We start from the raw sequence: 57,671 nt of genomic DNA, 5'->3' as shown, positions 1-57,671 counted from the left end.
GGCGGCGGTGCCGGCAATGACATTGCCAGCCGCGCGATCGTGGTGCACGCCGCACCGGACGACTACACCAGCCAACCGGCCGGCAACGCAGGTGCGCGGGTGGCGTGCGGGGTGATCAAGGTCGTGCGCTAGCGCAGGCAGCCGGCATCGTTGCCATCCGCGCAATGCGCGAACTGCACCGGCACGCCGTGCGCGTCAAGCACCGCGGCGAACTGGCGTTGACGCGCCTGGAACATCGCAAAGCCGCGCTCAAGCCTCGCGCCGTCTTCTTCGCTTGCCGCATAACGCGCGCGCCATGCACATGGATCGAACAGGGCGATCCGCACTTCACCAGCTGCATAACGCGCGAGCGGCTCCTGGCCGGCATCCAGCCAGGCTTCGGCATCCGGTTCCAGCAGTGCGGTTTCAAGCAGCGTCCATAGCGGTTCAAGACCCACATTGGCGTACTGCATCGCGATCATCGCGGTGAGGTCGTGCAGGCTGAGGTAGCGCACGTGTTCGATGCGGGCGTCGAAGCCGTCCTGCAGCGCAAGCGCGGTGTCGGCGGCGGCCATGCCGCGATCCAGCAACACGTCTTCCAGTTGCGCGCCCGCGGTTGCTGCGGCATCGCCACACAGCACGAACGGAAGCACGCGCAACCCGCCACCGGCCAGGGCGGCATCGCACCGCAGCGGTTGCGGCACGTCGCCTGATGCGTCCGCTCCGAACCCGACGATACGTGGTCGCAGTTCCTGTCCAGAGATGGACCGACCCGGCGCGCGTTGCAGCAATTCCGTGATCCGCCGATGCACTGGCCAGCTGGCGCGCAACACTTCGGCGGGGTCGAAATGCGCGGCGAACAATGCCAGGTCGCAATCGCCTGCCGCCGGGACAAGTTTGGCCAGGTCACGGCCCAGCTGGGTGGCCAGCTCACCCGCGACATCGGCCCGTAACGCAGCCTGCTTCGGCGGATCACCGTCGCGGAGCTCGAGCGCGATCACGCCGCGGAAATCCAGTTGCTGAAGTGAGTTCATGCGGTTATCGAGTTATCGCTCAGCGCGACGGCGCTACACTGGGCCCATTATGCCCGCGGGCGCGGGCCAACCTCGAGGTGCCTGATGTTGCACGGTCGTCCTGTCGCCATCCTTGGCGGTGTCCGCATCCCGTTCTGCCGGCAAAACACGGCCTATGCCGATGTCGGCAACCTCGGCATGTCGGTGCGCACGCTAGGCGCGCTGGTTGAGAAGTTCAGCCTGCACGGGCAGCAACTTGGCGAAGTGGCGATGGGCGCGGTGATCAAGCATTCCGCGGACTGGAACCTCGGGCGCGAGGCGGCGCTGTCGTCCGGCCTGTCTCCGCTGACTCCGGGCATCACCCTGCAACGCGCCTGCGGCACCTCGCTGGACACCATCGTGCATATCGCCGGCAAGATCGCGACGGGGCAGATTGAGGTCGGCATCGGGGGCGGTTCGGACAGCACGTCTGATGTGCCGATTGTCTACGGCAAGTCGTTGCGCAGGCGCTTGCTCAAGGCCGCAGCGGCAAAGACCTTCGGCCAGAAACTCGCTGCCTTCAAGGGCTTCTCATTTCGCGAACTCAAGCCGGATTTCCCCGGCGTGGCCGAGCCGCGCACCGGCAAGTCGATGGGGCAGCATTGCGAGGATATGGCGCGGCAATGGAACATCGCGCGCGATTCGCAGGATGAACTCGCGGTCGCCTCGCATCACAAGCTCGCCGCCGCCTACGAGCGCGGCTTCTTCGACGACCTGGTGGTGAGTTTCCGCGGCGTGGCCCGCGACAACATCATGCGCCCGGATTCCAGCCTCGAGAAACTCGCCACACTGAAGCCGGCGTTCGACAAGACCTCAGGTAAAGGCACGCTGACCGCGGGCAATTCCACCCCGCTGACCGATGGCGCATCTGCCTGCCTTCTGTCCACCGATGAATGGGCGGCTGCCCATGGCCATGAAGTGCTCTGTCACTTGCGTGATGCGCAATCCGCGGCGGTCGACTTCGTGCATGGCGAAGGCCTGTTGATGGCGCCGACCGTGGCTGTCGCCGAGATGCTCAAGCGCAACGGCCTCGCCCTGCAGGATTTCGATCTCTACGAGATCCACGAAGCCTTCGCGGCGCAGGTGCTGTGCACCCTGCGTGCGTGGGAGAGTGAGGACTACTGCAAGAACCGGCTGGGCCTGGACGCGCCGCTTGGCAACATCGATCCGGCCAAAATCAATATAAATGGCTCCTCGCTGGCCACCGGCCATCCGTTCGCCGCAACCGGCGCACGCATCATCGCCACAGCTGCGAAGGAATTGAAGCAACGCGGCGGCGGCCGCTGCCTCGTCAGCATCTGCACCGCCGGCGGAATGGGCGTTGTGGCGATTTTGGAGCGCTGATCGGGCGCATCAACCCAGCCGTTCGTGTAACGCGTGTTCGGCGGCGGCATGGATCGCCGGCCAGTTGCGCTGCCCGTCGGGCCGTGCGACCTGGGCTTTCGGCATCTTCGTGAAGAACAACTCCGCCTGTCGCCATGAGCGCGCAGGCGACGGCACGAACACGCCGGCGATCTCGCCATTGAAGCCGGCGCTCTTGTCCACCCGGCCAGCGGCGTCGAGCAGGCCGTACAAGGGCTTGGCCGTGTAATAGCCAAGCAACCGTTCGTCACGCACCGCGCACAACGGCTGGAAATCATGGCGATGCAGCGGATAACGGAACCAGTGGCGGAACCGTGGCAGGTCGCGCGGCAGGTCCGCTGGATCCAGCGATTGCGGCAGTGTCGCGCGTTTCATGTTTTCTTCAGGACAATACTGCGTGCTACCGCTTCGGCGGCCTTGATCCCGTCCACGCCGGCCGACAGGATGCCGCCGGCATAACCTGCGCCTTCGCCGGCCGGGAACAGCCCGCGCGTATTGCGACTATGGCCGTCCGCGCCGCGGGTGATGCGCAGCGGTGACGAGGTGCGCGTCTCCACACCGGTCAACAGTGCGTCGTGCATGGCGAAGCCACGAATCTGTTTGTCGAAGGCGGGCAATGCCTCGCGGATCGCATCGATGGCGTAGCGCGGCAGTGCGGCATCCAGCGTTCCCAGCGTCACACCCGGCGTGTACGACGGCAGCACCGCGCCCAATTGCTTCGATGCGCGGTTGCCAATGAAATCGCCGACCAATTGCGCCGGTGCGCAGTAATCGCTGCCACCGAGCTCGAACGCCATCGCTTCCCAATGCCGCTGCAAGGCGATGCCGGCGAGCGGACCTTCTCCATACGGCGCAAAGTCCTCAGGGGTGATCCCGACCACGATGCCGGCGTTGGCGTTGCGCTCATTGCGCGAATACTGGCTCATGCCGTTGGTGACCACGTGGCCAGACTCACTGGCCGCGGCAACGACTGTACCGCCCGGGCACATGCAGAAGCTGTAAACCGAACGCCCGTTGTTGGCGTGGTGCACCAGCTTGTAGTCGGCCGCGCCCAGCAACGGGTGGCCGGCTTGTTTACCGAAACGCGCTTGGTCGATCAGCGATTGCGGATGCTCGATGCGGAAACCGATCGAAAATGGTTTTGCTTCGAGGAACACGCCTTGTGCGTGCAGCATCGCGAAGGTGTCGCGCGCGCTATGGCCGAGCGCCATCACCACATGATCGGCGCGCAGCTGTTCGCCATTGGCAAGGGTCACCCCGCGTAGATGGCGCACGCCATCTGCATCGGTATCGACCAGCACGTCATCGACACGACTGCTGAAACGGATTTCGCCGCCCAGCGATTCGATCGTCGCGCGCATGCGTTCGACCATCGACACCAGCCGGAAGGTACCGATGTGCGGCTTGTTGACGTAGAGGATTTCCTCGGGCGCACCGGCGGCGACGAATTCGCTGAGCACCTTGCGGCCATGTTGCAGCTTGTCGCTGATCTGGCTATAGAGTTTTCCGTCGGAAAATGTGCCTGCGCCGCCTTCGCCGAACTGCACGTTGGATTCCGGATCCAGTACCTTGCGGCGCCACAATCCGAACGTATCCACCGTGCGCTCGCGTACCGCTTTGCCACGTTCCAGGATGATTGGCCGGAACCCCATCTGGGCCAGCACCAGGCCGGCGAACAGGCCGCACGGGCCCATTCCGATCACCAAAGGCCGCAGCGGCAATTGGGTCGGCGCCTTGGTGACGAATTTGTACGTCGTGTCCGGTGTCGTCGTGACCTTGCCACCAAACGCGTCGGAATCCTGCTGCAAGCGCAGCAGGATGTCCGCCTCGCGCGGCGTGTCCACGTCGAGCGAATAGATCAGCACGATGGCGGTGTGCTTGCGCGCGTCGTAGCTGCGCTTGGCAACGGTATAGGTGGTCAGGTCATCGGTAGCGATGCCAAGCCGCGTGATGATCGCCGCGGCGAGCGCAGCCTCGTCGTGGTCCAGCGGCAGTTTGAGGTCGGTGATGCGAAGCATGGGCGACGTCCGGGCGAGTGTTACTTCAACGTCCGTTCGAACAATTCGTCGATCCGGCGATATTCGTCATACCAGCTGTCGGGATGCACGAAGCCATGGCGTTCCAGCGGATATGGCGCGATCTCCCACTTGCTTTTCCTCAGCTCGATCAGCTTCTGGGTCAGCATCACCGAGTCCTTGAAGAACACGTTGTCGTCGATCATGCCGTGCGCGATCAGCAGGTTGTCCTGCAGGCCGCTTGCATACTCCAGCGGGCTTGAGCGCTTGTAGGCCTCGGGGTCGAGTTCGGGCGTGTTGAGGATGTTGGACGTGTATTCGTGGTTGTACTGCGACCAGTCGCTGACTGGGCGCAGCGCAGCGCCGGCCTTGAACACGCCGGGCTGTTTGAATAGCGCGACGAAGGTCATGAAACCGCCATAACTGCCGCCATAGATGCCGACGTGATCGCGATCGCCCTGCTGGTTGTCGACCAGCCAGTCCAGTCCGTCCAGGTAGTCCTCCAGCTCGGGCTTGCCCATCCAGCGATAGATCGCGGTGCGCCAGTCACGGCCGTAGCCTTCGCTGGCGCGATAGTCCAGGTCCAGCACGATGTAGCCCTGCTGCACCAACAAGTTGTGGAACATCTGCTCGCGGAAGTAGTTCGGATAGCGCGCGCTGACGTTCTGCAGGTAGCCGGCGCCATGCACGAACATCACGATCGGATATTTCTTGCCGGCTTCCATTGTGGTCGGTGTGTACAACTTGCCCCAGATGCTGCCGGCACCATGCTTGCTGGGCACCTGCACGATCTGTGGCTGGATCCACTGACGCGTCTTGAAGGCAGTGGTGCGCGTATCTGTAAGTTCGCGTGCAGATCCGCCGGCCGCATCGATGACAGCCAGTTGCGGCGGCACATAAGCCGATGAATGCCGAACCAGCAGCTTGGTTCCGTTCGGCGACAGGTTGAAACTCTCCACGCCATCCAGCGCAGTGACTTCGTTCACTTCACCGCCGCTTGCCGGCACGCGACACACTTCGTAATCGCCGGGCTGCGTGCGGTTGCACAGGAAAAAAAATCCGCTGCCATCGCGCGCAGGCTGCACTTCAGAGGTTTCCCAGCGGCCATCGGTGAGCTGGGTGCGGGTGCTGCCGTCGAGTGTGTACAGATGCGAGTAGCCGCTTTCCTCGGACAGGTACCAGACCGTCTTGTTGTCGGGCAGCCAGCCGAAGTCGTTGAAGCCCCAGTTGATCCAGGCATCGTCATGCAGGCGATTGCGCGGCTGCAGTGTTGCAGCAGCCAGGTCGACACTGGTGATCCAGCGATCCTTGTTGTCGATCGCGCGAAGCATCATCGCGACGTTGTGGCTGTCACTGGTCCATTGCAGGGCCGCTACCTGCAGCGTGCGGTTGCCCTTCAACGGCGGCTTGCCGGCGGCCTTGCGCAGCGCCGCCAGTGGGTCGTCCTTGATCCCGGGCAATGGGTCGATGCTGAGTTCGCGCAGCTTGCCTGTGGATGTTTCAACCAGCCAGAATTTCTGCGGCAGTGGATCGTTGCGGCCGACGCGGGTGCGCGCGGCTTCGAATTCCTCGTAGCCGGATTCGGTCACGTACTTCGGCAACTTGCCTTCGGTGCCGGTGTCCGCGCCCTTTTCGGTGGTGGCGACCAGCAGCCAGCGGCCATCCGGCGACAGCGCGCTGTCGGCGATGTCGACGTCCTTGCCCAGGTAGGTTGGTGCCGGTGAGCGGGTCTTGTCGGCAGCGCGCCAGGCTTCGTCCTGTTTGCGTGCGGCATCGCGGCGAGCACGGTCATCGCGCAGGGTATCGATCAGGCGCAGCTGGCGCTCGCGCAGGTCATCGGCCTTGGGAGCCTTGTCTGGCGCGTCTTCGGCTTTCAGCAGCGCGACCTGCACCACGTTGCGACCGTCCCAGCGATACCACGCATTGCCGACGCGCCAGACCAAGCCGCCATCGCGGCTCCATTGCGGACGCGATTCGCTATCTGTTGTGCGCGTGAGCTGGGTCAGCGCACCGCTGCGCAAGTCGCGCACGAACACATCGCCATTACGCACGAAGGCGGTTCGCGTGGCCGTCGCATCGAACACCGCATCGCTGCTGTCAAGATCGGCTAGCGCGGCGCCATCGAGCAGGATCGGCGGGCCGCCATCAATGCCGACCTGCCAGGTGTCGCGGATGCTGGCGCCGTCGCGCTTGAGCAGGTACTGCGCCGCCTGGCCATCCCAACGCCACCACGCATCCTCGACCGGCGGTCCGATCCAGTCGGGATCGGCCATCGCCTGGGCGAGCGTGATCGGCTCCGCGGCGGCAGCGGACAGACTGGTCAACAACAGGGCAGCGAGCAGCGGAGCAATGCGCATGGAAAATCCGTGAAATAGGCCAAATGGATTGACGGGCTCAATCGTTGAAATCGATGTGATCAATGAAGGTTAGCAGTCGAAGACCAACGCGCTTGTGCCAGATGTCCTGGCACTGGCATTGGTGCATGCTGCGGCGCACAATACATGTAGCGCCGCTGCCCCACGCGACGCGGAGATCATCCAGATGGATGCGTCGTTGCTGTCGCCGTTGTTTCTATCGCGCTTGCAGTTCGGTTTCGTGATCTCGTTCCACATCCTGTTCCCGGCCTTCACCATTGGACTGGCCAACTGGCTGGCCTTCATCGAATGGCGCTGGCTGCGTACCAGGGATGACCTCTGGCGCGACCTGTATTTCTTCTGGCTGAAGATCTTCGCGGTCTCGTTCGGCATGGGCGTGGTGTCCGGAATCGTGATGAGCTTCCAGTTCGGCACCAATTGGGCGGTGCTCAGCGAGAAGGCCGGCAACATCATCGGCCCGCTGCTCAGCTATGAAGTGCTGACCGCATTCTTCCTCGAAGCCAGCTTTCTCGGGGTGATGCTGTTTGGCTGGAAACGGGTGTCCGACAAGCTGCATTTCTTCGCCACCATGATGGTCGCGATCGGCACCTTGATCTCGACGTTCTGGATCATCGCCGCCAACAGCTGGATGCAGACGCCGCAGGGTTACACAATCGACGCGCAGGGCGTGTTCCAGCCGGCTGACTGGCTGGCGATCATCTTCAATCCATCATTCCCGTACAGGTTGTCGCACATGGTGCTGGCCGCGTTCATCACGACGTGTTTCGTGATCGGCGGCGTGAGCGCGTGGTACCTGCGGCGTGGCGTGCATGTCGAAGCCGGCAAGCGGATGTTGAAACATGCGGTGGTGTTTGCCGCGATCGCATTACCGCTGCAGATATTCATCGGCGACCTGCATGGGCTGAATGTGGGCAAATACCAGCCGGCGAAACTTGCCGCGATGGAAGCGCACTGGCGCAGCGAGCCGCCCGGCAAGGGCGTGCCGCTAGTGCTGTTCGCAGTACCCAATGAGGCGCAGGAACGCAACGATTACGAAATCGCGATCCCGAAACTCGGCAGCCTGATCCTGACCCACACGCTGGATGGCGATATCAAGCCGCTGACGTCGGTGCCGCGCGACCAGCGCCCGCCGGTGAAGCCGGTGTTCTACGCATTCCGGGTGATGGTCGGACTGGGCATGGCGATGCTGTTGCTGGCGTTCGCATCCTTGTGGGCCTGGAGGCGCGGCAAATTGTTTGAGTCGCCGTGGCTGCTTGATGCGTGGCGCTGGATGAGCCCAGCCGGGTTCATCGCGCTGCTGACCGGTTGGTACGTGGTCGAGATCGGCCGCCAACCCTATGTCGTCTATGGTCTGCTGCGTACCAGCGATGCAGTCAGTCCGAATATCGCTGCGGCGGCGGTGATGCTGTCGCTGGTCATCTATGCAGCGGTGTACGCATTCGTGTTCGGCGCCGGCATCTGGTACCTGCGCAAGCTGCTGCGGATCGGACCGGTCAAGCAGCCGCCCAAGCACACGGAAGGTGGCGGGAAAACCCCAGCGCGGCCGCTGTCGGTGCCCGATGAACCGGTGGAGGGCTTGTAATGGAATATTGGCTGCCCGTGATCTGGTTTGGCGTGATTGGTTTTGGCGTACTGATGTACGTGCTGCTGGATGGCTTCGTGCTTGGCCTGGGCATCCTCGCGCCGTTTTCCGAGGACGAAGCCCAGCTCGACTACATGATGAATACCGCCGCGCCGATCTGGGATGGCAACGAGACCTGGTTGGTGCTCGGCGGTGCTGGCCTGCTGGCGGCTTTCCCCAAGGCATACGCGCTGATCCTGTCGTCGCTGTATTTGCCGGTGCTGCTGATGCTGGTCGCGCTGGTATTCCGCGGGGTGGCATTCGAGTTCCGCTTCAAGGCGCAGCGTTCGAAATTCCTGTGGGGCTGGGCGTTCGCGCTGGGTTCGCTGTGCGCGGCATTCTGGCAGGGCGTGATCCTGGGCGCGGTGGTTGAGGGCATGCCCACGCAGGCCGGTAAATACATCGGCAGCGGATTGTTCGGCAATGCGTTCGCATTTTTCAGCCCGTTCTCAATGCTAACCGGTGCCGCGGTGGTGTTCGGCTACGCGTTGCTCGGCGCCTGCTGGCTGATCCTCAAAACCGAAGGCCCGTTGCAGCACACCGCGCGCACATTGGCGCGGCCATTGGTGCTGGTGGTCGTGGTGTTCATGGGACTGGTCAGCGCATCGCTGCCGTTCCTGAGCTCGAAGATCATGGCGCGCTGGTTCGAAGACGGGCATTTCTGGTGGCTGTCGCCGGTGCCGCTGCTGGTGCTGGCCAATGCGTTCGCGCTGTGGCGGGCGGTGATGCAGCAGGATCGCGATGCAAAACCCTTCCTGCTGACCATGTGCTTCTTCGTGCTCGGCTTCGCTGGGCTAGTGCTTGGGATCTGGCCGTACATCGTGCCGCCCACGCTGACCATCTGGCAGGCAGCGTCGCCGCCGTCCTCGCAGGGGTTTGTCCTGGTCGGGCTGGTCGTATTGTTGCCGGTGATTCTGGGCTATACGTACTGGTCGTACCGGGTGTTCGCGGGCAAGGTCGAGGCCGATTCCGGCTACCACTGAGCACTTGGCCAGGCTTGCGACGCGTGTTTTCGCGCAGACCGCGGTTCCGTCGCTGCGCCCTTTCCCGCACAATCGACGCATCCCCCGGGAGTCACGCCGCATAACGCGATGCATGCATTCGTCTACAAGAGCCTGAAAAAGGCCAATACCTACCTGTATCTCGCCGCCCGCGATGATTTTTCCCGCCTGCCCGAACCGCTGCGCACGCAGCTGGGCGCGCTGCAGTTCGTGCTCGACGTCGACCTGGTGCCTGGCCGCAAGCTGGCGCTGGAAGATCCCGACGTGGTGCGTACCAACCTGGTGTCGCGCGGTTTCCACATGCAGTTCCCGCCGAGTATGGAAGACCCGATGACCGAGGACTGGGGCACCGATGCCTGAGCGTCGGCCCGGAGCCGCAGTCGCCCTGATCGCAACGTCATTGCTGCTGGCCGCGGGCTGCTGGTTCGATGCCGGCAGCGCAGGTCCACTGGCATGGCTGGCGCAGGCACCGATGGCGCTCGGCATCGCGCTGCTGCGCGGCACTCAACGCGGAGCGCGGCTGGGTCGCGACGCACTGACGTTGGCATTGGCCTGGGGTGGCGGCTTCGTGCTCGCTGTGGTGCTCAGCGCATGGCCATTGCGGGCCTTGCTGGCCGCACCGGACCTGTTGCCGGTGCTGGCGATGAGCACGACTGGGGCATTCCTGCTGCTCGCGCTCTGGCGCTACTGGCCGCTGTGGCATGGACTGGAACGACTGGGCGGCAATATCGGCAAGCATCTTGGCGCGCTGGGGACGCATCAACGCAGCGCCTGGAGTGGCCTGCAAGTTGCAGTGTCGGTATGGTTGCTGTTGGCCGGTGGTATCGCGCTGGGCTGGCCGGGTCTACTGGCCGGTGATGCGCGCCTGGTCGCGGTGATCGTGTATGCGGTGGCGCTGCCGCTGTCGCATGCGCTGCTGCAGACCGCGCCGTCGCGGGTGCTGGTGCACGGCCTGCCGGTGCTGGACATGGAAGTCGATGAAGACGAGGAAAGCGGCGAAGACACGCAGCCGCTCGTGCTGGTGGCGGCCAGCGAGGCAGGTGCCACGGTCGATGTCGAGGCCCTGACCCTAGATCTTTACGCTGCCGCGCGCAGCGGCCGGGTCGAGCGCGCCCTGCAGCTGCTGGACGCCGGTGCCGATGCGCGCGCCGAGGCGCCGGCCGGCGACCGCGATCGCCGCGGCCTGGTGGTGCTTGCCGCCGTACTGCCGGACCTGCGCCTGTTGCGCCGGCTGATCGAACGCGGCGTCGACCTCAATAACGCACACGGCAGTTCCATGGCGCCGCTGCTGGCCGCCACCCGTGACAGCTGGCACGGGCGCCCGGAAGCGGTGATGACCTTGCTCGCCAACGGCGCTGACCCGCGCGCCGCCGATACCGAGGGCAACACCCCGCTGCACCATGCCGCGCGCAGCTCCGATCCGGGCGTGGCTGCATTGCTACGCGATGCCGGCGCCGAGATGGACGTCGTGAATGCAGAAGGCATGTCGCCTCTGGGCATTGCGTGTGCCGCCGGCAACTGGCGGCTGGCGCGGTTCCTGCTGGAGCGTGGCGCCAAGACTGAACCCGCCCAAGGCCAGCCGGTCCTGCTGGCCGCGGCCGGAACCGAAGAGGACGATGCTGCCGGCGTGCAGCTGCTGCTGCGCCACAAGGCACGGGTGGATGCGCGCGATGGGCGCGACCGGAGTGCATTGCACGAGGCCGCGTTCGCTGGTCATGCTGATATCTGCAGCGCATTGCTGGATGCCGGTGCCGACGTGCATGCGCGCGACGGCCAAGGCCGCACGCCACTGCTGGACAGCGCGCGTGCCGCTGCATTGCCGGCTCTGGAAGCGTTGCTCAGTGGTGGTGCCGATGCGCGCGCCTGCGACGGTGTTGGCGCAAATGCCTTGCACCTGGCCTGCATGGCCGAAGCGCCCTCGACCGCGCTTGTGCAGCGCCTGCTTGCACTTGGCGTGGATGCGCAGACGCTGGATGCCGAAGGCCGCAGCGCAGTGGATCTTGCCGTCAGCGCGGGTCGCTGGACGCTTGCGAACGTGCTCGACCCGGCGCGCGCGTTGCCGGTGTCGATGGCCGTCGATGACGACGGTTCGACGCCGGATCGTCCGCCCCTGCTGCTGCTGCGCGAGCGACTACTGGATGCTGGCCCGTCGCGTGAATTACTGTCATTGGCGGCTTTGCTGGGCCCGGCCGAACTCAATGGCCTGCTGACCGATGCCGAGATCGTGCTGGACGTGGAACGGGTCGAATGGCTGTTGCGCCGTGGCGCGCAACCTGAGGCGCGCGTGCCGGGCATGCCGATGCCGGTGGATGCGGCCTTGCAGCGCGGCGACCAGGGCATCGACGTGCTGCGTGTGTTGTTCGCGCATGGGGCATCGCCTGCGGGCAGCGGCGGGTTGGCGCGTTACCTCGCGGCCTGCCTTGCTGGTAGTCCCGATGTCGATGCCGAGCGTTTCGCGATTGACTTGCTGGAGCGTGGCGCGGATCCGTACGCGGTGTCGCCAGCCGGCGATCCGCCGGTTGCGATTGCCGTACGCCTGCACTGGCCACGCCTGCTGCAGCGGCTGATCGCACATGGCGCCGACCTTGACGCGCGCGACAGCCATGGCATGAGCGCGCTGCACCAGGCCGCTGCGCTTGCCCGCGAGGAAGAACTCAAATTGCTGGTGGCAGCGGGCGCCGCCCCCGACCGCCGCGCCGCCGACGGCCAGACTCCGCTTGGAGTGGCGCTGGCTAGCGGCCGTCGCGACCTCGCCGACTGGCTGGATTGGCGCGGCTGGCGCTTGCCGCGTCGCCCGCTGCAGGCCAGCGATGTGCCGGCCGCTGCAATCGTCGGCGACACCGATGCGGTGCGCCGCTTGCTCGACATCGGCATGCCGGTCGATGCGGTCGACAGCCAGGGTTGCAGCGCATTGTTGCGCGCCGCCGGCGGCGGCCATCGCGCCCTGGTAGAGCTGCTGCTGGCACGTGGCGCGCAACCGGGATTGGCCGCCAATACCGGCGCCACCCCGTTGTCGGCGGCGGTGAGCATGCGCCAGACCGACATTGTCGAGCGCCTGCTGGAAGCCGGTGCCGGCCTGGAACAACGCCTGCCTGGCGAGGTCACCGTGCTGATGCTGGCGGCGGCGCTGGGCCTGCCGGAACTGGTGTCGCGCCTGTTGCAGGCCGGCGCCGATCTCAATGCCCGTGATGCGCAGGGCCTGACCCCGCTGCACTGCGCTGCGCTGTATGGCTTTACCGCCCGCGAGCGACCGCGCCTGGTTGCGTTGCTGGACATCCTGTTGCTGGCCGGTGCCAATCCGCAGGTGGCTGCGAATGGCGGCGCAACGCCGCTGCTGCTGCTGCTCGGCGCGCGCGCTGAACCCGGCACGCCCAGTACCGAGGACGTGTTGCTGGCCGGTTTGGATCGGCTGTTAGACGAAGAGGTGCGGCTGGATGCACGCGACCTGCGCGGCTTCGGTCCCTTGCACCTGGCAGCCCTGCATGGCCTGTTGCGCGCGTCGCAGGTATTGTTGCGCGCCGGTGCCGACCTCAACCAGCGCGACACACTCAACCGCACCCCGCGCGAAGTCGCCTTGATGCGCGGATATGTCGATGTTGCCGCCGGACTCGCACCGACCGATGGCACCACGCCCTCGGTGTCGATGGCGCGCTTCCTGCGTGAATAGCGCAGAAGAAAAGGGGTCAGGTTCAATTTGCGCTGGCGGAAAATGTACCGGACCCCTTTTCTCGTGCTTACTCGCGCGGCGCATCCGCGATCCGCCCCAGCTGGCCTTCGCCGGCATCCGCCTCGAACAGCTCGGCCAGCTCGCGGCGCGCGTCTTTCGTGCTCTGCAGCAGGGCATCTTCGTCGTCCTGCATCTGCCGCTGCGCATCCAGCAGCTTCGCATCATGCGCGCGGAAGCGACGGACGTGGGCATCCGCCTGTTCGGGCGCGACGCCGAGCGCGACCAGCACTTCGCGGCCCATCTCCACGCTGCTGCCGAACAGTTCGCGGAACACTATCGCGCCCAGATCCATCAGCTGCCAGGCATGGCGGCGGTCACGTGCGCGGGCAAACACTTTCGCATCCGGGTAGTGCTGGCGCAGCAGGCGAGTCATCTGCAGGCTGGCATCGATGCCATCGACCGCGACCACGAACAGCCGCACATGCGCCGCACCAGCAGCGCGCAGCAAGTCTGGTCGGGTCGGATCGCCGTAATAGATCTTGTTGCCGAAGCGGCGCACGAAGTCGACCTGTTCGACGTCTGGATCGATCGCGATGAACGGAATCTTGTGCGCCGACAGCAGGCGCGCAACGATCTGCCCGAAGCGGCCGAAGCCGGCGATCAACACATGCGGATGTTCGTCCGGCATTTCGTCGAAATCGCGTGCCTGCACTTGCCCTGGCTGCGGCGCCAGTTTCGATATCAGCATCAACAGCAATGGCGTCACCGCCATCGACAGGCCGACGATGGCGACCAGTCGGTCGCGTTGCGGCGCATCCAGCAATCCGGCCTTGGCTGCTTCGCCAAACACCACGAATGCGAATTCGCCGCCCAGTGCCAGGGTGCCGCCCAACAGCAACGTGCCGCGCAGGTCCAGCCGACCCGGGCCACGGCCAAGCAGCGCCAGCACGGCAAACTTCACTACCAGCAATACCAGCACGCCAATGACAATCGTGCCCGGCTCGGCCGCGATTCGCTGCAGGTCGATGCTCATTCCCACGGCCATGAAGAACAGGCCCAGCAGCAGTCCTTCGAATGGCTGGATCTGCGATTCAAGTTCGTGCCGGAATTCGGATTCTGCCAGCAGCACGCCGGCCAGGAATGCGCCCAGGCCCGCGCTCAGGCCGGCCAGCTCCATCAACCACGCGCTGCCCAGCACCACCAGCAAGGCGGCGGCGGTGAACACTTCCGGCATCCGCGTGCGCGCAATGACCCGGAACACATGGCGCAACAGGTAGCGGCCACCCATTACCAGCGCCGCGATCGCGGCAATCGCCTTGGTCACGGCGATCATGATGCTGCCATCGCTGTCGGCAGCATGCGCGCCGAGTAGCGGGATTGCCGCCAGCAGCGGGATCGCGGCCAGGTCCTGGAACAGCAGGATCGCGAAGGCCAGCCGGCCGTGCCCTGCGGTCAGTTCCTTGCGCTCAGCCAGCAATTGCAGGCCCACTGCGGTCGACGACAGCGCCAGTCCAAGGCCGACCACCAGCGCGGCCTTCCAGCCCAGGCCCTGGTCGCCGTCCATGAGCAAGAACACCAGCGCCGCCAACACGGCCCCGGACAGCAGGACCTGCAGTCCGCCGACCCCGAAGATCAGTTTGCGCATCACCTTCAGGCGCGGCAATGACAGTTCCAGTCCGATCACGAACAGCATCATCACCACGCCGATTTCGCTGGCCGCAAGTACCGGCCCGGCATCACCGATCACCCGCAGCGCATGCGGGCCGAGCAACGCGCCTGCGGCGAGGTAGCCAAGCACCGCGCCCAAGCCGAAACGCTTGAACACCGGCACCGCGATGACAGCAGCCAGCAGGAACACCATTGCAAGTTCAAGTCCGCCGCCGTGCATGGCCAGCTCCCGTGTTCAAGGAGGTCAGTATGGGCGATTGAGGCATACTCGATCGCAACTGAGCAGCCGTGGGAGCGAACCAATGGGACCACAGAAGATTTTCACTACATTGGCATTCGCCGCACTGTTAACGTCAAGTGGCGCCCGCGCAGCGGATGCGCCAGTTTCGAAAAGTGAAAGCGTGCTTACGCTGCGCTTGAATGGTCAACTCACCATCGATCCCGAAGGAAGGGTGAAGTCTTTCGAGATTCGCAGCGAGCTGCCGCCAGGGGTGCAGGGCATCGTGGAACGGGCCGTGCCGAAGTGGACGTTCGCGCCGATCCTGGTGGGTGGCAAGCCAGTCACCGCTCAATCGCCAATGAGTATTACGCTTGCAGCGACCGAGGCGGATGGAGGCTATCGGGTGCGCGTGGACAACGTGGTTTTTCGTCCCAACACGAAGGAAGATTACGAGCAGGCGCTCGATGCTCAGAAACAAGCTGCGGCGCTAGGTATGGCCATCGAGGTTGCCGGTGAGTCGGGGCGAGCAACCCAGCCTGTCGTGATTTCACACAAACGCTTGACGCCGCCTTCGTACCCGCAAGGAATGTTGATGGGCGGGGTCGAGGGAATCGTGCTTTTGGTACTTCGACTTAATCCGGACGGAACGGTAGCCGAGGCCATGGCGTCGCAGTCGAGCCTCCTCAACGTCAAGGGTCGCACCGAGATGCTTGATCGCGCACGGAAAATGCTGGAACGCAGCGCACTATCGGCCGCACGCGGCTGGACCTTCAACGTGGATACTGTCAACCCAGCGTTGCTGACAGCGGCGGACCTCACGGTACGCACCCCCGTCGAATATGTGCTCGGAAGGCCGGGCATGAAAGACAGCACACTTGCTGGCAAATGGCGCCAGGAATTTCGTGGCCCGAACCTCCGAGTGCCGTGGTTGAGTGAGCAAGCTGACCGACGGATAGGTGTATCGGATCTTGCCGGCGGCGAATTCCTCGCAGGCACCACTCGTTTCCGGCTTGCTGACGAGGGGATCATCGGTAGCACGCTCTAGATTGTGCGGCCCGTCTGCGAGTGCGTCGATATTCATGAGGTACTTCGACGACCTAAGCTTGAAGCAACCAACAAAAAAGCCCCGCATTGCGGGGCTTTTTGATTGAAACGCTTCCAAGGAATCAGCACTTCATCGAACCGAAGAACTCGTCGTTGGATCATCTTGCCCATCGCGCTGCCGGTGTCGACCAGGGCAGTGGCAATGATCGTCAGGCTGCCGCCTTTCTCGATATTACGGGCGGCCAAGCCGTCAATGCTTGCGCATGGGAGCATGCCCTGTTCCTATGTTGACCAAGTGCGCCTAGGGGACAGCCATGTCCATGTTGCGTCTTCGCAACGATTTCCGATTCGCCATCATCAGCCTGTTCGGCGTGATCGCAGTGGTGGTGATCCTTCCATTCGCGATCTACCGATTTGCGACCGGGCAGGTAATTGCCGGCAGCGTCGATCTGGCGATCGTCACCGGCCTCATGGCCGGAGTGACCTATGGCTGGCGTGGCGGCAACATTGATCGCATCGCGCATGGCATGGTCATTTTCTATACCACCGGTTGCGTGGTGCTGACGACGCTGGTGGGCACCCCCGGGCTGATGTGGATGTACCCGGTGGTGATGACCAACTTCCTGCTGGTCGGGCGGATGCCCGCGCTGCTGGTATCGGCGGCTGCCATCATGGTGCTGGTGTTGCACGGTCAGGCGTTCGATTCACTGATCGAGCGATTCGATTTTTTCGCCTCGGCGAGCATGGTGAGCCTGTTCGCCTTCATCTTCGCGCTGCGCACTGAGGCCCAGAGGGACCAGCTTGAGACGCTGGCGTCGCGAGACCCGCTGACCGGCGTTTTGAACCGCCGCGCGATGGAACAGGAGCTGCAGATGGTCATAGAGGCGCATCGACGCCTTGGCACCACCTATGGCTTGATGCTGCTCGACCTTGACCGGTTCAAATCGATCAACGACACCCATGGTCACGAGGCGGGGGACGTTGTCCTGGTCAACTTCGCCACGCTGGTACAGTCCGGCATTCGCAAGCTCGACCGGATGTACCGTATCGGCGGCGAGGAATTCGTGTTGATCCTGCCCGGTTCCAATGTCCGGGGGTTGGCCACGATCTGCGAGAGCGTGCGCGCGCGCGTGGAGACTGGGCTACGCATCCAGGGTAAATCGATCACGGTGTCGATCGGGGCCGCCGAGCTCAAGTATGACGAGGACAGTGCGGACTGGCTGGCACGGGCCGACCTGGCGCTGTACAGGGCCAAGCGCGGCGGCCGCAACCGGGTGGAAATTGACCAAGGTTCCGAGCCGGTTGCAACTGCCAGGACGACCTAAGCTTGAAGCAACCAACAAAAACGCCCCGCATTGCGGGGCGTTTTGTTTGAAACGTTGCGAAAAACTCAGCGCTTCATCGAACCGAAGAACTCGTCGTTGGATTTGGTGTTGCGCATCTTGTCCAACAGGAATTCCATGGCCGCGATCTCGTCCATCGGGTGCAGCAGCTTGCGCAGGATCCAGATCTTCTGCAGCAGCTCGGGCTCGATCAGGTAATCCTCGCGGCGGGTGCCGGAGGCGTTGACGTTGATCGCCGGGTACACGCGCTTTTCGGCGATGCGGCGGTCCAGGTGCACTTCGCTGTTGCCGGTGCCCTTGAACTCCTCGTAGATCACCTTGTCCATCGCGCTGCCGGTGTCGACCAGGGCGGTGGCAATGATCGTCAGGCTGCCGCCTTCCTCGACGTTGCGGGCGGCACCGAAGAAGCGCTTCGGACGGTGCAGGGCGTTGGCGTCCACGCCGCCGGTCAGCACCTTGCCGGAACTCGGCAGCACGTTGTTGTAGGCACGTGCCAGGCGGGTGATCGAGTCGAGCAGGATCACCACGTCCTTCTTGTGTTCAACCAGGCGCTTGGCGCGCTCGATCACCATTTCGGCGACTTGCACGTGGCGCGCGGCGGGCTCGTCGAAGGTGGAGGAAATCACCTCGCCGCGCACGGTGCGCTGCATTTCGGTCACTTCTTCCGGACGCTCGTCGATCAGCAGCACGATCAGGTGCACGTCCGGATGGTTGCCGGTGATCGCGGTGGCGATCTGCTGCATCATCATGGTCTTGCCGGCCTTCGGCGGGCTGACGATCAGCGCGCGCTGGCCCTTGCCTTGCGGCGCCATCAAATCGAGGATGCGGCCGGTGATGTCTTCGCTGCTGCCGTCGCCGCGTTCGAGCTTGAACTTCTTGCGCGGGAACAACGGAGTCAGGTTCTCGAACAGGGTCTTGTTCTTGCTGGCCTCGATCGGCTCGCCATTGATGGTGTCCACCACCGACAGCGCGAAGTAGCGTTCGCCATCCTTCGGCCAGCGGATGCGGCCGGACAAATGGTCGCCGGTACGCAGGTTGAAGCGGCGGATCTGTGACGGGCTGATGTAGGTGTCGTCGGGGCCAGCAAGATAACTGGCCTCTGCGGCGCGCAGGAAACCGAAGCCGTCCGGCAGGATTTCCAGCACGCCGTCAGCGGCGACGCCTTCGGCGTGGCGGGTGAGCACCTTGAGGATGCCGAAGATGATGTCCTGCTTGCGCGCGCGGGCTACACCCTCGCTGATCTGCAACTGGTCGGCAATTTCCAGCAGCTTGTGCGCGGGCATCCGCTTGAGGTCGCCCAGCGAGTACTGCGCGAAGCCTTCCGGCACTAGCGGATGCGGGCGCGGCACGAAGGTTTCACCATTGCCGCCGTCGTCGGGCATGCCGCCCTCTTGGTGGCGGTCGCGCTGGCGGTCGCGGCGATTCTTGAAGCGGTCGCGGCGATTATTGTTGTTGTTGCGCTGGCCGTCGTGACGCTGGCCTTCGCCGCCCTGGCTGTCGGCCTGGCCGCCTTGGCGGTTCTCACCGCCACCGGTGTTGCCCTCGTTGTGGGGCGCATGCTCGGCATTGCCGCGCGGGGCTTGTTCGCTGGACGAGGGCGCGGGCGATGCCGCTTCGTGCCTGGGTTCAGCCGGCTTGGCTTCGGCAGGCTTGGCTTCGGCAGGCTTGTTCTCTGAGGGTTTGCTTTCAGCAGGCTTTCTTTCAGACGGCTTGCTTTCAGCGGATCTGGGCGCGGCTGGCTTCGGCGCTGCAGACGGCTCGGGCAGCGTCGGCATGCTTGGCGCATCGGCGACGGTCTTGGCTACGCGGGGCTTGCGCACGCGCTTGGCGGCGGGTTCGCCGGCGTCGTTGGTTGGGTCGGACAAGTGGAGATTCCTCGCTTGAGGTTGCGAGCGCCCGCAGGCTGGGGCGTCGTGTGGGTGCCAGGCCGGGAGTCCCTCGACCGAAGCAGGAGTTTCAGAAATAGATGCAGAAGGGGTGCGGCGCGCCTTACAGGCGGTGGTTCAGCGCCGGGCCGTGCAGGAAAACTAGCATTCGCCGCGGTCGGCGGCAAGCGGTGTGGCGAAAAGCGTTCAGGCCGATGCAAACCGAGCTGTCCAGCGGACGCCTGATTTCAGCTCTTCCCCCTTCCACGGAAGGGGGAGTCTGGGAAGGGGTTGGAGGTAGAAAAGAGAAAGGCTTCAGAGCGCCTTGTCGATCATCTGCGCCAACTGGGCCTTGCCCACGGCGCCGATCTGGGTGGCCTGCACCTGGCCGTCCTTGAACAGCAGCAGCATCGGGATCGAGCGCACGTGGTACTTCAGCGCGGTGGCCTGGTTCTGATCGACATCGATCTTCACAATCTTGGCGCGCCCGGCGTAGGTGCCGGCCAAATCGTCCAGGGCCGGGGCAATCATCTTGCACGGACCGCACCATGGGGCCCAGAAATCGACCAGGACCGGCTGGTCGGAGGCCAGTACCTGGCTGTCGAAGTCGGCATCGGTGGCGTGGATCACGGTATCGCTCATGGAAACTCCTGCTGGGGCATGGCAATTCCATGCCGGATCAAGGGGATGCGCGGGGATGGCCACGCGAATGCTGTTAAACTGGGGCGTTACGAGCAGGCTTTCAAGCGTCAGGCGCAATCTTGGACGCGTCCTGCAGGTACCCGAATCCGACCCCCGGCAGTCTGCGTGGCACGCGCGCCTTTCGCAAGTTTCGAGGCAAGTTCGACGCCCCGCGCCAGCGTACAAACCGATTGCGCCGCGCCCACTGCCCCAGCCCGAAGGCATCCAGACCTACGCATGAGCGACAAGCCCCTTACCGATATCGCGTTTTCCAGCTTCGACCTGCACCCGTCCCTGCTTGCAGGGCTTGAAGCGGCCGGATTCTCCCGTTGCACGCCGATCCAGGCGATGACGTTGCCGCTCGCGCTGCAAGGCCGCGATGTCGCTGGCCAGGCCCAGACCGGCACTGGCAAGACCCTGGCCTTCCTGGTCACGGTGGTCAACCGGCTGATGACCAAGCCGGCGCTGGCCGACCGCAAGCCGGAAGATCCGCGCGCACTGATCCTGGCGCCGACCCGCGAATTGGCGATCCAGATCCACAAGGATGCGGTCAAATTCGGTTCCGACCTCGGGCTGAAATTCGCCCTGGTCTATGGCGGTGTTGACTACGACAAGCAGCGCGAGCTGCTGCAGCGCGGCGCCGACGTGATCATCGCCACCCCCGGCCGCCTGATCGACTACGTCAAGCAGCACAAGGTGGTCAGCCTGCATGCCTGCGAAATCTGCGTGCTGGACGAAGCAGACCGCATGTTCGATCTCGGCTTCATCAAGGACATTCGCTTCCTGCTGCGGCGCATGCCGGTGCGTACCGAGCGGCAGACCCTGCTGTTCTCGGCGACCCTCTCGCACCGCGTGCTGGAGCTGGCCTACGAGCACATGAACGAGCCCGAGAAGCTCGTCGTGGAGACCGAGTTCATCACCAACGCCAAGGTGCGCCAGCTGATGTACTTCCCGGCCGACGACGAGAAGATCAAGCTGCTGCTCGGCCTGCTGTCGCGCAGTGAAGGCGCTCGCACCATGGTGTTCGTCAACACCAAGGCATTCGTCGAGCGCGTCGCTCGCTCGCTGGAAAAAGCCGGCTACCGGGTCGGCGTGCTCAGCGGCGACGTGCCGCAGAAGAAGCGCGAGAGCTTGCTCAAGAAGTTCCAGGCCGGGCAGCTCGAACTACTGGTCGCGACCGACGTCGCCGCCCGCGGCCTGCACATCGATGGTGTATCGCACGTCTACAACTACGACTTGCCGTTCGATGCCGAGGACTACGTGCACCGAATCGGCCGGACGGCTCGTCTTGGAGCGGAGGGTGATGCGATCAGCTTCGCCTGCGAGCGCTACGCGCAGAGCCTGCCCGACATCGAGGCTTTCATCGAGCAGAAGATCCCGGTCGAGCCGGTGACCTCCGAACTGATGACCGCGTTGCCGCGCAAGCCCCGCGAGCAGCAGGTCGAAGCCGATGCCGAGGAAGGTGAGAGCATCGGCGAGATCTTCAAGGAAGTGCGCGAGGCACGCGCCGTCGAGGACGCCAAGCGTGGCGGCGGTCGTTCCGGTCCGGGCGCTGGTCGCTCCGGCGAACGTGGCCCGCGCAGCGCCGGTGGCGGACGCAGCAGCGGAGGTACAGAGAGTCGTGGTCCGCGTCCACCACGCAAACCACGAGTCGAAGGCGAGGCCGCTGCGGCAGCTCCAGTCGCCACGCCAGCGACCGGTCCTGCAAATACAGCCGTGGACGGCGAGAAGCCCGCGCGCAAGCGTCGGCGCAGGCGTGGTGGCGTGCCATTGGAAAACGGTGCTGCGACGACCACATCGACTTCGCAAGTGGCTGCAGTCAAACCTGCGACCAAATCCGCCAAGCCAGCCGATGCTTCCACCGCGAACAAGACCGGATCTTCGCCCTCGTTGCTCACGCGGATTGGCAAGGGCCTGAAGTCGCTGGTGACCCGCGCGCCACGCAACCAGCACTGAGGTGCGACGCACGGATCGGCCGGGCCGGCAGGGTTTCGGCTCGGTGGTAATGCCACGCCGCTTGCCGGCGTGACTCCGCGCACGTTGCCGGCATCGCCGTGCTGGCCGCCGCGGTCGGCTCGGGCGATACTGCCGCCCATTCCCCGCAGCTCGGCGACGCAATGACGGTTCTGCGTTTCGACAACGTCAGCAAGCAGTATCCGGGCGGCCATGCCGCCCTGGCAGAAGTGAGTTTTTCCGTCGCTGCTGGCGAGATGCTGTTCGTCACTGGCCACTCTGGTGCCGGCAAAAGCACCTTGCTGAAGCTGATCCAGTTGGCCGAACGGCCCAGCCGCGGCGTGGTGTTGTTCGACGAGCGCAACCTGGCCAAGGTCCGCGGTGGCCGCATCGCCCATCATCGGCGTAATGTCGGCGTGGTCTACCAAAACCACCAACTGCTGATGGACCGCAGCGTTGCCGAGAACGTCGGCTTGCCGCTGGTGTTGCGCGGGATCAAGCGCGGTGAAATCAACAAGCGCGTGCGCGTGCTGCTGGACAAGCTCGGTCTCGGCGAGCGCGAACGCTCACTTCCGTCGCAATTGTCGGCGGGCGAGCAGCAGCGGGTCGGCATCGCGCGCGCGGTGATCGCCGAACCCGCACTGCTGGTGGCGGATGAGCCCACCGGCAATCTCGACCCGACCTTGTCGGCGGAAATCCTTGCTCTGTTCGCGGCGCTGCCGGAACGCGGCACCAGCGTGCTGGTCGCCAGCCACGACCTCGGCCTGGTCAAGCGCATGCGCAAGCGTGTGCTGGTGCTCGACCATGGGCAGCTGGTCGACGACATCTCGCCGGAGGACCTGGCAGATGAATGAGCGCGTCAATGAACGCACCGGTGACAGCATGCAGTCCAGCCGCTTCGGCGCATGGATATCGCACCATGGCTACAGCCTCGTGGCCAGCCTTGGCCGGATGCTGCGCAAGCCATGGGCGACCCTGCTCACGGTCGGGGTGATGGCGCTGGCGCTGGCCTTGCCGCTGGGTCTGTGGCTGGTGATGGGAAACTTGGCGCGGCTGGGCGGCGAAGTGCAGGCCAGTCGCAATGTCGATGTGTTCCTGAAACAGGGCATCGATGCCGATGCGGCGAAATCCCTTGCTGACACCCTGCGCCAACGTGGCGATGTCGCCGACGTGGTGCTGGTCACGCCAGAGCAGGCGCTTGCGCAGTTGCGCGCGCGGCCGGACCTGGCCGAGGCGATCGATGCACTTGGTGCCGACGCCGCGCGCGCGGCATTGCCAAGCGTGTTGCGGGTCAGCCCGCGTGGCGATGAGCGCCTGCTTGCCGATTCTCTGCGCAAGCTGCCGCAGACCGAGCGCGTGCAGCATGACCTGGCATGGCGCGAACGGCTGGATGCGTGGCTGCGTTTCGGCGCACGGGTCGCCCTGGTGCTGGCGGCATTGCTGGGATTTGGCGCATTGTTGGTGGTCGGCAATACCGTGCGGCTAGACATCCAGTCGCGCCGAGAGGAGATCGGCGTGCTGCAACTGCTGGGTGCCAGCGACGGGTTCGTACGTCGGCCGTTCCTGTACCTGGGTGCCTGGTACGGGCTGGCTGCGGGCGCGGCCGCGCTCGGCGTGCTGACCCTGGCCTGGATGGGCCTGCGCGAGCCCCTGGCCGAACTCGCCGCGCGTTACGGCAGTCATTTCGCCTTGCGCGGACTGGATCCGTTGCAGGGCTTGCTGGTGCTGGTGGCGGCGGGTGTGTTGGGTTGGCTCGGCGCCGGCCTGGTCACCGGCCATTACTTGCGCCAGACCCGGCCGACGGAGGCCTGAACGTGGCTGCTGGCCAGGATCTACGCCACGTCGTCAGCGATGCCCCACGCGTCATGGTGGTGGATGGCTCGCGGATGGTGCGCAAGCTGATCGGCGACACCCTGAAGCGCGACGTGCCCAATGCCGAGGTGATCGGCTGCGCCAACCTGGCCGAAGTGCGCGCCGTGCTGGCCAAGGGCGCGGTCGACCTGGTCACCACCGCACTACTACTGCCCGACGGCGACGGCATGGCGGTGGCACGCGTAGTGCGCGAGGCCGGCGGACAAGCCTACGTGCCGATCATTGTGGTCTCCGGCAATGCGCAGGAAGCACTGGAAACCCGAACCTTCACCGAAGATGTCACCGATTATTTCGACAAGAGCCTTGGCCATGGCGCGCTGGCCACATTCATCCGCGGCTATGTGCAGCCGGCGCCGATCGAGGGTGCGCGAGTGCTCTACGTCGAGGACAGCCGAGTGGTGGCGACCGCGACCAAGCGCATGCTGGAGCGGCAGGCGATGCAGGTGTTGCACGTGATCAGTGCCGAAGACGCGCTCGAGCACTTGCACAAGTACATCGGGCGCAGCGATGGCGATGTCGGTTGCGACCTGCTGCTGACCGATGTCTATCTGAAAGGCGTGCTCAGCGGGCACGACTTGCTCAGCCAGGTTCGTGGGGCATTCGGTTATGGCAAGCGGCGCCTGCCGGTGCTGGTGATGACCGGTGACGACAACCGCGACAACCAGGCGTCGCTGCTGCGCGAGGGCGCCAACGACCTGGTGCTGAAGCCGATCGAAGAGCGCTTGCTGGTGACCAAGGCCCTGTTCCAGTTGCGGCTGGCCAAGCTGCCGGAGCCCGGCAGCTTCAACCGCTGAGTGCGCCTTTGAGCGAGCACGACATCCGCCTGGAACCCAGTTGGAAAGCCCGCATTGGCGACTGGTTCGCGCGTGAGGACATGCAGCAGTTGTCCGGCTTCCTGCGTCAGCGCAAGGCCGCCGGCGCCACCATCTATCCGCCCGGCGGGCAGATCTTTGCCGCTTTCGATGCCACTCCGTTCGACTTGGTCAAGGTCGTCATACTCGGCCAGGATCCGTATCACGGTCCAGGCCAGGCGCATGGGCTGTGCTTCTCGGTCCAGCCCGGGGTGCCGGTGCCGCCGTCGCTGGACAACATCTACAAGGAACTGGCGCGCGATGTCGGATTCCAGCGGCCGGACCATGGCTGTTTGCTGCCATGGGCCGCACAAGGCGTGCTGCTGCTCAACAGCGTGCTGACGGTCGAGGCCGGAACCCCTGGCGCGCATCAGCGCAAGGGCTGGGAAGGCTTCACCGATCACGTGGTCGACGTGCTCAACCGCGAGCGCGAGAACCTGGTGTTCCTGCTCTGGGGCAGCTATGCGCAGACCAAGGGCAAGGTGATTGATGCCCGACGGCATCGCGTGCTCAAGGCGCCGCATCCCTCGCCACTGTCCGCGTACCGGGGCTTCATGGGCTGCGGGCATTTCTCGGCGGCCAACCAGTTCCTGACCCGCACCGGGCAGACGCCGATCAACTGGACCCTACCCACGCCATGGATGCCCACGCGGCCTTGACCCGGTCTTGATCACCCCTGTGACAGGCTGATGGCTGCGGTAATACTTCAAAAAGCCGTCCTTCAGCCTGCCGCTGTTCCATGAATGGAACAGTAGTGAACTAACGGCAGGGTTAGCAGTCGGATATGACGACTGCTAAAATCGACCCCATGAGCGAGACCACCATGTCCAATGCCCTTGTCACCCACAACCTGCCAATCCCGTCACTTCAGGTTGGCGCGATGGGTTCGCTGGATGCCTACATCGGCGGCGTGCACCAGATCCCGGTGCTCACCGTCGAGAACGAACAGCGGCTAGCCCGTCGTCTGCGTGACGACAATGATTTGCAGGCCGCGCAGGAGTTGATTCTGTCGCATCTGCGCTTCGTCATCCACGTCGCCCGCGGCTACAGCGGTTATGGCCTGCCGCTTGGCGACCTGATCCAGGAAGGCAACATCGGCCTGATGAAGGCGGTCAAGCGCTTCGACCCGAACGTGGGCGTGCGCCTGGTCAGCTTCGCGGTGCACTGGATCCGCGCCGAGATGCACGAGTTCATCATCAAGAACTGGCGGATTGTCAAAGTCGCGACCACCAAGGCGCAGCGCAAGCTGTTCTTCAACCTGCGCAAGAGCAAGAAGCGCCTGGGCTGGTTGAACGCAGCCGAAGTCAGTGCAGTGGCCAAGGACCTCAACGTCAGCGAACGCGAAGTGCTGGAGATGGAATCGCGCCTGTCCGGTCGCGATGTCGGTTTCGATGCGCCCGATGACGGTGATGACGACCATGCGCCGCCAGCGCCTGCGCATTACCTGGTCGCACGCGACGAAGATCCGGCCGAGGCCTATGAATCTGCCGACAGCGAAGCCGACCAGATGCAGCTGCTGCGTGAAGGCATGTCACGGCTGGATGCGCGTTCGCGCGATATCATCAGCCGCCGCTGGCTGGATGACGAAAGCAAGGTCACCCTGCAGGAACTGGCAGACGAATATGGCGTCTCCGCCGAACGTATCCGCCAGGTCGAGTCCAACGCGCTGAAGAAGATGAAGGGGCTGTTCGCCGCGTAATCCGCGGCTCTCGCAGCAATCACGAACAGCCCGCGCAAGCGGGCCGTTTGCGTTGTGCGCTAGGATTTCCGCAACAAGGACTCAGGAGTTGCCGATGGATGCCACGTTGCGCATTGCACTGTTGATCGACGCAGACAATGCACCTGCCACCAAGATTGAAGTCGTGTTGAATGAGCTGTCGCGGCATGGCATCGCCAATGTGCGCCGCGCCTATGGCAACTGGAAGAGCGCGCATTTGCAGAAGTGGGAGCAGATGCTGCACCCGCATGCGATCCAGCCGATGCAGCAATTTGCCTACAGCATCGGCAAGAACGCGTCTGACATGGCGATCGTGGTCGATGCAATGGATCTCTTGCATAGCGGGCAATTTGATGCTTTTGGAATTGTTTCCAGCGACGCGGACTTCACCCCGCTGGTGATGCGCATGCGGGCCCAGAACATGCGGGTATTCGGGTTTGGCGCGCAGCAGACTCCCAAGCCTTTTGTAAATGCTTGTTCGACTTTCCTCTACCTCGACGAGGCAATGTCGACGGCAACTGGAACCACCACGGATGCGGCATCGTCCAAGCCGAAGACTACTGCGCAACTGCGGCAGGACACGGCATTGGTGGCCCTGCTGCGTGGGGCTGTTGACTCCGCGAAGGGCGACGATGGCTGGGCGCACTTGAGTCCGGTCGGCCAATACATCGCCAACCGCGCTTCGTTCGACCCGCGCAATTACGGCTATCCGAACCTTAGTAGCCTTGTCGAAGCCAGCGACTTGTTCGAGGTGCGCAAGGTCAACCAGGTCGTGCACGTTCGTGCCAAGCCAGCGAATAAGCCGGCCAGGAAGGCGGCAAAAAAGAAAGTTACTTTCATCGTCGATCCGAAACCTCAATAAAGCTCGACCGGATCCACGTCCAGCGACCAGCGCACCTTGCGTGCATCGGGTAAGGCGTAGAGCTGAGGTATCACGTCATCCAGTGCGACATGCAATTTGCGGCGCTGTGGTGAGGCCAGCAGCAGTTGCGCGCGCTGGTAGCCGGCGCGACGCGGCATTGGCGCTGGCAAGGGGCCGGATAGTTCGATGCCGGCATCACCCAGCAATTCCTTCGCGAGCTGCAGGAAGCGCACTGGCGGGTCGGCGTGTTTCGCTTCGGCACGCAGCAGGGCCAGATGCGCGAACGGCGGGAACTCGGCGGCTTCGCGCTGGATGAGCTCGGCTTCGGCGAAGGCGTGATAACCGCCCTGGATCAGGATTTGCAGTAGCGGATGCTCGGGATGGTGGGTCTGGATCAGCACGCTGCCGGGTTTGTCCGCGCGGCCGGCGCGACCGGCCACCTGGATCAGCAACTGCGCGAGTTTCTCGCTGCTGCGGAAGTCTGCGGAAAAAAGTCCCTCGTCGACCCCGACCACCACGACCAAGGTGAGGTTGGGCAGGTCGTGGCCCTTGGCCAGCATCTGGGTGCCAACCAGGATTCCGGGCTGCGTGCCCAGCGTGTCGAAATGGGCCTGCAGCGCATCGCGCTGACGAGTGCTGCCGCGGTCGATGCGCAACACCGGAACCTCAGTGAATCGCTGTTGCAGGAGTTCCTCGATGCGTTCGGTGCCGGCGCCCTGAGGCTGCAAGGCCAGGCTTGCGCAATCCGGGCAGGCCAATGGCACCGGCCTGCGTGTCCCGCAGTGGTGGCATTGCAGGCGTCGGCCTGCCCCATGCACGGTCATCGGCGTGCCTTGCTCCGGCGTGCTGCAGCGCGGGCAATGCGCGCTCCAGCCGCAGTCGTGACAGAGCAGCACCGGCGCATAGCCGCGTCGATTTTTGAACACTAGCACTTGGCCACCGGCGGCCAGCGCGGCTTCGATCGCCTGCAACGCTTCGGCCGACAGGCCCGCCTGTAGTGGCCGCTTGCGTACGTCCTGCACGCGCACCTGCGGAGGATGTGCGCCACCTGCGCGCTGCCGCAGGCGCAGATGCGTGAAGCGACCTGCCTGCGCGTTGTGCAGCGATTCCAGCGACGGCGTGGCGCTGCCGAGAACGATGGGGACGCCCATCGCCTTGGCGCGGACCAAGGCGAAGTCACGCGCGTGGTAGCGGATGCCGTCGAACTGCTTGTAGCTGCCGTCGTGCTCCTCGTCGATGACAATCAATCCCGCATCGGGCAAGGGCACGAACACCGCCGAACGCGTGCCGACGATCACCCGTGCCTGCCCGCGCGCCGCCGCCATCCAGGTGCGCGCCCGTTCGGCATCGCCCAGGCCCGAATGCAGTACCTCCACCGGCACGCCCAGGCGCGAGCGAAAACGCTGCAACAGTTGCGGGGTCAGGCCGATCTCCGGCACCAGCACCAACGCCTGCTTGCCGCGCGCCAGGCAGGCGCGGATCGCATGCAGGTAAACCTCGGTCTTGCCGCTACCGGTGACGCCGTCAAGCAGGAACGGCGCAAAGCCAGTGGCGCTGTCGATTGCCTGGGTGGCGCTGCGTTGTTCATCATTGAGTGAAAAGTGGGCGGAGGGAATTAAGTTCGGCTTAATTCCCTCCGTCCACTTTTCGACACGCTCCACCAGCCGGCGATCTCGCAGCGTACGCATCGGCGTGCGCCAGCCGGGATGTGCGGTATCGAGCAGCGCTTCTTCGCAGGCAGCGATTTCAAGCACCGTCGCCAATGCCTGCGGCTTGCCTGCGCGCATCGACGGCAAGGCAGTGCGGCCGGCTTCAGTCAGTGACCAGCCGTAGGTTGTCGTGTCCGGCAACGGCTCGCCGCGACGCAGCGCGCTCGGCAAGGCTGTCGCCAGTACTTCCCCTAGCGGCGCGTGCAGATAGTGCGACAGCCATTGGAGAGACTCGAACAGTTCGTCGTGCAACAGCGGTGCATCGTCTGGCAGCGCGCGTGCCGCTTTCAGTTCGATGCCGGGATCGGCCATGGCATGGCCGACGACCACGCCGTACAGTTCGCGCGCGCCGAACGGCACCAGGATGCGTTGGCCGCGCTGCACCGACCCGGCCTCGATGCCTGGAGGCGGCGCATAGTCGAATGGCTGCGGCAACGGAAGCGGCAGGGCGACGCGCAGCACGGGACGGGTTGCCTGCATCGCGCCAGTCTAGTCGTCAGACCAGCCAATCGGGCCCGCTCCGGCATTGCCGGCCATGTCAATTTCAAGTTGCGGGCCATAACTCAGCCATTAGCCCCGGAAAGTGGCGTAAACGATTGTCGCTGCAGGGAAATCATGTTTATCCACATCAGCTGTGGATAAGTCTGTGCACGGGCAACCTTCACAGGTGCGCAATGGCCACGATGCAAGGCCTTCGCCGCTTGTGGTGAAAAAACAGCCAAATAGGACAAGTTCAATGAAATCAAATAGTTGCTCGTGAAACATCGCTGTCACATGACATGAAGATTCCGTGAAACAGGCGTGCATGACGATTCCATGACGCCTGTGCACAACCGTTTAGCCACAGGCCGCGTCATTGCTTGCGGAGCCACCCCTGACGGCACTGTCAAGCGGTTTTTTGCAGGCCAGACGAGCGGCTGTCCGGCTAAGATGCGGCGTGCCCAACCCTCCGCAATGACCACGCCGCCGGCGCCTGTGTCCTCGCCCCCTGCCATCGCCGCCTTCGTGCGCGGCGTGGGCCAGCGTGCGCGCCTGCTGGCGACGGTCCAGGCCGGCGCCAGCAAGCCTGCGGAGCAGGCGTTGGCGGTGGTGGCGCGGGTGTTCGCCAGCGAAGCCGGGCAGTGGCCGATCGCGCAGTGGCCACAACAATACTGGCGCTTGCTGTTGGCCACGCCGCACCTGCGCCAGCCCGGCACGCCCGAGCCGGGGTTGCCACTGCCCGGTATCGCACGACTAGCGCCGACCCAGCGTGCCGCGTTCCTGCTACAACTGGTGGCCGGCCTGGACGATGCCACCGCGGCGACCGCGCTGGGCACGTCGGTCAGTGCGTACCAGGATGTGATCCGCGACGGCCTGCCGTGTGATGCACTTGGCCAGCCCGATATTGACGTCTGGCGCGCTTGGCGCGAGGCCGTGCAGCGGGAACTGGCCAATGCCCGGCCGGCGCCGGACGTCTTGGTGCCGGAATCGCGCACGGCACCGCCGCCTAAAGCTGCAAGCGCCCCAGCTGGTGAGGTGATCGCCAACGAAGCACACCATCGTCATGTGCGCTGGTTGTGGCTGGGCGTGGCGATCTGCGTACTGGCATTCGCGACCACCTTCTTCCTGCATCCTGCCGGGCGCGCCGTGCTGCAGCGCTGGACGGCGACGATCAAGCTCGAGCCCTTGCCGGCTGCCGCTGCGCCGAAAGCCCGTTTCGATGCCGATGATGGTGGCTCGCATCCTGATCGCGAACTACTCGCAGCACCTGAAGAGACGGGCCATGCCAGCCAGCTGGCATTGCTGTCGTGGCTGACGGTGAACAGCGAGGATCCGCGCGCCGCGGATGCAGTGCAGTTGCCGGTGATTACCGCACCCAAGCCACGCACGAACATGGACCCTGCGCACGATGCCTCCGCAATGGCCACGCGCTTGCACCAATGGGATGTCTTGCCTGCGCGCGTGCACGGCCTGCGTCGCGGCCAGTGGCAGGCCTGGCGTGCGCTGACCGCGGGCGAGCGCATCCAGTTGCGTGGCATCGCCGAACGCTGGCGCACATTGGCTCCGCAACAACAGCAGGCTCTGCGTGAGCGCTTCCAGGTGCAGACGTTCGATGCCCGCAACGGCTGGTGGCTGGGCCCGACCCTGGGCCGCGACTGGCCACGTATCCAGGCATTGTTTGCATATGTCGATGTCGGCCAGCGCGACGCACTGCTGCAACTGCTGCGCACCACCGACCGCGACGGCTGGGACGTGTTGGCACGGCTGGCGCAAACCACGTCACCGGAAGAACGCGCACAGCTGCGCGCCGAGCTGCTGGCACAGGCGCCCTCGCAACGTGGCGCATGGTTGCGGGCGCAACTCGCCCGCTGAGCGTCAAATCGCGGCGGTCATCACATCGCCAGCAGGCCAATGGTCATGCTGGCGGCCATCGCAAAGCTGAGCAGGATCATGTAGCACAGGCCAAGCGCTAGATATTTCAGGAGCGTCATTGGCCAGCCCTGTTTGTACACCCGCTTCTGCATGAGCAGCAGGTACACCGGGATCCACGCCGCGAGCAGGCCTTCAGTCCAGTCGAACAGGGTCTGCAATGCCGGCGATTGAGGCGCAACCCATTGCTCGAGCGCCAATACCAGCAGGATCAGCATCACGCTCAGGCACAGGAACGCATGGCTGTGCAAGGCCACGATCAGGTGCTCCATGTACAGCCTGCGCTTGAACACATAGGCCACTTTGAGCATCAGCGCAAAAATCGGAACCAGCACGAACAGGGTGGTCGGCACTGCGCCCAGCGCGGCAGTCTTGTATGCGGTCGGGTCGTCCCTGAGGCGGGCCAGGTTCTTGGTGGCCCGGCCCATCTGCGTATTCAGCCACCTGTTGGCGAAGCCCGGCAGCCAATCAACCTTGATCGGGTTCGTCTTCGCATCCCAGGTGCCATCGCCTAGCGTGATGCCGTCGTTACTGGCTGGTGGCGGCACGCCTTTGGCCTGCGCATCACGCAACACTTTGATGCGCGCGTCGGCGGCGTTCCGGATCGCCTGTTCGCCGAACTCGACGCCCGCTGCGCCCGGCGTATTTTCCGCCGCCTTGCGCGCCACGGCAAATTCCAAGAGGGCCTTGTCGCGCTCGGCTTCGACCGCGGCCACGGTGGTCGAAGACGAGATTCCGCTGTTGTCGGATTTGATCGCCAGGTCGGAGCCATCGAAGCTGAGCTGCGCCAAGAAGATGGTGGCGATGATCAGGAAAAAAAACAGCCGCACCGGACTGACGTAGCGCACCCGCCGCCCGGCGAAGTATTCGCGGGTGATGAAGCCCGGCTTGGCGAACAGCGGGCCGATCGTTCGCACGATGCGGGTGTCGAAGTCGAACACGGTGTCCAGCGCATCGCCGATGACGCTGGAGAAATGCCGTACCAGGCCCTTCACAGGTTGCCCGCATGCATGGCAGTGCGGGCCGAGTAGCGGCGTGTTGCAGTTGCCGCAGGTGCCAGGCTCTTCGGCTTCGCGGACAGCTGGCGGCTGTGGTGTCACGGGATCAGCGTCGGGCATGGTGTCGTTGGGTGTGGTCATGGGCAGTCTCTCTACTGCCGGTAAGATGGCAGCCCGCGCGTGCCGACGCCACTGCCGCGACGCCCGAGCCCGCCATGTCTTCCGTACACGCCATTCCCCGCTTTGCCGATGAAGTGCGCTCCAGCGCACGCCTGGCTGCGCCGATGGCGGCCGGGCATTTGTCGCATGGACTGGTCGGTTTCGTCGATACCGTGGTCGCCGGCCACCACGGCATCACCACGCTGGCCGCGGTGGCGGTTGGCACTGCGCTGTTCTGGCTGCCGATGATGATGCCCATGGGCATGCTGATGGCGTTGCCGCCCTCGGTGTCGGAGCTGGATGGCGCGGGGCGTCGGGAGGAGATTGGCCCGCTGTGGCGGCAGGCGCTATGGCTGGCGCTCGGGCTGGGCCTGTTGCTGTTCGCGTTGATGACGGTGCTGCCGATGGTGCTGGCGCCGATGGGCATCGCCGCCGAAATCGTGCCCGGCGCCACCGACTTCATCCATGCAATCCGCTGGGGCATCCCCGCGTTCACCCTGTACCTGGCGATGCGCTATCTCAGCGACGGCCTGCACTGGTCGCTGCCAACCATGCTGCTGGGCTTCGGTGGCCTGCTACTGCTGGCGCCGCTGGGCTATGTGCTGACCAATGGCTTGCTCGGATTCCAGGAAATGGGTGCGGCCGGGTTGGGCTGGGCCTCGGCGGCGATGTTCTGGCTGCAAATGCTGGCGTTCGCGTACTACCTGTCACGTTCGCCACGCTTCGCCGACCTGCGCCTGTACACGGATTTCCGGCGTCCTGACTGGCGCGTGCTGCGCGACTTGTTGGGTACAGGTCTGCCGATCGGGGTCACCGTCAGCATGGAAGGCAGCTTGTTTATCGTCACCGCACTGCTGATCGGGCGGCTCGGTGAGTTGCCGGTGGCAGCGCACCAGGTCGCGATCAATGTCGCCACCCTGAGTTTCATGATTCCGTTCGGGATAGCGGAAGCCACCACGGTGCGCGTCGGCCATGCATTGGGTCGTGGCGACCGCGCCGGCATCCGTCGTGCGGCGTTCGCTGGGCTGGCCTTGGTGCTGTGCGCACAGGCGATATCGGCCACGGTGATGCTGACAGCCAACCACGCGATCGCCGGGCTGTACACGGCCGATGCCAGGGTTGCGGCGCTGGCGGCATCCTTGTTGCTGTATGCCGCGTTGTTCCAGTTCCCGGACGGCGTGCAGGTGCTCTCCGCCGGTGCGCTGCGCGGCCTCAAGGACACGCGCGTGCCGATGCTGCTGGCCCTGCTGGCGTACTGGTGCGTCGGCATACCGGTCGGCGCCGGCCTGGGGCTCGGCCTGGGCGGTTTCACCCCGGCATTGGGGCCACGGGGCATGTGGGTTGGGCTAACCGCGGGCTTGTCGGTCGCTGCCTTCCTGCTGGCGCGGCGGTTCTTGCGCAGCAGCCTGCGCGTCCCCATCTCAGGCCAAACGCCTGCAGCGCCATCGGTCACGATGACCGAAGGCGGATGAAGGTTTCACGTCGCCCCGTTACCCTGTCGCCATCGCCACCCAGCTTCCCGCATCGGTGGCCTCGTTCTCCTGGAGCTTGAAATGAACCCACCGCGCACCCGCGGCCCCATCGCCCGTCTGGTCATCGGCCTGTGGGATGCGGTCAATTTCAGCCGCCGGCTGGTCTTCAACATCCTGTTCCTGATCGTCGTGGTCATCGTGCTGGCGGTGATGTTCGGCGGCGGCAAGATCGCGCCACCGGCGGATCGCTCCGCCTTGGTGATCGCGCCGCAGGGCCGTCTGGTCGAACAGTTCAGCTGCGATCCAATCAGCCGCGCGTTCGCTCGCGCCACCCGCGGCAGCGATTGCCGCGAACTGCGCCTGCGCGACGTACTGCGTGCGCTGGACGCGGCGCGCACCGACAAGCGCATCGAGCGCGTGGTGCTGGAACTCGATGAATTCCAGCCCGGCGGCTTCGCCTCGCTGCGTGAAGTCGCGGCGTCGCTGGCCAAGTTGCGCGCAAGCGGCAAGCAGGTCATCGCGTATGGCGACAACTACAGCCAGGGCCAGTATCTGCTGGCCGCGCAGGCCAACGAGGTCTACCTTGATCCGATGTCGCAGGGTGGCGTAATGCTGGAAGGACTGGCCGCCTATCGCCAGTATTTCCGCGAAGGCCTGCAGGACAAGCTGGGCGTGGACATGCACCTGTTCAAGGTCGGCGAGTTCAAGTCCGCCGCCGAGCCCTATGTGCTGGATGCCGCCTCGCCGGAAGCCAAGCAGGCTGACCTGTACTGGATGGGCGACGTTTGGCAGCGGATGCTGGCCGACATCGGCAAGGCCCGCGGGATCAATCCGGCTACGCTGTCTGCGCGGATCAATGCGCTGCCCGAGCAGGTGACCGCCGCCAATGGTGACCTGGCCCAGCTCGCACTGACCCAGAAGCTGGTCGATGGCCTGAAGACGCAGGAGGACGTCGACAAGCTGCTGGCCGAGCGCGGCGTGGCCGACGCCGACGCCGACGGCGGCTTTCGCCAGGTCTCGCTGGATGCATACCTGAAGCACCTGGATGGCGCGTTGCCACAGGCCGACATGCGCCCGCAGGTCGGGGTGGTGGTGGCCGAAGGCGAGATCGCCGGTGGCGAGCAGCCGGCGGGCAAGGTCGGTGGGCAATCCACCGCAGAGCTGCTGCGCCAGGCGCGCGACGACGACAAGGTGAAGGCGGTGGTGCTGCGGGTGAATTCACCCGGTGGCGAGGTGTTCGCCTCCGAGCAGATCCGTCGCGAAGTGGCCGCGCTGAAGGATGCCGGAAAACCTGTCGTGGTGTCGATGGGCGATGTCGCCGCATCGGGTGGCTACTGGATCAGCATGAATGCCGATCGCATCTATGCTGATCAATCCACGATTACCGGTTCCATCGGCATCTTCGGCCTGTTCCCGACCGCCGACCGCGCGCTGGACAAGATCGGCGTGCACACCGATGGCGTCGCCACCACCCGTTATGCGGGTGCCTTCGACATCACTCGTCCGTTGGATCCAGGCGTGGCGACCATCGTCCAGTCGGTGATCGACAAGGGCTATCGCGACTTCACCGGCAAGGTCGCCAAGGCGCGCGGTCGGAGCATCGAGCAGATCGACGAAGTGGCGCGCGGTCGCGTGTGGAGCGGCGAACAGGCCAAGGCGCGTGGACTGGTGGATGCGTTCGGCGGACTGGATGCGGCGGTGGCCGATGCTGCGGCGCGGGCCAAACTCGGCAAGCCCGACAAATGGCAGACCCAGTACATCGAACGGACGGTCAAGCCGTTCGAACAGTTGTTCGGCGGCTTCGTGCAAAGCCGCGCCGGCCTGGCCCTGCTACGTGCAAGCGGCATCGGCGAAACCCTGCTGCTGCAGCACCTCAAGGCACAGGCCCCGCTGCGCCTGCTCGATACGGTGATGCAACAACGCGGCAACGTGCGCGTGATGCCGCTGGCGCACTGCTTTTGCGCAGTTGAGTAAGCCTGCGCAGCTGAGTAAGCCTGGCGGTGGAATAAGCGCGGCGCTACTGCGTCGCGGCATCGAGTTCCGCTTGCTCGCGTTTTGCCGCGTCCTCGGTTGCGGTGACGGATGCGTGCGCAGCGTCTTTGTAGGCATTGGCAGTTTCCACCAATGCTGATTTCGGTTGCGCCTGCGGCTCGGGACGGCGTTCCTCATCCGGCGGCTTGGGCGAGGAACAGGCGGACAGCAGCAGGCAGGCCAGCACCAGGGTTGGCGGCATTGCACGAATCGCACGCGTCGTACGCATGATGGGCTCCAGTGCCGGCGTGGCGGGAAGGGCCGGCATCAGTCGTATGCTACCCCCGACACAGATTGCGCAGGAGTCGGGCATGGATCGCAACCGCAACCGCTGGAACCTGGATGGGCAACGCGCGCTGGTGACCGGCGCCAGCGCCGGGATTGGCTTCGCAATCTGCCGTGAGCTGCTGGGCTTGGGCGCGCAGGTATTGATGGTGGCGCGAGAACCCGAGGCGCTGGAAGCCGCGCGCGCCGAACTTGAAGAAGAATTCCCCGGTCCCGAGGATGCGGTGCTGGCCCTGCCTGCCGATGTCAGCGACGACGAGCAGCGCGTTGAAATCCTGGACTGGGTGGCCGACCAGGGCGGCCTGCACATCCTGATCAACAATGCCGGTTGCAACATCACTCGACCCGCGCTGGATTATGGCGAGGACCAGTGGCGCGGCATCTTCGAAACCAACTTGTTCAGTGCATTCGAGTTGTGCCGTGGCGTGTATCCGATGCTGGTCAAGCATCCCGTGTCGAGCATCGTCAATATCGGCAGCGTGTCCGGCATCACCCATGTGCGCAGCGGCGTGCCTTACGGCATGGCCAAGGCGGCGTTGCAGCAGATGACCCGCAACCTGGCAGTGGAATGGGCCGAGGACGGGGTGCGGGTGAACGCGGTGGCACCTTGGTACATCCGCACGCGGCGGACGTCGGGCAAGTTGGCTGATCCCGATTACCTGGACGAAGTCCTGTTGCGCACGCCGATGGGTCGCATTGGCGAACCGGAGGAAGTTGCGGCTGCGGTCGCGTTCCTGTGCATGCCGGCATCCAGCTTCATCACCGGCGAGTGCATCGCAGTGGATGGGGGCTTTTTGCGTTACGGGTTCTGACCCGCGATGGAGTTTGTCGCGCAACCAGGAACAGTGGGCCAACGCCCGATCTACGGGGTCGGCGCAGGCGTGGTGGTGGCGGGATCAGCTGCTGGCGCAACCGGCGAACACCGACTTGCCTTCACCTTCGCATCGATGCCATCGAATGCCGCCTGGCGCTCGCCGCGGTTGTCGTTGCCGGCGTACTTGAGTTTGAACTCGGCATCGTCGAGCCGTCGCAACCAGGCATCGCACAGGCCGTCGTCGGGAATCGCAGTGCAGGTGTCGTCGCGCATCTCGCAGGCGCTGCCCATGCCCAACGCCTGGCTGCCATCAATGCCGACCACCTGCAGCGGTACGCAGCGCGGCGGCGGCATCTCCTTTTCGCCGAGATAGTCGTCGCCGTCCCACGTGCGGCACTGGAACAGCGGTGGTGGCGCTGGCAGTTCGGCGGATTCCGGCGCCGGCTTGCGCTTCATGTTGGGTCCGCTGACCATCACGAAATCACCGTAGACCGGCGCTGGCGGTGGTGCATCGGCTTGGGGTTTCTTCGCCGGAACCGGCACCGTGCGTACTTCGCCGACGCGGCGGATCTCCTGCTTCATGCCAGGCGCGCATGGCGTGCCGTTCTGCATCGACACCGCACCTTTCGCATCGGTGCATTTGTAGAACACGGTTTCCTGTGCCAACCCCATGCACGGGGCAAGCAGCAGCATGAGCAAGACGCAACGACGCAACATCAATGACCCCCACAGTCGTTGTCGAGGCGGGCATTGATGCCGCGTTCCTCGACCCGCAGCACGTCGCGCTCGGACGGCATCGCATTGAAGAAGCGGGTGCGGATTTCCTTGCGGCGATCACGCAGGCGCGAACAGGTCTCTGCTGGCGGCAACATCGCGCAGTCGTCGCGAATCCACTGGCCACCACCCATGGCCACCGGCCAATTGATGTCGCCGCGGGGCGGCCGTGTCGGGTTGTCGGGGCGTGGCGTGGCGCCACCGATATTGCTGCCCAGCGAAGTGGTTGGCCGCACTGCCTGATAGCCCAGCGTCCACAGCGGCACCCAGCGTGGGTTGCCGGCATTGTCGTCGCTGGTATAGCGCTTGCCGTCGGGTGTCACGCATTCGTACATTGGCCGTGGCGGCGCCAGGTAAACCACTTGCCTGGGTGCGGGTGCCTGCGGAGCAGTTGTCGGCTTCGGTGACTGCTCAGGTGTTTTCACGGGAGGCGCGTCCTTCGGTCTGGTCATGTCGCGCACTTGCTGTTGCTGGCCCTTCGGGCATGGGCTGTCGCGCAGGGCCTGCTTGCCAGCGCTGTTGGTGCACCGGTAGATGCGCACTTCACTGCTTTGCGCCGAGGCAGCGGGAGAAGCCAGTGCCCATCCAAGACAGGCCAGTGCAGTGATGGTGAAAGCCGGTTTCATCTTGCCATCTTGCGCGGCTGACGCTGAATCGCAAATGGGCGGGGCAGGTAACAACGGCACTCAGATCCGCAGAGTGTCGCCGCTGCGTGCATCGCGGATCGCGGTCGGCCGTTGCAGTCCGCCGGTTTCGCCGATGGTGATGGCATCAACGCCGGCCATGATGACGGGATCCAGTGCATCACGGCTGCACGGCGCGGATTCGCTGGCGCGATTGGCGCTGGTTGACACCAACGCGCCACCGAACGCGTTACATAACGTGATGACGGTGGGGTGTGCGCTGACTCGCACCGCGATGCCGGTATGCGTGCCGGTAATCCATGCGGGTGCATTGGTTGATGCTGGCACGACCCAGGTATGCGGGCCCGGCCAGCCGGCACGCACCGCAGTGCGTTGTGTGTCGTCCAGCGCGGCCATGTCGATGTAGGGCGCGAGCTGCGCTTCGTCAGCCGCGATCAGGATCAGGCCCTTGTCGACCTCGCGCTGTTTCAACGTCAACAGGCGCAAGACAGCGGCTTCATTGCTTGGATCGCAGCCCAGCCCCCACACGGCTTCGGTTGGATAGGCGATGACGCCGCCGCGTCGGAGTGCGGCGATGGCGTCGGCGATGTCGGTCTGCGGAAACATCATTGGTCGTGCGATGTCCAATGCGTCATTCCGGCTTTTGCCGGAATGACGCATTGGATCAGAATGGCGCTTCGTCGCGTGCCGGCTTCTTGATGATGCGTTTCTTGCCCAATACGACCTTGGCGGGAGTCAGCAGCGGTTCGGCCGGTTCGGGGTGCGGACTGACATAGGCTTTCTTCGCCGCAGTCTTTTTCGCAGCTTTCTTGGCTGGTGATTTCTTGGCTAGCGACTTATTGGCTGGCGACTTCTTCGCGGTCGTGCTTGCCGCTTTCTTTGCCGGTGCTTTCTTCACAGGCGCTTTCTTGGCGGCTGCCTTCCTGGTCGCAGCCTTTTTCGCCGCGGCTTTCTTGGCGCCAAAGCCCTTGCGTGCCGGCTTGCCGGTTTCCGCCATCAGTTGCTGGACTTCCTCCAACGTCAGCGACGCCGGTTCACGATCCTTCGGGATCTTGCCGTTGAGCGCGCCGTCCGACAGATAAGGCCCGAAGCGGCCGTTCAGCACCTGGATGTCGCTGTCAGGCCACTGCTTGATGATGCGGTTGCGCGCAATTTCTTCCTTTTCCTCGATCAGGAACACCGCGTGGGCAAGTTCGATCGTGTACGGATCGTCTTCCTTCTTCAGCGAGGCATACACGCTGCCACGCTTGACGAACGGACCGAAGCGACCGATGCCGACGCTGACCGTCTCCTCGTTGGACTCGCCCAACGTACGCGGCAGCAGGAACAGCTCCAGCGCCTGCTCCAGGTTGATCGCATAGATGCTCTGGCCCGGCTTGAGCGAGGCGAAACGCGGCTTGTCTTCGTCCTCGACGGTGCCGATCTGCACCAGTGGGCCGTACTTGCCGATCCGCGCACTGACCTGGCGGCCGCTGGCGGGATCGCTGCCGAGCACGCGAACGCTGCCGGCATCGATCTTGTCGAGATTCTGCTTCTTTTCGTCGACCAGCTGCTTGAACGGACCCCAGAATTTCTCCATCAACAGCACCCAGCCTTCGGTGCCATCGGCAACCGCGTCGAGCTCGTCCTCGAGCTTGGCGGTGAAGTCGTAATCGACGTAGCGGGTGAAGTGCGAGCTGAGGAATTTGCTGACTGCGCGGCCGACGTCGGTGGGCTTGAATGCGCGGCCGTCCATCTCGGTATAGCGGCGCAACAGGGTCTGGATGATCGACGCATACGTCGATGGCCGGCCGATGCCGTGTTCTTCCAGCGCCTTGACCAGCGCCGCTTCGGTGAAGCGCGGCGGCGGCTGGGTGAAGTGCTGGTCGGTATGGATGCGCTCCAGCGGGATGCGGTCGCCAGGCTTCATCACCGGCAGCTTGCGGCCTTCATCATCGTCTTCGGCGGATTTGCTGTCCTTGCCTTCCTCATACACCGCGAGGAAACCGGTGACGATGACTGTCGTGCCGCTGGCGCGGAAGCTGTGCTCGCTGCCCGCGGCCAGTTCCACGCTGACCGTGTTGAGCGTGGCCGGGATCATCTGGCTGGCGACCGTACGTTTCCAGATCAACTCATAAAGCTTGCGCTCGTCATCGGTCAAATACTGGCTGACCTGCGCAGGTGTGCGCAGCGCCGAGGTCGGGCGCACCGCTTCGTGCGCTTCCTGCGCGTTCTTGGATTTCGTCTTGTAGACGACGGGCTGGTCCGGCAATGAATCCGTTCCGAAATCGCGCGCGATCACGTCGCGAATCTCGCTCAGCGCATCCTGCGACAGGCTCACCGAGTCGGTACGCATGTAGCTGATCAGGCCGACCGTGCCTTCCTCGCCGATCGCCACGCCTTCATAGAGTTTCTGCGCGACCTGCATGGTCTTGCGCGTGGTGAAGCCGAGCTTGCGCGAGCCTTCCTGCTGCAGGGTCGAGGTGGTGAACGGCGGCGATGGCCGGCGCTTGCGTTCCTTGCTGGCCACGTCGGTGACGTGCAGCGAGCCACTCGCAGCAGCAACGATGCGCGCGCGTGCGGCTTCGGCATCCTCGCCATTGGTCAGGCTGAAATCGATGTTCTTGGTGTCGATGACGAACTTCTTGCCATCGAGCTTGGACAGGCGCGCACTGAAACCCTGCGATGGATGGGTGACGTCGGCTTCGATGCTCCAGTATTCGTGGTTCTTGAATGCTTCGATCTCCTCCTCGCGCTCCACGATCATGCGCAGCGCCGGCGATTGCACGCGCCCGGCCGACAACCCGGCCTGGACCTTGCGCCACAGCACCGGCGACAGGTTGAAGCCGACCAGGTAGTCCAGCGCGCGCCGTGCCTGCTGGGCATCGACCAGGTCAGCGGCAATGGCCCGTGGTTGCGCCATCGCCTCCTTGATCGCGCGCGGGGTGATCTCGGTGAACACCACCCGATGCAGCGGTTTGTCCTTGATCAGGTCGCGCTCGCGCAGGATCTCGGCGATGTGCCAGCTGATCGCCTCGCCCTCGCGATCCGGGTCGGTCGCCAGGTACAGGACTTCCGCGCTCTTGGCGGCCTTGGCGATCGCCTCGACGTGCTTCTCGTTCTTCTCGATAAGGTCGTAGCGCATGGCGAAACCGTTCTCGGGATCGACAGCGCCCTCCTTCGGCACCAGGTCGCGGACATGACCGTAGGAAGCCAGGACAGTGAAGTCCTTGCCGAGATATTTATTGATCGTCTTGGCCTTGGCAGGCGATTCGACGATGAGCAGGTTCTTGGCCATTGATGCAGTTTCCGGGTATCACGAAGAGTGCGGCGCGATCTGGCGCCGCAGAAGCTAACGCCCGGGAGAACGCCGTGAAAGGCGGTCCGGGCGCTGGACTTTTCCATTTACAGTGGAATCACGGCGAGGGGCTGGCTGTCAAGCGCCGGCCGCCAAAAGCTCCGGCTAATGTACCGGTTCGGGCTCATCCAGGAACATCTGGGTCTCCATCCAGGCGTAAGCCGCTTCGGAGCCAGGCTGGTTGAACAACACCATCAACACCACCCATTTGAGGTCATCCAGGTCCAGTTCGTCCTGATCCAGCGCCATCGCCCGATCCACCACCAGCTCGCGCTGGTCGGGATTGAGGATGCCGTGCTGCTCCAGGAACAGCAGGAATCCGCGCGATTCGGTATCGAGCTTGTCCTGCTCGGCCTCATGGAAGACGCGGATAGGCCCATTGCTGCGTGATTGCCCCGGTGCAGGCCGCTGGCGCGCCAGCGCATCCAGCCAGTCGAAGGCCTTGCGGATCTCTGCATTGGAGAAGCCGGCTTCGCTCAACTCGCCCATCAACGGGCCGTTCTGGGTGGTGATGGCGTCGCCGGACGCGGCGATCGCGTCGTTGGTGAAGTAGTGCTCGAACAGGTACAGCAGGACGTCCAGGATGCTTTCTTTCATGTCCCCCGGCCTGCGCCGTATTTGGCGCGATATTGGCAAACCACCGCTGTCAGGGTCCGATCCTGCAGTAACGGCCATGTTCGGCCGCGACCCGCCCCTCCAGTTCCAGCGACAGCAGCATGGCCGACAGCTCGGCAGTCGTCAATCCGCTGCGCTGACCCAGCTCATCCATACCTGTTGGGTCATGACCGAGCGCCTCCCACAAGCGGTTGTAGTCCGGGTCGATCGGCAGGCACGGCTGGAGTGGGGTCTGGAGCTGGGCTTGGGGTGGTGCATAACTGGCCTCCAGTTCACCGCGCAGTGCTTTGGCGAGGTCGATGGCAAGTGGCGCGAGCACTTCCAGTACCTCGTCAGGGGATTCCACCAGTTGCGCGCCCTCACGGATCAACCGATGGCAGCCGCGCGCCATTGGATTGTGGATTGAGCCGGGCAGGGCGAACACCTCGCGACCGACCTCGGCCGACAGGCGGGCGGTGATCAGCGCCCCGGAGCGCTCGGCGGCCTCAATTACCAGGGTGCCCAGGCTGAGGCCAGCAAGGATGCGGTTGCGGCTGGGAAAATACTGGCGCAATGGCCGCGTGCCAGGCAGGTGTTCGCTGATCACACAGCCTTGGGCGGCAATGCGTTCCAGTAGCGGCCGGTTGCGAACCGGATAGGCGATGTCCGGGCCGGTGCCGAGCACAGCCACGGTAGCGCCATCGGCCCGCAGGGTCGCTTCATGGGCGGCGGCATCGATCCCGGCGGCCAGGCCGCTGGCGATGCACAGGCCGTTGCGGGACAGCGCATCGGCAAACATGGCCGCATTGGTGCAACCGCCTGCCGTCGCCGCGCGGCTGCCGACGATCGCGACCGTGGGCCGCCACAGCAGGCCGGCGTCGCCGGCGACGAACAGCATAGGTGGCGGACTGGGGATGCGCCGCAGCAAGGGTGGATAGTCGGCCTGCGACCAGCCGATCAACTCATGGCTGGCCGACTCCAGCCAGGACTGCCCGCGTGACAGCAGGACGAGGTCCGGAGTGCGGATCGCATTGCAGGTAGTGGCATCCAGGCCATGGCTGGCCCAATCGCGGGCACCTGCGCGCAAGGCGGTGTCCGCGCTACCGTGACTATCCAGCAGGCGGCGGATGGCCGCAGCGGGTGCGCCGCTGGTGAGCAGGCGCAGCAGCGCGTCATGTTCGTCGTGATCGGATATGGGTAAGGCAGGCGAGGCAGGCATGCTGCCAGCATCGGCCAGAGACGACAACGGCGCCCTCGGGCGCCGTTGTGTATTCGGGTCGGAAAACCCCGATCTTTCGGTAAGGATACTTGCTCTGGATCCTCAGTAAGGCGCGTCCGGATGCTTCAATTCGTAGCCGACGCGGGCCGGCTTGATGCCGCTCATCACCAGCGCATAGCTGACCTTGTCGAAAGTACGGAATACCATCGCATGGCCGGCGAACTCGTCGGGTAGTCGCACCTTGGACTCGAACGGAACCAGGTCTTCGTCGAAATCCTTGCTGGTCTTGACCCGGTCCACCGTCGACTGGCCATGGCGCCAGATGGAGAACACGGTGCCATTGTCGATGCCTTCACGCGAGCCACCAGAGATGGCGATCACATCATGCGGGCCACCGCTGGTGAGCTGGTCAGCCACCGCCATCACCTGTAGCCGGCCATAGTCGGCCTGCTGCTTGGGCGGGTGCGGGAAGAACTGAAGGTCATAAGGCTGCGCCTCGACCGGCACCAGCCGATCGCCGATGCGCACTTCATGGCCTTGTTCGTCCAGCACCAAGGTGGAAGCCTGCAGGCCGCCCACTTCGCCACGGGTCAAGGTGCCGACGGCTTGGGTCCGGAGCTCGTAGCCGAGCATCTCGGTGTTCTTGCTCGGGAATACGGTATTGCTCCAGAACGTGCCCGCATCGGCCATCTGCTTGCCGCGGTAGTCCAGGTCAACGGTTTGCGTCTTGTCGCAGCACAGGCCGGCGCGTTCGATCAGGCGATAGCGTTTTTCCGGACGCACCACCAGGTAACGCTGGCCTGGTGCGATGCCCTCGAGGCCACGCACATACACCACTTGCCCACTGGTGCTGCGCAGGCGGTCGTCCTCAAGTCCGACCACGTAGGGCAGGCCATCGAGGCTGTCGACCATGCGCAGGTCTTTCAGGAACGGTTCGACCTCGGCCAGTGGCACCGCGTTGATCGGCTCGCCGACGTTGCCCGACTGCTGGACTTGGACCCGATCCATATAGGCCAGGCTGAGTACGTCGCCCGGATAGATCAGGTGCGGATTCTTGACCTGCGGATTGGCCTGCCAGATCTCCGGCCACAGCCACGGGCGTTGCAGGAAGCGCCCGGCGATATCCCAGAGGGTGTCGCCACTCTTGACGACGTAGCTATCCGGGTGATCGCTGCGCACTTCCACCGCAGCGGCATAAGTCGCCACCGTCAGCAATGCAACGGCAAAAAGGGTGCGCAGCCCGCGTGGGCGCAACACATCGGTTCGTACCAGGTTAGAAACCCGTTCAAGCATGGCGGCCATCTCCCCGCTCCCGTTGGTAAAATCCCCGTGAAGCTCGGTCACTATAGACCACAAGAGGCAGCTGCTGGCAAGCGGCCAGCAAGGTTTGCCGGGGTACAATTGCGACGTGGGTCGCGCAGACGGCCCTTCGTCCCCGGATTTTCACCATGGCCCAGCTCCCGATCCTCGAATTCCCAGACCCGCGCCTGCGCACCAAGGCCGTGCCAGTAGAGGCTGCACGCCTGGCCGACCCGTCGTTCCAACAGTTGTTCGACGACATGTTCGAGACCATGTACGAGGCTCCCGGGATTGGTCTTGCCGCCAGCCAGATCGACGTACACCAGCGCTTCATGGTGATCGACGTGACCGAGGACAAAATCCGGCCGTTGGTGTTCGTGAACCCGGAGATCACCGCGCGCCAGGGTGAGCAGGTCTACCAGGAAGGCTGCCTGTCGGTGCCCAACATCTTTGCCGATGTCACCCGCAGCGACATGATCACCGTGCAGGCGCTGGATCGCCATGGTCAGCCGTTCACGCTGGAAGTCGATGGCGTGCTGGCAGTCTGCGTGCAGCATGAAATGGACCATCTGGACGGCAAGCTCTTCGTCGACTACCTGAGCCCGCTCAAGCGCGAAATGGTGCGCAAGAAGCTGGCCAAGGCGCGCAAGCAAGCCAACGCGGCCTGATCGTGTGGATCGCATGCCCTTGAGGATCAAACGCTCTTGAGGATCATCTTCGCCGGCACGCCGGACTTCGCCGTTCCCAGCCTGCGCGCCGCCGCCGCCCGCAATGAAGTGGTGGCGGTCTACACCCAACCGGATCGCCCGGCCGGGCGCGGGCGCGGCGTCACTGCGTCGCCGGTGAAACTTGAAGCCGTGCAGCGCGGCATCCCGGTGCTGCAGCCTGAGAATTTCAAGGACGCGCTTTCGAAGGATGCGCTGCGCGCGCTGAAACCCGACCTGCTGGTAGTGGTGGCTTACGGCCTGATCCTGCCGCAGTCGGTGCTCGGTATCCCAACCCACGGCTGCTGGAACGTGCATGCCTCGCTGCTGCCACGCTGGCGCGGCGCGGCGCCGATCCAGCGCGCCATCCAAGCCGGCGACAGCCACACCGGCGTGTGCCTGATGCAAATGGAAAAGGGCCTGGATACCGGCCCGGTGCTGCTATCGCAATCGCTTGATATTTGCGCCGATGAAACCGGCGGCAAGTTGCACGACCGGCTGGCCGCGCTCGGCGCGCAGGTGCTGTCCGATGGCCTGGGCCTGCTGCGCGCCGGCTTCAAGCCGATCGCCAAGCCGCAGCCGGCAGCGGGCGTGACCTATGCGCACAAGCTCGACAAGGCCGAGGCCAGGCTCGACTGGGCCCAGCCTGCACGCGTCCTGGCTGACAAGGTGCGCGCCTTCAATCCGTGGCCGGTCGCCGAGGCGCGCCTGCTGGACGAACGCCTGCGCATCCATGGCGCGGTTGCGCTGGACGAGCCGCATGCCGCCACGCCGGGCGAGATCTTGCGGATGGGCCGCGAGGGCATCGATGTCGCCTGTGGCGAAGGCGTGCTGCGCATTCGCGTGCTGCAACGTGAGGGCGGCAAGGCAATTACCTCCGCCGATTACCTCAACGCGCGCCGCACGCCAGCTGGACGAAGCGAAGCCGGATGAACACCGGCCGGATGAACCCCGGCGTCGCCACGCGCGTGGCCGCGACGCGGGTGCTGGATGTCGTCCTGCATCGCGGGCGTTCGTTGAAGGCGACGCTTGCCGCGGCATTGCCGGCACTGGCCGATTCGCGCGACCGCGCCTTGGTCGAGGCGATCGTGTTCACGGCCCTGCGCCAGCGCGCACGCTTCGATGCCGCACTCGCGCAGTGGATGCAGAAGCCGCTGACAGGACGTGACGCCGAATTGCGTGCATTGCTGTGCGTCGGTTTTGCGCAATGGGAACTCGGCTTGCCGGCGCATGCACTGGTCGCGGCGACCGTGGATGCCACGCGTGCATTGGGCCGCCCGCACCAGGCTGGCCTAGTGAACGCGATCCTGCGCCGGGTCCAGCGCGAAGACCTGCCGGCAGCTGCCGATGACGCAAGCTGGCCACAGTGGCTGGCCCAGCGCATCCGCGGGGACTGGCCATGCGATGCCGATGCCATCTTTGCCGCCAGCGCACAGGCCGCGCCGATGTGGCTGCGGGTCAATCCGCGTGACGGTTCCCGCGACGACTACCTGAAACTGCTCACCGATGCCGGCATCGACGCCAGCGCATTGCACGAAGCCGCCGATGCGATCCGGTTGGCGACACAACGTCCGGTGCATGATCTGCCGGGTTTCGATGCCGGCAAGATCTCGGTGCAGGACGCCGCCGCGCAGCGCGTAGCTGATGCGCTGTCACCCGCACACTGCGCGCGCGTGCTGGATGCCTGCGCCGCACCGGGTGGCAAGGCTGCCCACCTGCTGGAGCGCGACCCATCGCTGCGGCTTACCGCGCTCGATATCGACGCGCGTCGCGTGCGCCGGATGCAGGACAGCTTCGCCCGGCTTGGCTTGCAGGCGGATGCACGGGTGGCGGATGCCGCGCAGCCTGCGGCCTGGTGGGATGGCACGGCTTTCGACGCGATCCTGATCGATGCGCCGTGCAGCGCAACTGGCATCGTGCGTCGCCAGCCGGATGTGCTGCTGCATCGGCGAGAGGCCGACATTACAGCGCTGAACAAAATCCAGTCGGACCTGCTGGATGCGCTGTGGCCGCTGCTCGCACCCGGCGGCATGCTGCTGTACGCCACCTGTTCGATCCTGCGGGCCGAAAACGCCGCGCAGGTCGAAGCGTTCCTTGCACGCACGCCGGATGCGCTGCTGGAACCGCTGGATGCCGGCTTCGGCCATGACACCGACTTTGGTCGCCAGCGCTTGCCCGGCGAGCTGGGCATGGACGGCTTTTTCTACGCGCGGCTGAGAAAGATGTAACCGGCCGCAGCTATCATCGCCCGATGACTCGCACGATGACCAAAGCCCAGCGCGACACATGGCTGTTCTGGCTGTTCGCCCTGTTGATCCTGGGTGCAGGCTTGGGCCTGCGCGATCCGTGGCCGGCTGACGAACCGCGCTTCGCGCTGGTTGCCAAGCACATGGTCGAAAGTGGCAACTGGTTGTTCCCGATGCGCGGCACCGAACTGTATTCGGACAAGCCACCGCTGTTCATGTGGTTGCAGGCCCTGTCCTTCTCCGTGTTCGGCAACTGGCGGGTGGCCTTCCTGCTGCCCTCCTTGCTGGCCGCGCTGGGTACGCTGTGGTGCGTGGTCGATCTCGGCACGCGCTATTGGACGCGACGCATCGGCGTCTACGCGGGCTGGGCAGTGCTGCTGACCCTGCAGTTCACCTGGCAATCGAAGAAGGCGCAGATCGATCCGCTGGTGATGTTCTGGATCACCCTGGCCAATTACGGCCTGCTGCGGCATGTGCTGCGCGGTCCCGACTGGAAGATGTGGGCGCTGGGTTGGGCGGCCGCCGGACTGGGCACGATTACCAAGGGTGTTGGCGTCATCGCGCTGCTGATGCTGCTGCCGGCGGCATTCGCCTCGCTGCGCGGCTGGTCAGGCGTGCGCCTGCATGCACGCGAATGGAAGTTCTGGCTGGGACCGCTGGCCTTCATCGCTGCCTGTGGGATCTGGCTGGTACCGATGCTGATCGCGGCACTGGGCAACGGCACAGGCGATTACCGCGCCTATGTCGACGACATCCTGTTGCGGCAAACTGTGACCCGCTATGCGCAGTCCTGGCACCACGGGCAGCCACCCTGGTATTTCATCGAAGTCGCGTTGACCGCGTGGCTGCCGACCATGCTGGTGTTGCCGTGGGCACTGCCGGCATGGAGGCGCCGCCTGCGTCGCGTCGATGCGCGCTACCTGCTGCCGTTGGCCTGGGCGCTGCTGGTGTTCGTGTTCTTCAGCATTCCGTCCGGCAAGCGCGACATGTACATCCTGCCGGCTTTGCCGATGCTGTGCCTGGCGCTGGCGCCATTGCTGCCGGGCATCCTGTGCAAGCGCAATGCGCAGCGCTTGCTATACGCCTTCGTAGCGATGCTGGCGCTGGCCGCGCTCGGCGCAGGACTGGCGATGCTGTTCGGTGAGCCCGGCTTCGAAGCGAAGCTCATGGATGGCCGCGATCCCGGCATCGCGCGTGGCTTGGCGCTGATGTTCAGCGCGATCGGCGGTGTCGGCATTGCCGCGCTGCTGTGGCGTGGCCGTCGCCGTGCACACGTTGCGCTGGTCGCATTGCTGACAACACTGTGGGTGTTGTATTCGCTGATCGGTGCGCCGTTGTTGAACGACGGTTCGTCATCGCGTGGACTCATGCAACGGGTCGGCGCGGCGATTGGTCCTGGTGCGCAGCTAGGACTGGTCGGCTGGCGTGAGCAGCAGTTGCTGATGGCCGATCGAGACGCCGCGACCTTCGGTTTCAAGCGTGATGGCGCGGAGCAATTCGTGGATGCGCTGGCATGGCAGCGGCAGGCGACCAGTTCGCGCTGGCTACTGGTCGAAGACGGCGTGCTGCCGGCTTGCGTGGACAAGACTCACGCGCGCGACATGGGCAATGCCAACCGTCGACAATGGTGGTTAGTGCCGGCCGTGGCGACCTTAGCCTGTGCCGAGCACGCGCAATAGGCGATATTTGTCGTTGACATAACGCGTGTGCAGCGCGTGGTAGCGGTGTGCATGCCCGCCGTCGAGGAAACCGCCTCGCAGGACATAATTTTTCAGCCAATGCGCCAAGGCATGCAGCGGCGCCGACCACGCGCTTGCCCGCCTGCCGGATGCGTGGCGTTGCTGTGCCCACAATTGCGCATAGCGATGCAGTTTGGCGGCGTACTCGGCGTCGCTGCGCGCGGTGTCGTGCTCAATGCGCGCATCCAGCGCGCGCACGCGACGCCCCGCAAGATCGAATGCCTCATGCACCTGCGCCGGGCGGTAGCGCAGGCCAGGTCGGAACAGTCGGTCGACCGGCTCGCGACCCCAGCCACCATGATCGAGCGTGGTGCCGAGGAAGTGCGTGCGCCGATGCAAGCGCCAGACATCCGCCTGTTCCACCGTGGCATCCGCGAACAACACGCGGATCGCTTCGGCACCGTCCGGTGCCAGCCACTCGTCCGCATCCAGCAACAGCACGAACGGCTGCGTGGCCTGGGCAATGGCTGCGTTCTTTTGCGCGGCAAAGCCCAGCCAGGGTTGTTGCACCACCCGTGCACCGTAGGCTTGGGCGATTTCGCCAGTGCCGTCGGTCGAGCCCGAGTCCAATACGATCATTTCGCAGCACAAGCCCGCCAGCGACGCCAGGCAGCGGCCGATGCGATCCGCCTCGTTCAAGGTGATCACGACGCCGGACAGGGGCAAGGGGGAAGCATCGGTCGGCATGGACGTGAGCGTAGCAAGGCTCGCCACGGCCATGTCGTATCCTGCGCCCGATGACGCGACCTACCCTAACCTCGTTGCGCGCGCCGCTGCTGGCCTGGAGCGCGCTGGCGCTGCTGTCGATCTTCCTGCACGGGCCGCTACCGCTGTATTCCACGCGCACGCTCGCGGTGGCGTGGGAAATGTGGGACCAGGGCAGCTGGCTGGTGCCGCTGTTCAATGGCGCGCCCTACTCGCACAAGACGCCGCTGTTGCCGTGGCTGATCCATGCCGGTTGGCTGGTGGGCGGGGTCAGCGACATCTGGCCGCGGTTGCTGATGGTGCTGCTGGGCACTGTTGCGATCGCACAGGCGGGCGTGCTTGCACGGCACCTGTATCCGTCGCGCCCGAACTTGCCGGCATTGACCGCATGGGCGATGGCCGGGTTCTGGTTCTTTTTCATGTTCTCGTTGCAGGTCATGTACGAACTGCCGCTCACGGTGGCCGTGCTTGGCGGCCTGCTGGCGCTTTGCCGACGTCGTGGCGCGGCTTGGGCGCCGTGGTGGCCAGGGCTCGCGCTGGCGGTCGGCTTCGGCCTGCTGGCCAAAGGTCCGGTCGCGCTTCTACATCTGGGCGTGCCATTGCTGACCGCGCGCCTATGGCATCCGGCCGCGCGCGAGGACAGCAAGGGATTCGCGAAGAAAACGCTGTTGGCCACACTTGCCGGCATCGGCCTGTTCGCGCTGTGGCTGGTGCCGGCATTGACCTTGGGCGATCCCGAATACCGCGAAGCCTTGCTGGTCACCCAGACCGCCGGTCGCATCAAGGATAGTTTCGACCACGCCGAGCCCTGGTGGTGGTACGCGCCGATGCTGATGGCCTTGATGGCACCGTGGTGGTGGTCGCGTTGGTGGTGGAGCCAGGTGCCGGCGCTGTGGCGCGATGCCCGCAATCGCTTCGCATGGTGCTGGCTACTCGGGATGGTGCTGGCCTTCAGCCTGATCAGTGGCAAGCAACCGTATTACATGCTGCCGGATTTCGCGGCACTCGCGCTACTGCTGGCGGTGGCTGCGGATGCCCGCCCGCGGCTCGGCATCGCTGCGCCAATGCTTTTGCTGTTCACCGGGATTGCGATGCTGGGTGCACGTCTGTTTGCGGGAAACATTGGCGAGCCATTCCCGGACGAGCTGCTGACCAGCATGCCCATCGCAGGTGCAGTGCTGGTGCTGCTGGGCATCGCCTTGCTGCGTTGGAGATCATTGTCGGTGCATGCCTTCGGCCTGCTGCTGGCGATGGCGACCCTGCATGCGGCGGTCACGCCCTTGTTGAAGTCGCAATTCGATTTCACCCCGACGGCAAATGTCATCAGCAGCGCGCAACGTGACGGCACCCAGGTTGCGTTCCTGGGTGAGTACCAATTGCAATTCCACTTCACCGGCCGACTGCACGCGCCATTGCTGGTAGTCGACGAGGCCGATGCGCGCGCGTGGGCATTGCAGCATCCAACCCAGTTGCTGGTGGTCAATACGCTCGATGCATGGACGCTGCCGGGCCCGCAGCCGGTCACCCAGCAACGCTTCCGCACGCGCTGGATCCAGGTCTGGCGCGCTGGACAATGGCGCGCGCTACCAGCGCAACAAATACCGCTGCAACCGGGTGAGGGCGAGCTGCGTAGCTCGCCGCACTGACAAATCCCGTGCCTGCGCCAACGGCAGCCTGCCGTGGTTCGGCCGGCGCCGCGCCCCGCTGGTGCGTCAGCTGTCCAGCAACTCGCGCCACTGCGCCGCGACCGTGGTCAGGCCGAAACGCGGATCCGGGCCGGTCTGCGGCCTTGCCCCGGAGCGCCAAGCGCGGATGCGCTCGATGTAGGGATCGAACAGTCCCAACTGCGCGGCAACTCGCGCTGGGCCACTGCGGAAGTGCGACGACATTCCCCCGCACGCGCGCTCGTAGGCGCGCTGCCAGCGCGTGATCGGCAGCACCTGTGCAGGATCGCCGATGACCTCGCTGGCCGCGCCGCAGTCGTGGGTCAATACCGGCGTACCCAGGGCCATCGATTCGGCGAACACCAGCCCGAAGGTTTCCGGAAGCACGAAGTTCGGGCAGAACGTGCACAAGGCGGTGCGGACTTCGGCATGGATGCGCGCCTGTGGCTGTGGCCCCAGGTACGTCACTCCCGCGATGCCCGCGGACTTGCCGGCCTTGTATCCGGGATTGCCGACCACCAGGCGCAGCTCGGGCATCGCACGCCGCATCGCGCGGAACGCATCCAGGGTGAACAGCAGGCCCTTGTTGGGCGATGAGAAAAAAACCAGCTTGTTGTTGTCGATGGGCGATCCATCCGGCACCAGCGCATCGTCGATCGGATTGTAGATCGTGCGCGTGCGGACCTGACCTGCGACGCCCATGCCGCGGAGCACTGCGTTCACGCCGCGGCGCTGTGCATCCGAAACGCACACCAGCGTGACCGATAATTCGCGCAGCAGCGCAGCGGTGCCCGCCAGCCGCCGGCCGCGTTTCGAACCCGGGTTGATCTGGTCGTGCAGCCACAGGAAGTGTTTGGCGTCAGGATAGAGTTCGCGAACAGTCGACATGGCGCGCGAATCGCGGACAACCACAACGTGCGTGATGCCGGAAATCCTTCCGGGCGGGCGGTAGCGGCCATCGGCCGTGGTGCGGTTGTGCTGGACCACGTATGCATCCAGCGCATCGGCGATGCGCGTCACGCTCGACTCGGTGCCGCCAGTGGCTTCCCGCAGGATGGACTGCGTGTCGTAGGGGCGAACGCAGGTTGGGTCCCAGAACAGGATGGAACTCATGGGCTGGCCTTCAGCACGCGCAATGCAGTTTCGGTGCCCGACAGTGGAGGTCGCGCGGTCATTGCAGTGGTGTGTTCGCGTACGGGCTGGTTTCCCCGGAATCATGGGGGCGCACGTTGTAACGCTTGTAGGTCCACTGGTACTGGGCCGGATCGCGGCGCGCGATCCGCTCGATCATTGCGTTCAGCGCGCGTGCGCCGGTATCCGGATTCGCTGCATCGATCCCGGCCGGGGCCGCCTCGAAGCGCAAATCAAAGCCCGGTACACCCGTAGCCGACCGTATGCGTTCGCAATAGGCGAACAGCACCGTCGCCCCGGTGCGCTGAGCCAGTCGCGTCAGCAGCGTCATGGTCAGCGCCTGCAGTCCGAAGAACGGGGCGAACACGCCGTCGCCGACCTTTGGTTGCTGGTCGGGCAAGATCCCGACCACGCCACCGCCCTGCAGCAGCCGGAATAGCTGGCGCACCCCCGCGGCCCCGGCGCGGATCTGGGTGATGTGGCCATCGCCGTCGGCGCGCACCCGTTGCAGGAAGGCCTCGCCGATCGCCGATTCCGGAGGCCGGTACAGGATCGCCAGTGCGGTGTGCGCGGCCAACCACTGGTTGAGTAGTTCCCAGTTGCCGTAATGCGGCGCGGCGACGATCACGCCGTTTCCGCGCGCGATGGCGGCATCGAACAGGTCGACACCGTGGGTCTCGCGGATCAGCGCCAGATTCTCGGCGTGCGGGTGGGTCCAGAAACGCATCGTTTCCAGCGCCTGCTGCGCAGTAGTACACAGGACCTGGCGGTGCAACGCCGTGCGCGCATCGGCATCCAGCTGTGGCATCACCAGCTCCAGATTGCGCCTGGCGACCCGTGCCTCGCGTGCATCGATGCGGATCCACCAACCGGCAATTGTATCCGCCAGCGCCGCCAGCCACGGCTGTGGCAGCCGGGCCAGGCTCCAGGCAAGGGCATATAGCAGGGTGGCAAGCAGGCGGCTCATGCAGCCATTCTAGCTTTCGTCCGGGTTAGGCTTGCGCCATGCTTGCCTTGATCCAGCGCGTGACTGAAGCCAGGGTGGCCGTGGACGATGCCGTGGTTGGCGCGATTGGTCCCGGCCTGCTGGCATTGGTCGCGATCGAGCCCGGTGACAGCGAGGTGCAGATCGCGCGGATGGCACAAAGGCTGCTTGGTTATCGCGTGTTCGCCGACGATGCCGGCAAGATGAATCACTCATTGAGCGACACCGGTGGCGGCTTGCTGCTGGTCAGCCAGTTCACGCTTGCGGCGGACACCCGCAGCGGCATGCGGCCCGGCTTCACTACCGCCGCAGCACCGGTCGAAGCGGAACTTGGCTTCAACCGTCTGGTCGAAACATGTCGTGGACTTCACCCGCCAGGGGTGGAAATCGGGCGGTTCGGTACCCATATGGTGATCAGCCTGGTCAATGACGGTCCGGTCACTTTCCTTTTGAAGGCGTGACGTTCCGTTCCTGATCCGACCCGCGACAGCCGCTTTCCAGCGTGGTTATCCCACACCTGCTGGCGTGTCGTTCAGCGGACAGTGCCTCGTTACAAGCCAAGCCCCGGCAGCGCTGGTATAATGCTGGGTTCCCTTCGCGTCACTTACACGGTAGCCCGATCCATGGCAAACGAACGGCAAACAGCCCCGCAGTCCGACATCAAGATCCTGATCAGCAAGGGTCTGGAGCAGGGCTATTTGACCTACGCGGAAGTCAACGACCACTTGCCCGACGACATGGTCGATCCGGAGCAGATCGAAGACATCATCGGCATGATCAATGGCATGGGCATCGAGGTGCATGAAGTTGCGCCTGATGCCGAAACGTTGCTGCTCGCCGGCCAGTCCGCCAGCGGTCGCGAAGTCGACGACACCGCCGCCGAGGAAGCCGCCGCGGCGCTGACCTCGCTGGATTCCGAAGGTGGCCGCACCACCGACCCGGTGCGCATGTACATGCGCGAGATGGGCACGGTTGAGCTGCTGACCCGCGAAGGCGAAATCGCCATTGCAAAACGCATCGAGGAAGGCCTGTTGCAGATGGCCACCGCGCTGGCGACCTTCCCGGCGTCGGCGCAGCAGTTGCTGGAAGACTACGACTTGCACAAGGCCGGCAAGAAGCGCCTGGCCGAGATCGTGGTCGGTTTCATCGAAACCGAGGAAGAAATGGCGGCTGCAGAAGAGGCCAAGCAGGAAGCTGCTGCGGCTGCTGCGGCTGCACTTGAAGCGGCCGAGAACGGTGAAGAGGGCGACGAAGACGAAGACGACGACGAGGAAGAGGAAGAGGCAGGCCCCACCGGTCCCGATCCGCTGGAAGTCGCTGCACGCATGGAAGCCATGGGCGCAGCATTCGCCAGGTTCCAGAAGGCCTACGCCAAGGGTGGCCCGACCGCCAAGGGCGCACTGAAGGCGCGCGAGGAAATGGCCGAGATCTTCCTGACCTTCAAGCTGCCGCTGCCGCTGACCGACGTTCTGGTCAGGCAGCTGCGCGAAGTGGTGGCCAAGATCAAGGAGCGCGAGCGCCGCATCCTGGACCTGTCCACCCGCGTGGCGCGCATGCCGCGCAAGGATTTCATCAAGGCGTGGGACGGCAACCAGACCAACACCGGCTGGGTTGACGAACTGCTCAAGCGCAAGCAGAAGTGGGGTTCGGCCCTGCGTGACGTCAAGGACAACATCATCGCCGAGCAGGAAGCGACCCTGGTCATCGAGAAGGCAATGGGCGTGACCCTGGCCGACCTCAAGGAAATCAACCGGGTGATGGCCTATGGCGAAGCCAAGGCGCGAAAGGCCAAGAAGGAAATGGTCGAGGCCAACCTGCGCCTGGTGATCTCCATTGCCAAGAAATACACCAACCGCGGCCTGCAGTTCCTCGACCTGATCCAGGAAGGCAACATCGGCCTTATGAAGGCGGTCGACAAGTTCGAATATCGCCGCGGCTACAAGTTCTCGACCTATGCGACGTGGTGGATCCGTCAGGCGATCACCCGCTCGATCGCCGACCAGGCGCGCACCATCCGCATCCCGGTGCACATGATCGAGACGATCAACAAGCTCAACCGCATCAGCCGGCAGATGCTGCAGCAGTACGGCCGCGAGGCCACGCCGGAAGAGCTGGCGAAAGAAATGGACATGCCCGAGGACAAGATCCGCAAGGTCATGAAGATCGCCAAGGAACCGATCTCGATGGAGACGCCAATTGGCGACGACGAGGATTCCCACCTCGGCGACTTCATCGAGGACACCAACGTCGAGTCCCCGGTCGAGGCCACCGTCAACATCAACCTCACCGAGACCGTGCGCGACGTGCTGGCCGGGCTGACCCCGCGCGAAGCCAAGGTGCTGCGCATGCGCTTCGGCATCGACATGAACACCGACCACACGCTGGAAGAAGTCGGCAAGCAGTTCGACGTCACTCGCGAGCGCATCCGCCAGATTGAAGCAAAGGCACTGCGCAAACTGCGCCACCCCTCGCGTTCGGAAACACTGCGCAGCTTCCTCGATATCGAGTAAGTGAATCCAATGTCACACAAACAAGGCCGCTAATCGCGGCCTTGTTTGTTTAGAAGCGCACACATTTCCATGGTTGGGGAGTGGATTTCGGCGTGGCAATTGGCGCACACGAGCATGCACTTCTCCAACTCGATGCGGATGTCCCGTTCGCCACGGTTTGAAAGCGAGCGCAAGTCGAGCTGGAACCGTTTGGTTCGCGGATCGATGTGGTGCCATGCCAACGCAGCAAGGTTGCGGTCGTACCCACACTTCACGCACCTCCCGCCGACTTCGTCGACTAATTGCAGTTTGCGGGCAAGGCCGCGTTTCTGCTGACTCAGGTAGCTCTGATGGCGATCGTTGGTATCTGCGTTCTTGCACTTCAGTGAGCAGAAGCGGCGCTGGCGTCCGCTCAGTTGCTGTTGGCATGTGGCACATTTTTCGGATTTCATCAAATTATCATAATCCGATTTAGCACCAAGTACGCTGTAAGCACGGCGTTACTTGTTACGATTCCACTGCGGGCCTATAGCTCAATGGTTAGAGCAGAGGACTCATCGAAAAGGTGACGCCAGCGCGTAATCGCTGGATGAGAAACGGGATGAATTCAGGGAAACCGCAGCGGTCAGGCCGGCGGCAATCCTGAGCCAAGCCGGCGGTACACCGCCGGAAGGTGCAGAGACTACCTGGGGGCTGCAGTGCCCTTGATAACAGGCTAGAGCGTCCCGCACCCCACCAGCGCAAGCTGAGGGTGATGAGATAGTCCACCCCGGGGCGAAAGTCCCGGACAAGTGAATCCTTTGGTTCCAGGTTCGAGTCCTGGTGGGCCCATTTAATAGCTGTATAGAGCCATCCAGATCTGCCCAAAAAACGACTTAAGTCACTGATTTGAAATAACTTCATGTCGATATCTGTACAAAGCTGTCAGATTGAATCCACCAATAAAGTGAGTCAATATGTGAGTCGAAGAGTCGGTGTCTGCCGCGCTGACTCACAATTGGTTGACTCACATGCTTACAGACACAAAATTGCGCACGCTCAAGCCGCGGGCGAGCGCGTACCTGTTGATTTCCACGCAAAACTGACCCGGGGTTTCCAACCAAAATTGACCCACCC

At 64.5% G+C, this 57,671-nt stretch carries 48 protein-coding genes and 1 pseudogene (1 of these 49 running past the window's edge); 27 read left to right on the top strand and 22 right to left on the bottom strand.

The genetic code is table 11. The features are described 5' to 3' along the window. A protein-coding gene (locus PSV05_RS03410; protein WP_345782234.1) for a superoxide dismutase family protein crosses the window boundary here: on the top strand, positions 1–132 show its final stretch. Its footprint begins 462 nt before the window's first position; 132 of the gene's 594 nt are visible here — the last part of the coding sequence; the start codon falls outside the window, past its left edge; its stop codon occupies positions 130–132. Here PSV05_RS03410 and PSV05_RS03405 read toward each other — a convergent pair. Beyond that, positions 129–1,013 (bottom strand): hypothetical protein, encoded by an 885-nt coding sequence (locus tag PSV05_RS03405; RefSeq protein ID WP_300061501.1) that lies wholly within the window; start codon positions 1,011–1,013, stop codon positions 129–131. The two genes, PSV05_RS03410 and PSV05_RS03405, sit on opposite strands and share 4 nt — an antisense overlap. Positions 1,014–1,097: 84 nt before the next feature. Between PSV05_RS03405 and PSV05_RS03400 the strand changes: the two genes are divergently transcribed. Next, a complete protein-coding gene (locus tag PSV05_RS03400; protein WP_300061497.1) occupies positions 1,098–2,375 on the top strand; it encodes an acetyl-CoA C-acetyltransferase in 1,278 nt (425 codons plus the stop codon). Between the two features lie 9 nt (positions 2,376–2,384). On the opposite strand, the gene PSV05_RS03395 is transcribed toward PSV05_RS03400, so the two are convergent. From PSV05_RS03395 to PSV05_RS03385, 3 genes are read right to left on the bottom strand one after another with little or no spacing between them, the layout of a single operon-like run. After that, positions 2,385–2,768 (bottom strand): hypothetical protein, encoded by a 384-nt coding sequence (locus PSV05_RS03395; RefSeq protein WP_300061494.1) that lies wholly within the window; start codon positions 2,766–2,768, stop codon positions 2,385–2,387. After that, positions 2,765–4,411: an NAD(P)/FAD-dependent oxidoreductase gene (locus PSV05_RS03390; protein WP_300061491.1), complete on the bottom strand. Its 1,647-nt coding sequence runs from the start codon at positions 4,409–4,411 to the stop codon at positions 2,765–2,767. Before PSV05_RS03390 ends, PSV05_RS03395 begins: the two co-directional genes overlap by 4 nt. Before the next feature lie 20 nt (positions 4,412–4,431). Beyond that, complete coding sequence (locus tag PSV05_RS03385) at positions 4,432–6,765, bottom strand: S9 family peptidase (RefSeq protein WP_300061488.1); 2,334 nt, start codon at positions 6,763–6,765, stop codon at positions 4,432–4,434. Between the two features lie 199 nt (positions 6,766–6,964). On the opposite strand from PSV05_RS03385, the gene PSV05_RS03380 reads away from it, so the two are divergent. From PSV05_RS03380 to PSV05_RS03365, 4 genes are all read left to right on the top strand, one after another. Next, a complete protein-coding gene (locus tag PSV05_RS03380; RefSeq protein ID WP_300062231.1) occupies positions 6,965–8,365 on the top strand; it encodes a cytochrome ubiquinol oxidase subunit I in 1,401 nt (466 codons plus the stop codon). Beyond that, positions 8,365–9,387 (top strand): cytochrome d ubiquinol oxidase subunit II, encoded by a 1,023-nt coding sequence (gene cydB / locus PSV05_RS03375; RefSeq protein ID WP_300061486.1) that lies wholly within the window; start codon positions 8,365–8,367, stop codon positions 9,385–9,387. Before PSV05_RS03380 ends, cydB begins: the two co-directional genes overlap by 1 nt. A 108-nt stretch (positions 9,388–9,495) precedes the next feature. Continuing rightward, the gene (locus PSV05_RS03370) at positions 9,496–9,765 is read left to right on the top strand and encodes a YcgL domain-containing protein (RefSeq protein ID WP_300061483.1); all 270 of its coding nucleotides are present in this window, start codon (positions 9,496–9,498) and stop codon (positions 9,763–9,765) included. Between the two features lie 112 nt (positions 9,766–9,877). Then, entirely contained in the window at positions 9,878–13,072 is a 3,195-nt protein-coding gene (locus PSV05_RS03365; protein ID WP_300062227.1) for an ankyrin repeat domain-containing protein, read from the top strand. A 67-nt stretch (positions 13,073–13,139) separates the two neighbouring features. Here PSV05_RS03365 and PSV05_RS03360 read toward each other — a convergent pair whose 3' ends face one another. Beyond that, on the bottom strand, positions 13,140–14,960 hold the full coding sequence (locus tag PSV05_RS03360) for a monovalent cation:proton antiporter-2 (CPA2) family protein (protein WP_300061480.1): 1,821 nt from the start codon (positions 14,958–14,960) through the stop codon (positions 13,140–13,142). A gap of 82 nt (positions 14,961–15,042) precedes the next feature. Between PSV05_RS03360 and PSV05_RS03355 the strand changes: the two genes are divergently transcribed. Continuing rightward, a complete protein-coding gene (locus PSV05_RS03355) occupies positions 15,043–16,005 on the top strand; it encodes a hypothetical protein (protein ID WP_300061477.1) in 963 nt (320 codons plus the stop codon). Between the two features lie 32 nt (positions 16,006–16,037). Here PSV05_RS03355 and PSV05_RS15070 read toward each other — a convergent pair whose 3' ends face one another. Next, complete coding sequence (locus tag PSV05_RS15070) at positions 16,038–16,250, bottom strand: hypothetical protein (RefSeq protein ID WP_345782236.1); 213 nt, start codon at positions 16,248–16,250, stop codon at positions 16,038–16,040. A 68-nt stretch (positions 16,251–16,318) separates the two neighbouring features. On the opposite strand from PSV05_RS15070, the gene PSV05_RS03345 reads away from it, so the two are divergent. Next, a complete protein-coding gene (locus PSV05_RS03345) occupies positions 16,319–17,329 on the top strand; it encodes a GGDEF domain-containing protein (RefSeq protein WP_300061474.1) in 1,011 nt (336 codons plus the stop codon). Between the two features lie 65 nt (positions 17,330–17,394). Here the strand turns inward: PSV05_RS03345 and rho are convergent, their stop codons facing one another. After that, positions 17,395–19,212: a transcription termination factor Rho gene (gene rho / locus PSV05_RS03340; protein WP_300061471.1), complete on the bottom strand. Its 1,818-nt coding sequence runs from the start codon at positions 19,210–19,212 to the stop codon at positions 17,395–17,397. A gap of 315 nt (positions 19,213–19,527) precedes the next feature. Next, the gene (gene trxA, locus PSV05_RS03335) at positions 19,528–19,854 is read right to left on the bottom strand and encodes a thioredoxin (protein WP_300061468.1); all 327 of its coding nucleotides are present in this window, start codon (positions 19,852–19,854) and stop codon (positions 19,528–19,530) included. A gap of 276 nt (positions 19,855–20,130) precedes the next feature. Between trxA and rhlB the strand changes: the two genes are divergently transcribed. The 7 genes from rhlB to PSV05_RS03300 all read left to right on the top strand — a co-directional run bounded on the left by rhlB (position 20,131) and on the right by PSV05_RS03300 (position 27,148). After that, a complete protein-coding gene (gene rhlB, locus PSV05_RS03330; RefSeq protein ID WP_300061465.1) occupies positions 20,131–21,849 on the top strand; it encodes an ATP-dependent RNA helicase RhlB in 1,719 nt (572 codons plus the stop codon). Between the two features lie 161 nt (positions 21,850–22,010). Beyond that, positions 22,011–22,700 carry an ATP-binding cassette domain-containing protein gene (locus PSV05_RS03325; protein WP_300061462.1) on the top strand — a complete coding sequence of 230 codons (690 nt, stop codon included), beginning with the start codon at positions 22,011–22,013 and terminating at the stop codon, positions 22,698–22,700. Then, positions 22,693–23,658 (top strand): permease-like cell division protein FtsX, encoded by a 966-nt coding sequence (ftsX, locus tag PSV05_RS03320; protein ID WP_300061460.1) that lies wholly within the window; start codon positions 22,693–22,695, stop codon positions 23,656–23,658. The genes PSV05_RS03325 and ftsX overlap by 8 nt, the downstream gene beginning before the upstream one ends. A gap of 53 nt (positions 23,659–23,711) precedes the next feature. Next, positions 23,712–24,512: a response regulator gene (locus PSV05_RS03315; protein WP_300062225.1), complete on the top strand. Its 801-nt coding sequence runs from the start codon at positions 23,712–23,714 to the stop codon at positions 24,510–24,512. Positions 24,513–24,520: 8 nt separating this feature from the next. Then, positions 24,521–25,228: a uracil-DNA glycosylase gene (gene ung / locus PSV05_RS03310; protein WP_300061457.1), complete on the top strand. Its 708-nt coding sequence runs from the start codon at positions 24,521–24,523 to the stop codon at positions 25,226–25,228. Positions 25,229–25,377: 149 nt separating this feature from the next. Further along, on the top strand, positions 25,378–26,268 hold the full coding sequence (rpoH, locus tag PSV05_RS03305; RefSeq protein ID WP_300061454.1) for an RNA polymerase sigma factor RpoH: 891 nt from the start codon (positions 25,378–25,380) through the stop codon (positions 26,266–26,268). A gap of 94 nt (positions 26,269–26,362) precedes the next feature. Next, complete coding sequence (locus tag PSV05_RS03300; protein WP_300061451.1) at positions 26,363–27,148, top strand: NYN domain-containing protein; 786 nt, start codon at positions 26,363–26,365, stop codon at positions 27,146–27,148. On the opposite strand, the gene PSV05_RS03295 is transcribed toward PSV05_RS03300, so the two are convergent. Then, positions 27,142–29,337, bottom strand: a complete 2,196-nt coding sequence (locus PSV05_RS03295) for a primosomal protein N' (RefSeq protein ID WP_300061448.1) — start codon at positions 29,335–29,337, stop codon at positions 27,142–27,144. The two genes, PSV05_RS03300 and PSV05_RS03295, sit on opposite strands and share 7 nt — an antisense overlap. A gap of 474 nt (positions 29,338–29,811) precedes the next feature. Here PSV05_RS03295 and PSV05_RS03290 point away from each other — a divergent pair, with 474 nt between their 5' ends. After that, positions 29,812–31,209, top strand: coding sequence for a hypothetical protein (locus tag PSV05_RS03290; RefSeq protein ID WP_300061445.1), 1,398 nt, complete (start codon positions 29,812–29,814; stop codon positions 31,207–31,209). 20 nt (positions 31,210–31,229) lie between these two features. Here the strand turns inward: PSV05_RS03290 and PSV05_RS03285 are convergent, their stop codons facing one another. Beyond that, positions 31,230–32,405, bottom strand: a complete 1,176-nt coding sequence (locus tag PSV05_RS03285; RefSeq protein ID WP_300061442.1) for a DUF3667 domain-containing protein — start codon at positions 32,403–32,405, stop codon at positions 31,230–31,232. Between the two features lie 74 nt (positions 32,406–32,479). Here PSV05_RS03285 and PSV05_RS03280 point away from each other — a divergent pair, with 74 nt between their 5' ends. Together PSV05_RS03280 and sppA are read left to right on the top strand one after the other, a co-directional pair. Next, positions 32,480–33,895: an MATE family efflux transporter gene (locus tag PSV05_RS03280; RefSeq protein ID WP_300061439.1), complete on the top strand. Its 1,416-nt coding sequence runs from the start codon at positions 32,480–32,482 to the stop codon at positions 33,893–33,895. An 81-nt stretch (positions 33,896–33,976) separates the two neighbouring features. Next, complete coding sequence (gene sppA / locus PSV05_RS03275; RefSeq protein WP_300061436.1) at positions 33,977–35,869, top strand: signal peptide peptidase SppA; 1,893 nt, start codon at positions 33,977–33,979, stop codon at positions 35,867–35,869. A 43-nt stretch (positions 35,870–35,912) separates the two neighbouring features. Here sppA and PSV05_RS03270 read toward each other — a convergent pair whose 3' ends face one another. Beyond that, complete coding sequence (locus PSV05_RS03270; protein ID WP_300061433.1) at positions 35,913–36,194, bottom strand: hypothetical protein; 282 nt, start codon at positions 36,192–36,194, stop codon at positions 35,913–35,915. A gap of 43 nt (positions 36,195–36,237) precedes the next feature. On the opposite strand from PSV05_RS03270, the gene PSV05_RS03265 reads away from it, so the two are divergent. Then, the gene (locus tag PSV05_RS03265; RefSeq protein WP_300061430.1) at positions 36,238–37,023 is read left to right on the top strand and encodes an SDR family oxidoreductase; all 786 of its coding nucleotides are present in this window, start codon (positions 36,238–36,240) and stop codon (positions 37,021–37,023) included. 50 nt (positions 37,024–37,073) lie between these two features. On the opposite strand, the gene PSV05_RS03260 is transcribed toward PSV05_RS03265, so the two are convergent. The 7 genes and pseudogenes from PSV05_RS03260 to PSV05_RS03230 form a co-directional block, all read right to left on the bottom strand. Continuing rightward, positions 37,074–37,742, bottom strand: a complete 669-nt coding sequence (locus PSV05_RS03260; RefSeq protein WP_300061427.1) for a hypothetical protein — start codon at positions 37,740–37,742, stop codon at positions 37,074–37,076. Next, positions 37,742–38,425 (bottom strand): DUF4124 domain-containing protein, encoded by a 684-nt coding sequence (locus tag PSV05_RS03255; protein ID WP_300061424.1) that lies wholly within the window; start codon positions 38,423–38,425, stop codon positions 37,742–37,744. Before PSV05_RS03255 ends, PSV05_RS03260 begins: the two co-directional genes overlap by 1 nt. 60 nt (positions 38,426–38,485) lie before the next feature. Continuing rightward, on the bottom strand, positions 38,486–39,049 hold the full coding sequence (locus PSV05_RS03250; protein ID WP_300062222.1) for a Sua5/YciO/YrdC/YwlC family protein: 564 nt from the start codon (positions 39,047–39,049) through the stop codon (positions 38,486–38,488). Between the two features lie 169 nt (positions 39,050–39,218). Continuing rightward, a pseudogene (locus PSV05_RS03245) lies at positions 39,219–41,720 on the bottom strand (DNA topoisomerase I); the annotation flags it as partial. A gap of 165 nt (positions 41,721–41,885) precedes the next feature. Next, complete coding sequence (locus tag PSV05_RS03240; protein WP_300061421.1) at positions 41,886–42,377, bottom strand: DUF494 family protein; 492 nt, start codon at positions 42,375–42,377, stop codon at positions 41,886–41,888. A 49-nt stretch (positions 42,378–42,426) separates the two neighbouring features. Further along, the gene (gene dprA, locus PSV05_RS03235; protein ID WP_300061418.1) at positions 42,427–43,593 is read right to left on the bottom strand and encodes a DNA-processing protein DprA; all 1,167 of its coding nucleotides are present in this window, start codon (positions 43,591–43,593) and stop codon (positions 42,427–42,429) included. A 102-nt stretch (positions 43,594–43,695) separates the two neighbouring features. Further along, the gene (locus tag PSV05_RS03230) at positions 43,696–44,886 is read right to left on the bottom strand and encodes a LysM peptidoglycan-binding domain-containing protein (protein ID WP_300062219.1); all 1,191 of its coding nucleotides are present in this window, start codon (positions 44,884–44,886) and stop codon (positions 43,696–43,698) included. A gap of 155 nt (positions 44,887–45,041) precedes the next feature. Here PSV05_RS03230 and def point away from each other — a divergent pair, with 155 nt between their 5' ends. From def to PSV05_RS03210, 4 genes are read left to right on the top strand one after another with little or no spacing between them, the layout of a single operon-like run. Beyond that, positions 45,042–45,560: a peptide deformylase gene (def, locus tag PSV05_RS03225; RefSeq protein WP_300061415.1), complete on the top strand. Its 519-nt coding sequence runs from the start codon at positions 45,042–45,044 to the stop codon at positions 45,558–45,560. Between the two features lie 36 nt (positions 45,561–45,596). Continuing rightward, a complete protein-coding gene (gene fmt, locus PSV05_RS03220) occupies positions 45,597–46,529 on the top strand; it encodes a methionyl-tRNA formyltransferase (RefSeq protein ID WP_300061412.1) in 933 nt (310 codons plus the stop codon). Positions 46,530–46,540: 11 nt separating this feature from the next. Next, on the top strand, positions 46,541–47,824 hold the full coding sequence (gene rsmB, locus PSV05_RS03215) for a 16S rRNA (cytosine(967)-C(5))-methyltransferase RsmB (protein WP_300061409.1): 1,284 nt from the start codon (positions 46,541–46,543) through the stop codon (positions 47,822–47,824). 35 nt (positions 47,825–47,859) lie between these two features. Further along, entirely contained in the window at positions 47,860–49,521 is a 1,662-nt protein-coding gene (locus PSV05_RS03210; protein WP_300062216.1) for a glycosyltransferase family 39 protein, read from the top strand. Here the strand turns inward: PSV05_RS03210 and PSV05_RS03205 are convergent. Beyond that, positions 49,495–50,247: a glycosyltransferase family 2 protein gene (locus PSV05_RS03205; RefSeq protein WP_300061406.1), complete on the bottom strand. Its 753-nt coding sequence runs from the start codon at positions 50,245–50,247 to the stop codon at positions 49,495–49,497. The two genes, PSV05_RS03210 and PSV05_RS03205, sit on opposite strands and share 27 nt — an antisense overlap. 71 nt (positions 50,248–50,318) lie before the next feature. Here PSV05_RS03205 and PSV05_RS03200 point away from each other — a divergent pair, with 71 nt between their 5' ends. Continuing rightward, positions 50,319–51,932, top strand: coding sequence for a glycosyltransferase family 39 protein (locus PSV05_RS03200; RefSeq protein WP_300061403.1), 1,614 nt, complete (start codon positions 50,319–50,321; stop codon positions 51,930–51,932). A 66-nt stretch (positions 51,933–51,998) separates the two neighbouring features. Here the strand turns inward: PSV05_RS03200 and PSV05_RS03195 are convergent, their stop codons facing one another. Both PSV05_RS03195 and PSV05_RS03190 read right to left on the bottom strand, forming a co-directional pair. Next, a complete protein-coding gene (locus tag PSV05_RS03195) occupies positions 51,999–53,063 on the bottom strand; it encodes a glycosyltransferase family 4 protein (RefSeq protein ID WP_300061400.1) in 1,065 nt (354 codons plus the stop codon). A 58-nt stretch (positions 53,064–53,121) separates the two neighbouring features. After that, the gene (locus tag PSV05_RS03190; RefSeq protein WP_300061397.1) at positions 53,122–54,048 is read right to left on the bottom strand and encodes a lauroyl acyltransferase; all 927 of its coding nucleotides are present in this window, start codon (positions 54,046–54,048) and stop codon (positions 53,122–53,124) included. A gap of 38 nt (positions 54,049–54,086) precedes the next feature. On the opposite strand from PSV05_RS03190, the gene dtd reads away from it, so the two are divergent. Continuing rightward, a complete protein-coding gene (dtd, locus tag PSV05_RS03185) occupies positions 54,087–54,527 on the top strand; it encodes a D-aminoacyl-tRNA deacylase (protein ID WP_300061394.1) in 441 nt (146 codons plus the stop codon). A gap of 162 nt (positions 54,528–54,689) precedes the next feature. Then, positions 54,690–56,576 (top strand): RNA polymerase sigma factor RpoD, encoded by a 1,887-nt coding sequence (gene rpoD, locus PSV05_RS03180; protein WP_300061391.1) that lies wholly within the window; start codon positions 54,690–54,692, stop codon positions 56,574–56,576. Positions 56,577–56,605: 29 nt separating this feature from the next. Here rpoD and PSV05_RS03175 read toward each other — a convergent pair whose 3' ends face one another. Then, positions 56,606–57,007 carry a hypothetical protein gene (locus PSV05_RS03175; RefSeq protein ID WP_300061388.1) on the bottom strand — a complete coding sequence of 134 codons (402 nt, stop codon included), beginning with the start codon at positions 57,005–57,007 and terminating at the stop codon, positions 56,606–56,608. A 449-nt stretch (positions 57,008–57,456) separates the two neighbouring features. On the opposite strand from PSV05_RS03175, the gene PSV05_RS03170 reads away from it, so the two are divergent. After that, on the top strand, positions 57,457–57,671 hold a 215-nt coding region (locus PSV05_RS03170; protein WP_300061385.1), incomplete at its 3' end, for a hypothetical protein.

The organism is Thermomonas sp. (assembly GCF_029945965.1).
Lineage (GTDB): Bacteria > Pseudomonadota > Gammaproteobacteria > Xanthomonadales > Xanthomonadaceae > Thermomonas.
The sequence above is the reverse complement of the archived record's forward strand: the minus strand, read 5'-3'. Positions and strand labels throughout refer to the sequence as shown.

Excerpts from the sequence above, each read along its gene's own strand:
- PSV05_RS03405 (WP_300061501.1), bottom strand. The coding sequence starts at position 1,013 with ATGAACTCACTTCAGCAACTGGATTTCCGCGGCGTGATCGCGCTCGAG.
- PSV05_RS03400 (WP_300061497.1), top strand. The coding sequence starts at position 1,098 with ATGTTGCACGGTCGTCCTGTCGCCATCCTTGGCGGTGTCCGCATCCCG.
- PSV05_RS03395 (WP_300061494.1), bottom strand. The coding sequence starts at position 2,768 with ATGAAACGCGCGACACTGCCGCAATCGCTGGATCCAGCGGACCTGCCG.
- PSV05_RS03390 (WP_300061491.1), bottom strand. The coding sequence starts at position 4,411 with ATGCTTCGCATCACCGACCTCAAACTGCCGCTGGACCACGACGAGGCT.
- PSV05_RS03385 (WP_300061488.1), bottom strand. The coding sequence starts at position 6,765 with ATGCGCATTGCTCCGCTGCTCGCTGCCCTGTTGTTGACCAGTCTGTCC.
- cydB (WP_300061486.1), top strand. The coding sequence starts at position 8,365 with ATGGAATATTGGCTGCCCGTGATCTGGTTTGGCGTGATTGGTTTTGGC.
- PSV05_RS03370 (WP_300061483.1), top strand. The coding sequence starts at position 9,496 with ATGCATGCATTCGTCTACAAGAGCCTGAAAAAGGCCAATACCTACCTG.
- PSV05_RS03365 (WP_300062227.1), top strand. The coding sequence starts at position 9,878 with ATGGCGCTCGGCATCGCGCTGCTGCGCGGCACTCAACGCGGAGCGCGG.
- PSV05_RS03360 (WP_300061480.1), bottom strand. The coding sequence starts at position 14,960 with ATGCACGGCGGCGGACTTGAACTTGCAATGGTGTTCCTGCTGGCTGCT.
- PSV05_RS03355 (WP_300061477.1), top strand. The coding sequence starts at position 15,043 with ATGGGACCACAGAAGATTTTCACTACATTGGCATTCGCCGCACTGTTA.
- PSV05_RS03345 (WP_300061474.1), top strand. The coding sequence starts at position 16,319 with ATGTCCATGTTGCGTCTTCGCAACGATTTCCGATTCGCCATCATCAGC.
- trxA (WP_300061468.1), bottom strand. The coding sequence starts at position 19,854 with ATGAGCGATACCGTGATCCACGCCACCGATGCCGACTTCGACAGCCAG.
- rhlB (WP_300061465.1), top strand. The coding sequence starts at position 20,131 with ATGAGCGACAAGCCCCTTACCGATATCGCGTTTTCCAGCTTCGACCTG.
- PSV05_RS03325 (WP_300061462.1), top strand. The coding sequence starts at position 22,011 with ATGACGGTTCTGCGTTTCGACAACGTCAGCAAGCAGTATCCGGGCGGC.
- ftsX (WP_300061460.1), top strand. The coding sequence starts at position 22,693 with ATGAATGAGCGCGTCAATGAACGCACCGGTGACAGCATGCAGTCCAGC.
- PSV05_RS03315 (WP_300062225.1), top strand. The coding sequence starts at position 23,712 with ATGGTGGTGGATGGCTCGCGGATGGTGCGCAAGCTGATCGGCGACACC.
- rpoH (WP_300061454.1), top strand. The coding sequence starts at position 25,378 with ATGAGCGAGACCACCATGTCCAATGCCCTTGTCACCCACAACCTGCCA.
- PSV05_RS03300 (WP_300061451.1), top strand. The coding sequence starts at position 26,363 with ATGGATGCCACGTTGCGCATTGCACTGTTGATCGACGCAGACAATGCA.
- PSV05_RS03295 (WP_300061448.1), bottom strand. The coding sequence starts at position 29,337 with ATGCAGGCAACCCGTCCCGTGCTGCGCGTCGCCCTGCCGCTTCCGTTG.
- PSV05_RS03290 (WP_300061445.1), top strand. The coding sequence starts at position 29,812 with ATGACCACGCCGCCGGCGCCTGTGTCCTCGCCCCCTGCCATCGCCGCC.
- PSV05_RS03285 (WP_300061442.1), bottom strand. The coding sequence starts at position 32,405 with ATGACCACACCCAACGACACCATGCCCGACGCTGATCCCGTGACACCA.
- PSV05_RS03280 (WP_300061439.1), top strand. The coding sequence starts at position 32,480 with ATGTCTTCCGTACACGCCATTCCCCGCTTTGCCGATGAAGTGCGCTCC.
- sppA (WP_300061436.1), top strand. The coding sequence starts at position 33,977 with ATGAACCCACCGCGCACCCGCGGCCCCATCGCCCGTCTGGTCATCGGC.
- PSV05_RS03270 (WP_300061433.1), bottom strand. The coding sequence starts at position 36,194 with ATGCCGGCCCTTCCCGCCACGCCGGCACTGGAGCCCATCATGCGTACG.
- PSV05_RS03265 (WP_300061430.1), top strand. The coding sequence starts at position 36,238 with ATGGATCGCAACCGCAACCGCTGGAACCTGGATGGGCAACGCGCGCTG.
- PSV05_RS03260 (WP_300061427.1), bottom strand. The coding sequence starts at position 37,742 with ATGTTGCGTCGTTGCGTCTTGCTCATGCTGCTGCTTGCCCCGTGCATG.
- PSV05_RS03255 (WP_300061424.1), bottom strand. The coding sequence starts at position 38,425 with ATGAAACCGGCTTTCACCATCACTGCACTGGCCTGTCTTGGATGGGCA.
- PSV05_RS03250 (WP_300062222.1), bottom strand. The coding sequence starts at position 39,049 with ATGTTTCCGCAGACCGACATCGCCGACGCCATCGCCGCACTCCGACGC.
- PSV05_RS03240 (WP_300061421.1), bottom strand. The coding sequence starts at position 42,377 with ATGAAAGAAAGCATCCTGGACGTCCTGCTGTACCTGTTCGAGCACTAC.
- dprA (WP_300061418.1), bottom strand. The coding sequence starts at position 43,593 with ATGCCTGCCTCGCCTGCCTTACCCATATCCGATCACGACGAACATGAC.
- PSV05_RS03230 (WP_300062219.1), bottom strand. The coding sequence starts at position 44,886 with ATGCTTGAACGGGTTTCTAACCTGGTACGAACCGATGTGTTGCGCCCA.
- def (WP_300061415.1), top strand. The coding sequence starts at position 45,042 with ATGGCCCAGCTCCCGATCCTCGAATTCCCAGACCCGCGCCTGCGCACC.
- rsmB (WP_300061409.1), top strand. The coding sequence starts at position 46,541 with ATGAACCCCGGCGTCGCCACGCGCGTGGCCGCGACGCGGGTGCTGGAT.
- PSV05_RS03210 (WP_300062216.1), top strand. The coding sequence starts at position 47,860 with ATGACCAAAGCCCAGCGCGACACATGGCTGTTCTGGCTGTTCGCCCTG.
- PSV05_RS03200 (WP_300061403.1), top strand. The coding sequence starts at position 50,319 with ATGACGCGACCTACCCTAACCTCGTTGCGCGCGCCGCTGCTGGCCTGG.
- PSV05_RS03195 (WP_300061400.1), bottom strand. The coding sequence starts at position 53,063 with ATGAGTTCCATCCTGTTCTGGGACCCAACCTGCGTTCGCCCCTACGAC.
- PSV05_RS03190 (WP_300061397.1), bottom strand. The coding sequence starts at position 54,048 with ATGAGCCGCCTGCTTGCCACCCTGCTATATGCCCTTGCCTGGAGCCTG.
- dtd (WP_300061394.1), top strand. The coding sequence starts at position 54,087 with ATGCTTGCCTTGATCCAGCGCGTGACTGAAGCCAGGGTGGCCGTGGAC.
- rpoD (WP_300061391.1), top strand. The coding sequence starts at position 54,690 with ATGGCAAACGAACGGCAAACAGCCCCGCAGTCCGACATCAAGATCCTG.
- PSV05_RS03175 (WP_300061388.1), bottom strand. The coding sequence starts at position 57,007 with ATGAAATCCGAAAAATGTGCCACATGCCAACAGCAACTGAGCGGACGC.